Here is a 56,310-nt window from a genome sequence, read left to right as displayed (position 1 = left end):
CCCAGCCCGACTCGACTATGAACATGCGATCACAATCCTCGCCCTGATTGACGATGACCGTCTCCGCCAGATAGCGCTTCGGCGTAAATCCCAGCCTTTTGATTAGCGCCGCATCGTCGTCATTAAGCCCGACATACGATGGTCGATCTTCGTCCCCGCGTAAAAATGGATGTGAAGTGTACGTCATTCAGAAGCAACCTCGCCCAACCACTGCCCGAACTACCTCCCTCCCTGAGATCCTACATTAAAATTGATGTGAAGAATATCCTCAATGGCAACAATCGATGGCATGGCGACGGCACTTTTTCGTTGAGAATTACAGGTCCCACCGCCTGGCCGACGGCGACAGGCGGCACGGCTAAGTGTTGTTCCTCTTGAAATCTTCTCGCATTGAATCAACTATTTCGCTGGCGATGAGGCAGCTGCGATTGTCCACTTGCTCGGCGGCATTTCGTAGCGTCGTCGACGCGTCCTTGAGCAGCCCTCTGATCTGTGATGCTGACAACAGCTCGGATGCTTCGAGCTCCAACAGCACCGATTCACTCACGTGCAGCGCAGCAAGCGCCACCGCTCTGGGCCTTGTAGCAAGCAGCTTTAGAAGGTCACCGCTGGGCTTGGCACGAACTTTTTTTTTGGCCATCATTGCGTCTCAACCGTTCGGACAAGAAGGTTCACGTCTCAAAGTTACAGCGCCTCGACGAATTAGCCGCATTCTTATGTTTGGGAGAGGTCGTTCAGTGCCTCTTCAGGCATTTTCCAGGAGCATACTATCCCGCTTTGCGGCCGCGACACAGAGGCAAGGGATACCGACTTCGCCTTAGCTACTAATTCCCTATCACCTCGGGTACCCTGCTCATAAGCGGCGCAGGAGAACGCAATCCTACGGCCTGAACAAAGTAGCATGATGGCAGGAATACGCATCTGCGGGGGCTAGCGCGGGCAATTTGCTTTTGGTGGTGAGCCGGCCTGGCTACTCCCTAAGGGTGTCTGGAGATAGACACACCCTCAGGTGATACTGCGGCTATGAACCGGACGTTCTACGCCAAGCTCTATCACATTGACGGCCTCGCGCGAGCCATCGGCTGGAAGAAACTGGTCTCAGTACTGCTTCGCCGCGCACTTGGGATCGAATCGCCGATGAAGGTTCGCTGTGGCAATCATGATCTGCTGATCAGGCCTACCGACAGCGACTTGTTTGTCATGTCACAGGTTTTTGGGCACGGCGAATATGAAATTGGAAAGCGTGGACAGAGCGCGCTCAACCGGCTCGCGGCAGGATGGAGACAGAGGGGGATCATACCCGTTATCGTGGATGCCGGAGCCAACGTTGGCTACTCGTCGATTTTCCTCAGAGACCAGTATCCCGATGCCATGGTGATGGCTATCGAACCGGATCGCCAAGCGCACGAAGTGTTGCTATCGAACTGTGCCGGTCTGGAGCGGATCATGCCTGTTTACGGCGCCCTCTGGTGCCATGAGGGCGAGGTTGCACTTGTCAACAGCGAGTGCCCATCGTGGGCACGCGGCGTCTCAGACGGAGAAGGCGTGCCGTCGCTCACCTTACCAGGCCTTCTTTCCAAACTGCCCAGGACGAAATTGTTGATGCTTAAGATGGATATTGAAGGCGCGGAGCTGGAGGCAACGCGTGACTGCGGCAAGGTCCTCAAGGATGTGCCGTGCATCATGGTGGAACCACACGACTTTATGTTTCCCGGCCGAGGCTGCCTCACTTCCGTCTACTCGCTTTTGAGCGGCAGGAACATCGACAGCCTCGTCAATGGCGAGAACCTGATATTCATTGCCTCGGAACTCCTGGCAGCACCAGCAGCCTCCCGGCGTCCGGCAGGGCGAAAGCGAGCGTTGCCGGCGCGCACGGCCAAGGCTGTGCCTTAGCGGCCCATATCCCGCCAGGAGCCGGGATCTGCGGAACCCTCGTCAACTTCAGTGCAGACGATCTACCATCTTCGCCAACCGTGGATGCGCCACGAACACCGTATCTTAGGATCGGCGGGTTAGGAGCGACTCCGTATCTGCCTCAAACCCGTCTTGCTCACGTCCACAGTTGGAAACGGGAAGGGTTCGACTTGGCCTGCGGTCTTGTCCAGATACTGCATCAACGCCGTCACCAAGTGGTAGAAGATGCTCGCGGGGACCTCCGTTGCCAGTGACCGTCCGCGCTCATCAATCTTGTCGACCCACAAGCCAAGCGGCGCGGGGTCGATATGCCATCTGAACAGGCGCGCGACACGGGCTTCGATCTCGGCTTTCAGGTCAGGCCCGCCAATACCATCCAAAGCTACGGCTGCCTTGACGGCTTCGCATTGCGGCCAGCTGCGGGAGAGCCGGTCGAGAGGGATTCCCTGCCGCGATACAGCAGCATATGCCAGACCTGTTGCCCGGTTCAATCCACTGGCGACCGCCGATGAATAGAGCTTCCTTGCGTAGGCGACCAAGTCTTTTTGGCCGCTCGCTCGTGCGAAATCGACAAGGAGCGAGGCCCACTCGAAGTGATGGCCCGGTTCGGTCCACTGTCCTTTGTCTCCCGGCAACGGCAACCAATCGGCGTCGAAATGTTCGCCAAGCGTCCAGCTTTCCTGGTCGAAGAAATGGCTCCGGAAGAGATCGATGATGCGCGCCGCCCGACGCAGATATTCACGGTCGCCCGTGGCGCCATACCAGGCAAGAAATGATTCCAGCATGTGCATGTGCGGGTTCGAAGATCGCGCACCGTTCCAGCCGGGGCTCTCGAGGAAGCCGGTCAGACTGTCGTGCTCGAGATGGGTGTCGACGAACTGAAACGTCTGTTGTGCTAGTTCCAGGGCATCCCGATGTCCGCATCGGTGAGCATGAGCCAGCGCCAGGAGCACGCAGGCATGGTCGTAGGCGTCCTCGGTCGGGTCGGCCACGCTGCCGTTGGCATTGAGAGTGCGCACCCAGCCGCCACGGTCCGTGCGGCCGTATTTTGCAATGAAGTCGATGCCATGGTCGATGAGTTTGTCCGCCGGTCCAGCCCAGCCGCGTTCCTTGGCCACCGCGAAAGCATAGATCTGGCGGGCCATCGTGCGCATGCGCTTGGGTCTGCCCAATGGCCTTGCATCGAAGCCGAGGGCCTCGTGGAAACCGCCGTATACATCATCGACACCCGCAGTGGACCACAGAGGCAGGGTTTCTTCGAAGAGCCAGTGTTCGACGCGCTTGCGCCATGAGCCGCTGACGATGACCCGGTCTTCGGAGGCGGTAAGTTTCGTTTCGAGGCGTCCGCCCTTCTCCAGCTGTTCGACGATTTTTTTTACGTCCTGGCTATGGCTGACCGGGGCGACGAATACTGCGTCCGGCGTCGCCACGATCGCCACATCCTTCATCCCGACGACAGTCAGCAATCGGCCCTGGCTTCTGAAGTAAGAGTCATGGCATTCGATGGCGACGACATCGCCCATTGTGACGTTGCCGTTGCTGTCCGTCGGGGTGACCTCCATCAGTGATTGCCACGATCCAAGGTCGGTCCAGCGGAAGGAGGCCGTAACCATTGCGATGTCTCGCGCATGCTCCATGACCGCGTAGTCGATCGAGGTCGAGGGGACAGCCAAGTAGAAGCCCTGTGGCAAGTACAGACCGGAGACGTCGGTCCGCGCGCTCTTGTGGGCCCGTTCCGCAGTGTCCCATATGTCCGGCTGGAATTCGAGAAAAGCCTTCCGCATGGTGTCGGCACGAAAAAGGAAAATCCCGGCGTTCCAGTAGAATTGCCCCGAAGACATGTATTTGCGGGCCGTCCTGACGTTTGGCTTTTCGACGAAGCGCGAAACCGAGGCTACTCCCTCAGCATTTGCCGTGGCCTCGATGTACCCATATCCGGTTTCGGGATGCGTCGGCTTGATGCCGAACACGATGATCCTTCCGGAAACCGCGGCAGGCACGCCCGTCTCGACGGTTTCCCAGAATTGCGTTGCGGTCGATATCTGATGGTCGGAGGGGACCACGAGCACAAGCGCGTCCGCCCCATGTTCGGCGATCGTCTGCAGGGTGGCTATAGCGACGGCGGCGGCGGTATTGCGGCCGACCGGCTCGAAGATTGGTCTGCCGCCGTTGAGGCCGAGCGGAGCTATGTCCGAGATGACGCGGTCGGCATGACGTTCGGAGGCTATCAGGTAGATCGGCGTGTCACCGTCCGGCCGCGCCTTGAGGCGGCGAACAGTCTTGGCAAGCATGGACCCGTCACCGGAAAGATCGTGGAATTGCTTGGGATTGTCTTCGCGCGAGAGCGGCCACAGCCGTGAGCCGACGCCGCCGCTCATGACAAAACTTACGATCCGGTCCGACATGATCCAATTCCCCTCAGAATGTCTGGTTGTAGGCTCCGACCTCTGGATTGCGGCGCAGCACGGCATCGAGAGCCTCGAACATCTCGCGACGCCGCTCTGGCGACACGGGGCTTTCCACAACGACCACGAGCTCCGGCTTGTTCGACGACGCCCTGACCAGACCCCATGTGCCGTCCTGGGCAACGACACGCACCCCATTGACGGTGACGAGATTTGCCAGCGGCTGGCCGGCGAACTCGGTCCCGTCCCCCTTCATTCTCGTGAATTCCCCGACAACTTTCGCGACCACGCCGTATTTCATCTCGTCCGGGCAGTGGGGCGACATGGTCGGGGTCCCGAAGGTCAGCGGCAGATCGCCGTAAAGGTCTGCGAGTGTCTTGCCCTGGTGACGGTCGAGCATCTGGCAGACGGCGATTGCGGTCAGGAGCCCGTCGTCGTAGCCGCGTCCGATCGGCGGGTTGAAGAAGAAATGTCCCGACTTTTCGAATCCAGCGATGGCACCGAGTTCGGCAACGCGCCTCTTGATGTAGGAGTGCCCGGTTTTCCAGTAATCCGTCCTGGCACTGTTTTGCAGGAGAACGGGATCGGTCATGAAAAGGCCTGTCGACTTGACGTCGACGACGAAGACGGAGTTCGGATGCAGCGTGGAGATGTCGCGTGCCAGCATGACACCGACCTTGTCTGCGAAAATCTCGTTGCCCTCGTTGTCGACCACGCCACAGCGGTCGCCGTCGCCGTCAAAACCGAGCCCGATATCGGCACCTGTCTCCAGAACCTTGTCCCGGATCGCGTGCAGCATCTGCATGTCTTCGGGATTGGGGTTGTGACGCGGAAACGTGTGGTCGAGCTCTGTGTCAAGCGGGATGACCTCGCAGCCGATGCCTTCCAGCACCTGCGGTGCAAACGCGCCTGCTGTTCCGTTGCCGCAGGCGGCCACCACCTTCAGCCTTCGGCCGAGCTTCTTTCCGGCAGTCAGGTCTTCGATGTATCTTTCGCGAAATCGGGGCATGAATTCGTAGCTTCCCCCGCCAATGAGATCGAAATCGCCGTCCAGCACAAGCGTTTTCAAAGCTGTCATCTCCTTAGGCCCGAAGGTCAGAGGCCGTTGCGCCCCCATCTTCACCCCTGTCCAGCCGTTCTCGTTGTGGGAGGCTGTCACCATGGCCACTGAAGGAGCGTCGAGCGCGAACTGGGCAAAATAGGCCGTGGGAGAAAGCGCAAGGCCGATGTCCTTGACGCGCGCGCCGGCCGCCATCAAGCCACAGGTCAGCGCCATCTTGATCGCCATGGAATAGCTGCGGAAATCATGGCCAGTAACGATGTCGGGGCCAACACCCATTCGGCGGATCAAGGTGCCGAGCCCCATGCCGATCGCCTGCACGCCCATCAGGTTGAGTTCTGGTTCTTTCTCCGAGCCTGGCTGTCCGAACCACCAGCGCGCGTCATATTCCCGAAAGCCTGTGGCTTTGATCAGGGCACTGGTTTCGAAGGCGAATGTATTTGGCCTGGCTTGTCCGACTATGTTCACGGTCACGGCTTCCGCTCCGCAGTTAGCGCCAGCAGTCGTAGCACGCGCCGGACGCGGCCGCGTTCATGAATTCGAGGAGCCCTAACGCCTTAGCCGCCACCCCCTCATCCAATAGGAGCATGCCCGCCGGTGACCGAAAGAATGTCTCGTCCAATCATGAGGGTCTTGTATTCTGCAAGGTGCCTCCGGCTCGGGCGCAGAGAAAGGTGGGCTGCAACATGCCGCTGGCCGCATTCCGATTCCCGTTCGGCCAGGATCTCGTCGAAAGGCGGTTCGGTCGCCTGCCCCGCCTTCTCGAGGGCATTCAGGTGGACATCGAGAAAGAAGTAGCGGCACTGCGTCCGTCCCTGGAAAGGATGACGGACTGCGCGGCGTTCATCCTGGAGGCGATGGAAAATGACGAGAGCCCCGAACGAATGTCCGCGCAGATCAATACTCTCGAACAGAACCTGGCACTCAGCCGCAGACGGCAGGCCTTGCTGGCATAGCAGACATCATGAGCAGCGGTGCCGCGCATTCTACCGCCCCACAGGACATAAGGTCCGCATACGCCAATTGGCGGCGTTTACCTTCCGGAGCGCGGGCGTAATCTTCCCCAGCAGTCTGGGATCGCGGGGCCTTGGCTTTCAACGAGAAGATCGGCCGAATGCAATCGCCTGCCTGCAAGGGGCGGGCTGCGCCATGCCTGCGGGAGAGACTGAATGAATCGCATGTTCTCCCGTCAATGGCCTTCGACAACGGACCGGCAGGCTTCCGCCGGCCAGGAGTTCATTGGGCTCTCCGATATCATCGAATTTCTGCGCCGTTATGCGGGAACCATCGTAGCCTGCCTTGCTGCCGCTCTCTTGTTGGCCGGGTTCTACAATTCGAGCACCGACCCAACTTTCATCGCCAGCGCACAGATTCTGATCGAGCCGAAATTGCCGCAACACCTGCAGGAGGGCGGCGAAGTGAATCTGTCGTTGGATACCGCCCAGGTGGAAAGCCAGATCGCGGTGATGCAGTCGGAAAAAATCGCGACAATGGTGCTTGACCAGTTGAAACTCGTCGACGATCCGGAGTTCAATCGTTCGCAGTCTCCGACTTTGCGGGACAGACTCAGGAAGACCGGAGCAGTCCTGCTTGACACCTTAGGGCTTCGGAAAAGCGCCTGGCTGGAGCATTTCGCCTTTAGCGTGCCTGCCGCACCTGCGATGCTGACCGATTTTCAAAAGTTCCGCCGTAGCATGTTGGTTTTCCGCAACGGCCTCGACGTCCGCAGAGTCGGCGTTTCCTACGCGATTGACATATCCTTCACCTCTCCTGATCCCGAGGGCGCAGCCAGGATTGCGAACGCCACGGCCGATGCCTTCGTGCGCGAGCAGATCGAAACCAAGACCGACGCCGCAAAGGAAGGAGGCGCATGGCTGGAAATGCGGCTTCAGCAGCTGCGCACCCAAATGAATGAGGCTATGGCGAAAGCGCAGCAGTTCCGGTCACGGCACGACTACAGCGTCGGCAATGAAGCCAAAGGAGACGGGACGAGTGCTGAGCCGACGCTCGAAGAACTTGAGGTGACGGCTGAAACCTACCAGAAGATGTACGAGAGTTTCTTGCAGGCCTACACCAACTCGGTTAGCCAGCAGTCGTATCCGGTTGCCGATGCAAGGGTCATCACGGCTGCGACGGCGCCGCTCAATGCGAGCGCTCCAAGGCCGAAGTTGATGCTGGCCTTCGCCGTGGTTGCCGGTCTCATTTCCGGCATCGGACTTGCGTTTGTAAGGCACGCGTTTGACTGGTCCATAAGGTCGCCGCGACAGATCCGCGACACTCTTGGTGTCGAATGCGTTGGGGAACTGCCGCCGATCGGCAGAAGATCGGGCCTTGTCGACGAGGTGGCAAGATCTCCGCAATCCCGATACAGCCATAGCCTGAGAAAAGTGCGAACCGAAATAAGTCTCGCGGAAACCAGCCGCCCGATCAAGTTCCTTGGATTGACCGCCGTATCCAACGACAGTTCGAAGAGTTCCGTCGCCAGCAATCTTGCCACGCTCTACTCGATGTCCGGCTTGAAGACGCTGGTGATTGACGCCGACATCCGGCGCCCGATCATGACCACGCGGCTTCTGGGCCAGTTTGGAGCCCTCGAGCAACCGTGCCAGGACCCTGTCCGTCTCAACATCGTTCGTGCTCCGGGGCGGCCGTTCGACATACTTTCCAGTTCGATCGTGGACGCCAGACACCTCCTGGCACCGAGCAAGATAGAGGCATTCCTCTCGGAGCTTACCGCTAGCGACCTTGCCGCCAACAACCTTGCTGCCTACGACATTGTCATATTCGACTTGCCGACGCTTGCCTCGGGTGCCGACGAACTGATTGTCGGATCCGTCCTGGACGGCGTGGTGATTGTTGCCGAGTGGGGCAAGACACAGGTCCAGACGCTGCAGGAACTTGTCAGGACATTGCAGGCCAGCAGGACGCCGATACTCGGCGTACTCTTGGCGAGCGCCCGCGGGACGACGGCCAAGCGGCACAAAGCATGAAACCGTAGCGGGACCTTCTCCTTCGGAAGTTGCAAGAAGTTTAGGGGATCATTCCTTGGGATTAGGGGGATAGCCCCAGCGCGTCATGCTACTTCCTTTGCCCTTCTTGCCGACAACCTCTGCCCTTGGAAGAGTGCAGCGAACAAGTCGAAACAGCGATTGTTCCATGACAACGAATGCCTTCGAGTCACATCAGGGAACCCCGAGCTGGGCTCAGCCATCTTTGCCTATCCCGGCCGACAGCCGAGCGGCAGTCCTGCACGTTCTTCCCGCGTCCGACAACAACAGTGCCGCGGCAGTGTTGACGGATCTGTCGCCCGTCGTCAGGTCGGGACCGACGAACCCTCCTGTGGGCGGTCTCCTGAAGCGGATCATGGATCTGGTCGTAGCAATCACCGCGCTTATGGCAGCCGCGCCGGTGATGATTGTCGTTGCCCTGCTGATCAGGATGACGGCAGGAGGCCCGACAGTGTTCTCGCACAGCCGCATCGGCTTCGGCGGAAAGCCATTCGATTGCTACAAGTTCCGCTCAATGGTCGCCAATTCGGACGAAGTTCTGAAGGCATATCTCGACAGCAACCCTCAAGTCAGGGTCGAGTGGGCCGAGACCCGCAAGATCAGGAACGACCCCCGCGTCACGCCACTTGGGTGGATGCTGCGTAAGTCGAGCCTCGACGAACTCCCGCAACTGTTCAACATCATCCGCGGCGACATGAGCTGTGTAGGCCCAAGGCCCATCGTCAAGGACGAACTCAAATGCTACGGCGACCAGTTAGGGGAATACCTTCGGGCAAGGCCGGGGCTCACCGGTCTGTGGCAGGTGAGCGGAAGAAGCAGCATGGATTACGCCAACCGCGTGGCGCTGGACAGCCATTATGTGCGGAACTGGTCGATCTGGCTCGATATCGTGATCCTGTTCAGGACGGGTATCGCAGTGATGCGCTTCGACCGAGCTTCCTGAAGTCCCGCCTTGTCACCTTTCCGTCCGCTTCCGTCGGGCAGACAGGAACAGACCGATGATGTACGCGCCAGCCAATACGAATGCCATGATCAGGAATTGAGTGACGGTCACGTGGCCCGGCAACCCGAGCCCGTTCCAGGCAAAGCTTCCGATCACAAGCAGCGCCGTTGCCGCGATCAGCGCCGGAGCCTTGAAGCGCAGTCCCATCAGAACGCCTGCCGCCGATATTGCGATTACACTCATGAGCACCGACATCTCCACTGATACCCGCAGGACTGATCGCCTCACTGCGGCAGGGAAGTTATCGTCAGCGTGTGCTCACTGGATATGCGGCCTCAAAGTGCAAGGCAAGTGGCGCCCGGCATGCTTGGAAGGTCCGCCTGACGAACTTGAAGCAATTCCGGGAAAAGCGCCCGGCGGTTTTCCGCCTGGAATTGCAAAAGAACCAAGCACTTGCAGCGCGTCGGCAGCTCCATCGGAGGCTGAACCGCTCAGGCCTTACCGCCGGCTTTAAACCGGCCACCAACGGTCTCGCTATCGGAGGCCCAAAGGCGTTGCGAGCTGGCGCCCTCGCCGAATCATGAGGCTTGTCAGTTGGTACCCTGAACAGGAAACGTCCCTGCCTGGAGGTCGCCCTCTACAGGTAGGCCAGCCAAACCTGACTGCGGCGGGGGGATCTCGATCTTCACGGTATCGCCTGGTTCGATCGGCGTCGTTTCGGCGGCCGTGAGTTCTTTCGTGCCGGTGTCCGTCGTCCTTACGATCTTGAAGATCGGTTTGGCGCTTTCGGAGCGTTGCTTAAGGGCGAGCAGGGCGGGCGCCGTGACAGCGGTCTCGTGCAGCAACTGCGCCGCGGTGTCGGCTTTGCTGGTGACTTCATTTAGCTGGGACTGGGTCTCGCGCAAGGTTCCGGCAACCTCGTTGGCGTGCTGGTTGTTGAGATTGAGGATCTCGATGTCGGTCTTGCTTATCTCCTGCCTGACCCGCAAGAGCGAGGTCTCGGCAGCCAGCTTGTCGCCCTGCATCTGCGCGACCGTGCCCTCCAGACTGAGCTCCCGTGGTGCGACCGCCAGCCCCTTCTGGACAAGGGCTGATACACCCGCCAATTCCTTCTGAATGAGTTCTATCTGTTTGTCGCGGAAGATCAGCTGCTGCTCAAGCGAGTCCAGTTCCTTTTCAAGGAATTCCCTGAGTTCGCGCAGCGAGCGCAGTTGCGTCGTCATCGCGTCTTTGCGGACAGCGAAGATCCTGCGCTCCTGCACCATTGCCACCGCGACCGTTGCATTCGAAGCCCTATCCTGCAGGTCCGCAGGGAAAGTGACGTCCTCGGCGCCAGCGAGTTCGGACTCCAGTCGAGCTTTGCGCGCGAGCAGAGTGACAGTAGTCAGCGCCAGCAAACCCACGTCGCCTTGGCCGGCGATGACCTCGCGCTCTAGCCTCGGGATGTCGTCTTCGTGCGTTCGCAGGCCGCCGGCGATCCCCAGGGCCTGCAGCACCGTCAGTCCCGGCCTGTAGGGAAACTCGCCGGGTTGTGTGACGTAGCCGACTATGTAGAAAGGCCTGTATTGGGTAATCTCGACGGCGACATCCGGCTGGCGGCCGAGGCCCATGTGCTGCATCAGCCGGTCGCCGATCGCGCGGGCGAGATCGCCAGGTGCGGCGCCCTCGGCACGAATCTGGCCGACAAAGGGAAGAAAGAGCGTCCCGTCGGCGCCGACGACGAAATCGTCGTTGAGAGCCGTCCACTCAAAGATGACGTCGCGTGACGCGCGCCATTCATAAACCTTGAGCCTGATTTTGTCCTGAGGACCGAGCAGATACTCGGCAGCCGCCGACGGCAAGGTGAAGGCGGCTGCGACCGCGAATGAAGCCACTACCGTTACACGCCATTTCCGCATTGTCTTGCCCGCCGTCAGATCTTCAGGATGTATTCGGGTTCGATCCGTCCCGTGGCAACATGCAGGATCGCCAGCATGTTTCCCCTAAGCCTACCCCTGCGATCGACGTACGGCTCTGGCCGCAGGCTCTTTGCAAGATTGGCTGCAATATTCCTGAGCATCAGCGGGATCGCGAAAGAGGCCGGAACGGAGCCCTTCCTGACCAGATAGATCGCATTTGCGACCTGGGAGTAGCCGAATCGCTCTCCGCTGACCCGCCCGGACTTGATGCCGAGATGGACGCCAGTGATTGAAGTCACGCAGACCACCCGGCCTTTTGATCTCATCTGGCTGGTGAAGTCGATGTCTTCCTGCCAGCCGTAGAGGACGAGGCGCTCGTCGAAGCGCAAATCGCCTACAAGAGAGGAACGCAAGGACATGTTGCAACCGTATGCACCGACATGGTCGACCACTGAGGGCCCATGATTTTTCTTGCCCTTGACTTCCAGCAGGGCGGCTTCGGCCTCTTCCCAGCTCAGGCCCGCAGTCTTGGCCCCATCCTTGATGACCGTGCCCATCGCGACAGCCCATTCGTCATTTTGCGCGAAAGCTTTCTCGATCTGCTCTAGGTATTGGACGGACGGAACAAAATCGTCGTCGAAGAAAGTGACGATATCGAACCGCCCCAACGAAGGTGCGAGAGCCCTGTTCCGCTGGGCGGCAAGTCCCTTGGATCCGAAAACGAATGACACCTGGAAAGGACAGCTTTCCGGCAGGTCGACATGCGCGGCGTCGGGCGCCGACACCATGACCTCATCAGGAAGCCTCGTCTGGCCCCCCAAATATCCGAGCAAACGCGCGACCTGTCCGCTGCGGCCAAGGGTCGGGATGATCACTATTAGTCTCATGCTCGATCCAGCTTCGGTTTCGTCGAACCTAGATTGCAGAGTGGACCGAAACAGCCTGCATAAAAGGAGATGGGAGGAGCCTGGCCTACCGCCAGACACAGACATTCGGAGTATCCCCGGTGACGGACCACATCCACAAGGTGCGTAACCGATCGGACAGCTTGCTGAAGCTACGACATGGAATGGAGACTGCCAGCCCTAGAGGTTAGGGGGAACCATGCTCCACGAACGCTCTTCCGATTTGGCCGTCGCTGCCAAGATCGATGTATCCATCCCGGAATTGCCGGCCGCGCCTGGCGTCGACAGTCATGCCAGGATAGCGATCGTTCATGACTGGTGCCCGAATTTCCGGGGAGGAGAAAGGGTCCTTGCGCAAATCTGCAAGCAGTTCCCCAACGCCGAGGTCTTCACGATTTTCGATTTCCTACCGCAAGAGGTGAAGGAGCAATATTTCCACGACGTGGAATTCCATACGTCTGCGGCCAACCGGATTCCGATGGTCCGTAAATTCTATCAATCCCTCTTCTTTTTCTGTCCGTTCCTGATCGAGCAGTTCGACGTAACCGGCTACGACGCGGTGATCTCGTCTTCGGCCGCATTTTCGCGCGGCGTCATCACCAGGCCGGACCAGCCGCATCTCTGCTACGTGCACAGCCCCGTCCGCTACGCCTGGGATGAGCAATTTTCCTATCTTCAGCAAGGACGGCTTGGCTTCGGCCCCAAGGGAATGCTCTATCGCTACATGCTCCATCGCCTGAGGACGTGGGATACGAGAACCGCGCACGGTCCAGACCTGATGCTGGCGAACTCGAATTATGTCCGCTCCCGTATCCAGCACATTTACGGGCGCCAGGCGCGCGTCGTTTTCCCGCCGGTCTCACTGGCGGAACTGCCCTGTGTTGAGGACAAGGAAGACTACTACGTTTCGGCTTCCTTTCTCACCCCCTACAAGCGTACCGATTTGGTGATTAAAGCTTTTAACGAGATGCCATCCCGGCGGCTGGTCGTCGTTGGCGAAGGGCAGCAATCAGCCAGCTTGCGGGCGCTTGCTGGCCCCAACGTCACCTTCTCGGGTTACCTGCCCCGCAAAGACTATGTGGACACCGTGGCGCGAGCGCGGGCGATGGTCTTTGCTGGCTGCGAGGATTTCGGGATAGCGCTGGCCGAAGCGCAAGCTTGCGGAACCCCGCTGGTCGCCTTCGGCCGCGGCGGAGCCGTGGACATCGTCCAGCGCCTGGGATCATCCCCCGAACCGACAGGCGTACTGTTCAAGGCGCAGACCGTCGATCACCTCAAGGAAGCAGTCGCACAGTTCGAACAGAACAGCCATGCCATCGCGCCCCGCGCCTGCGCCAGGAATGCAGCTCGCTTTTCCGAAGACAAATTCGACCGCGCTGTCCTGGAATCGCTCGGGGCCGTCCAGGCACTTCACGAGATCATGTGAATTCGCGAGCCCTCACGACCTTCGTGTCCGTCTCGACACCGTCTGCGGCGGCCATTGCCTCGAGATAACGCAAGGCCGTCGCTCTCCAACTGTAGGCCGAGGATCTCGCCCGTCCCTTGCCTATCATCTGCAGCCGCAGGTGCTGAGAATTGCGAAGCTGCACGAAACAGTCGAGCCATGCCTCCGGATCGTCGGGAGGAGCAAACAGTGCTGCGTTCCCGCAGACTTCAGGCAGGCTGGCTCGGTCGGAAACCACCACCGGGCAGCCGACCGCCATTGCCTCGAGCGCGGGAAGACCGAAGCCCTCTGTCAGCGAAGGGAAAGCCAGGCATAGCGAGTCCTTGAGGAGGGCCGCCAATTCGCCATCGGAAATGCGGCCGAGCCAGTGGATGTTTCGAGCTTCGGTCCTGGCTGGTCCTGACCTGAAGACGCGCGAACCCGACATGCCGACGATCGCGATTCTGAATCCGGCTTCGGCAAGGCGATCAGCCATGTTCAGGAGCAGTCCCATATTCTTATGGGGTGCGGCACTGCCGATCATAACAATGGTTTCCGGCGATACCGCCAGTCGTGTCCTGACCGAGTGTTCTGGCGTCCATCGCAAGGCATGCTCACGGCCGTTGGGGGCTACGAAGGCCCGTTGCGCGGTGATGACGCCGCGGCGGACCAGCTCGCCCAGCGAGTAATCGGAAACGGTCGAAACACGCCATGCCGTCTTGCCGAGGCATGGCAACAGCGTTTTGTAGAAATTCCTGAAGGCACGGGAATAGCTCTGTGGCGCATTCCAGACGTTTGCGTCGTGGATGCAGACGATATGCTTCCGGGAAAGCAGTGGTCCCGTGTTGCAGAGGCTGAGCAATCCGCCGCTGTCGAGTGATAGCGGGAGCCGGGTCTGCTCCCAGATATGTCCGCTCGTGCGGCCGATCTCGTGGCGTTCGATGAAAGCGAGGGGGATCTGATCGGACCCGGGCGGGCAGTGCAGTCTCACTTCAAGCCCGCGGGCGAGGGGCCCCTGTTCCGCGATCAAGGTGTCGAGCGAACCAACGAGCTCGCGCGCATAGCGCTGGACGCCTGTTGTCGGCTGGGAAAGAAAGCGCCCATTGATTGTCCAACGCCGTGTCATGCCGACCCCCTTTGACACCTTCAGTGTGGGGCAGCAAAGACGCCTGGTCACGATGGCCATCGGTTCATCCGGCTAATCGCGAATCATCCGGATAGCCGAGGCTGGACAGTGTGCCTACCTCAAACGTTTGAGGGCCTGAGTGCCCCCGGCAATGCTAGTCTCGCACGGGGTGCAAAAGGGCTGGGGAAGTGGACATGGGTAAGCTCGAGTTCGGCACGACGGAGTCGCCACCGCTAAGGCCGCCCGGACGGCTGAATAGCCGCCGCGCCGAGACAGCGCTGGCGAGATCGCTTGCCGACGGTGCCGAATCCCCGATCGGGCATCCCGCTCGGGCATGGGCGAACCAGGAAACGCCGAGGCGACGCTGGACGATAAACGGGGATTTCACGACGCTTCGGCCGAGCGGCGTAGCCCGTTACGCCCGCGAGGTAACCCTGGCCCTCGACGCTCTCATTTTCGAAGGGCATCCCCTCGGTCGCGACCTGGAGATCGATCTCGTGGTGCCGCGCCCGCTTTCGGAACCTCTCCGCCTCAATGCCATCTCCGTGCGCGTCGTGCCCGAATTCAACAAGCCGCGACTTCCCCAATTCTGGGTGCAGGCGCAGTTACCTTGGCATGTGCCCGGAGGATTGCTGAGCTTCTGCAATCTCGCTCCGGTCGTGCTGAGGCGCCACATCGCTTGCATCCACGACATGCACACCAGGCTCATGCCGTCGAGCTACGCACGGGGGTTTCGGTGGGCGCACCGGCTGATCCTGCCGGCACTTGGCTGGCGGGCCGCGCGCATCACCACGGTCTCCCAACTGTCGCGCAGCCATCTTGTCGAGTTCGGGATCGCGCCAGAAGAAAGCATCGTCGTAACCTACAATGGAAGCGATCATGCGAAGAGATGGGATGCAGCGAGATCGTCGTTGGCCGTCGATCGCGGCAGGCCGTATGTCCTCTGTCTTGGCAGGCGGGGCCAGGAATACAAAAACATGGGACTTCTCGCCAGATTGGCATCACTCCTCGATGATATGGGCCTCGACCTCTGGATGCCAGGAGATGTCGACGAGGCTACGGTTCTACGGTACGTTCCGCAAATGCCCGGAAACATCGTCCTCATCGGCCGCATTGAGGATGACGACTTCAAGAAGGCGCTCGAAGGCGCCCTGTGCTTCCTGTTCCCGTCACGGATCGAGGGCTTCGGGCTGCCTGCCGTCGAGGCGATGGCTTCCGGCTGCCCGGTCGTGGCCTCGACCTCGCCATGTCTCCCTGAAATCTGCGGGGATTCGGCTCTCTATGCCGATCCCGACGACGTGCAGTCGTGGGCCGAGGCCGTCCGCCTGCTGATGCTTGCCCCGGACCTGCGGCAGCGCTTGGTTGCCAAGGGGCACGCCAGGGCGAACAGTTATTCCTGGCGATGGATTGCCTGGAAATACCTCGAACTCATGATCCAGGTCGACGCCGATTTCGCCGAGTTCGGCAGTTGACCCGCGACCAGACTGCGGATTGATCCCAAGGAGAGGGCGATGAACGGACGGACCGACCCCCTGGGCCTACACGCCGCGGGCGGACGGGCCTGCGGCAACATGCTTGTTTTCGACAACTCGCTGTCGATCCTTAACCGGACCGGAGCATACCACATTGCCAAGGACCTGACCCGAGAATTCGTCCCGGGCTGGGCAGGAGTCCGGTACTGGCGGCTGGGTTCCTTCGCTCCTGAGGGCCTTGTCCGGAAGATCGTCGCCCGGCTGATGATGCTGGAGATCAACTGGCTCCGGGATAGCGAAGCGTTCCTGATCCGAGACAAGGTCGACGGGCCCGCCTTCCGATTGTTTCTGGATCCGCTCTACGTCCTTAGGTCACGTCTGACGAAGAACGATATCGTCCTGTGCCACGATGTCGGCCCGCTGACGCATAGCGACCTCTATGACGAACGGACCTGTTCGAACTACCGTCTGGCCTACGAGAAAATCCGGCGCGTGAGGCCTGGCGTGGTTTTCGTCAGCAATTTTTCGGCGAGCCACTTTGAGTTGCTTTTCGGGTCCGATTTTCGGTTCCTGAAGACAATCCCCCTCTACCTGCGCACCGAACTGTTCGATGGCCCGGCGGAGGCAGTCCCAAGCGTAAGCGGTGCGTTCTTTCTTACCGTCGGCGCGTTCGAAACCCGAAAGAACCAAATCGCCGCCTTGAAGGCGTATCGGGACGGCGAATTCCATCGCCAGGGGGTCGGATATATCCTATGTGGATCGCGCGGTGCCGGCCATGCAGAGATCGCGGAACTTGCAGGGACCGTGCCCGGCGTGAGGCTCATGGGGTACGTTCCCGACGCGCAGCTGCGCTGGCTCTATGCAAATGCCGAGGCATTTGTCCTGCCAAGCCTTCTCGAAGGTTTCGGGATGCCGGCACTCGAGGCGGCTTACATGGGGCTGCTGCCCATAGTATCTGCCGACAGTGCTCTCGTGGAGGCCGTCGGAGCCAATTGCTTGCAGGTGCGACCGGACTACCCCCCTGCGATCGCGGACGCAATGTGGAAAGCGCTTTCCCGGAGCCCTGCGGAGAAAGCGCCAACAAGCCGCTTGCTGCGCGACACTGCGTCAGCCGCAACCAAGGAGCGGTTCCTGCAGCAATGGAGGGAGCTGCTGATTACGGGCAGCTAGAACTGAATGTGCGAACGTTCTGCGGGCATGAAGCCGAGTTGCAACGCAATCTGAGTATTCGGTCAGCACCGACAATCATGCCGCCACAACTGCATCCCGGAAGGTTCGGCCGGCATTCACGATTTCGTCGAACAGCGGGTGGCGGGTCATGAACACTCCAGCCAGCCAGCCGGCCGCTGCAAGGCCCCCGGCGAATATCGCCTGTCCCGGGGATAGGTCGAAGCGGAAGCCGCCAGCAATGACCGTGGCCAACGAGCCGAGCGTCGTCAAAGCGGCAACGATGCTGCTCTTTCGGACGGCAACAGCTATTTCGTCCCACCCCACCGAGAGCCTGCGACGTACGAAACCCAAGGACACAAAGGCTTGGAACGGCACAATGACCATCAGGCTCAAAGCAGCTCCCATGAGTCCGGCAAGCAAGACCGCGGCTGTCATGATGACTGCGGAGACAGGAATGACGATCAGCGATCGCACGAACATGTCCCTGATGGAACCCATCGCCGTCATCACGGGATTGTTCAGTTCGAAGCTAAAGGTGAAAAGCGACGCGAGGGCCATGACTTGCACCAACGGTGCAACTTGTCGCCATTGATGGCCAAGCAGGATGTCCACGGTAGGATAGGACAGTGCGGCGAGGGCCAGCAGTGCTGGCCAGTGCAGTCCAGTGATGATCTCGAGGGCATGCAGATAGGATCGTTTCAGGTCGCCGCCCTGCCTGGCCGAGGCAGCAAAGGCGGGAAGGACGACTGACATGGCTCCGCCAAGGATCAGTTTGTCAGGTGTCTGGCACACGGTCAGCCCGCGGCTGAAGAGCGCCGCCGCATGTGGCGACAGGACGCGGCCCAGCAACAGTAGCGGCAAGGCTTCGTACGCCCTGTACAGGAAAACCATCGCGCCATTGTAGCCGCCGAAAGCTGCTATTCTGCGCCATTGTTTATACGTCGGCCTGAACATCCAGAAATCTGGACGGAGCGAGAGCGCCAACAGGGCAGTGACCGCACTGCTCGCCAGCCAGGCCCAGGCAAAGCTCATATAGCTGAACCCCGCCAGCGCGAGTGCGATGGTCGACAATCCGCCCGTCGCCGCCCCGGCAAAGTTGATCACGGCAACCTTTCCGAAAGCCATTTCACGACGCATCAGGGTGATGATTTGGATAGGAACCAGCTCCATGAAGAGACACACGGATACCAGCCGAAGATAGGGAACAAGTTTTTCTTCATGGAAAGAGGACGCCAGTGCCGGAGCGGCGGTGACCAGAAAGGCGGCAATTGCCGCCGTGAGGGCGAGCATCATGCTGAAAGTCCCGCGGATGTCCTCCCTGCTTAGGACCGGACGCTGGATCATGAAGCTTGAGCTGGCGAATTCCCGCGCCGACAGGGCGATGCCGAGGATTGCCAAACAAATCACGGAAATCCCGATTTCCTCGGGGGTCAGGATGCGGGAAACAGCTGCGATGGTGGCAAAGTTGAAACCGATCACGATGTAGCGATCGCCCGTGCTAAGCAGAAGTGCGCGTTTGACGCTCATGATGATCCTGAATGCCGGCTCGGGGTGAACAAATGCCGACGATGATGTCTGGGTTGGCCTGGCGTTCTCAGGGCAAGAGAACATAAGCAGGAGGTTCGAAGTAGAAGCCAAAAGGAGGTAGGTCCGTCCCGCGTTTGGTTGAGACGCAGGGTCGCCAAGCCTCTCTGTTAGATGGCCTCGAAAGCAGTCGCCCTGTACTGAGAGCACCGTCCTGCGCGGCGGCCGAAAGGCTATGAACCGCGTTCAAAGGAGGTAGCCGGGTAAGGGGCGGTCTCCCAATAGCCAAATTGTTCCGGTTTCCGACGAGGGTAGTGTGGCAGCCTGATGAAAATCGGGACTCTGACATGTTGAAATGCGCATTGATAGGGGCGGCCTGGCTGCTTGCCACGGCCTCGTCGTCCGCTGGCGATATTGTGTGGGGCGCTAACGGCCACCCCATAACAGCCTATCCAGGCATCGCGATCGAGCGCCAGTTCGACTACCTCGAAGATCTGGGGATGAAGTCCTACCGCGTGAACGTCGCCGACGTTTCTTCAGCGGACCGCCTGGCCGAACTCGTGGCGCAGGGCAAGAAGCACGGGATCGAGGTGCTGCCCGTGATCACGCCCGGCAACATCGACCTGGACAAAGACGGAATCGAAGAACTCTACGGCAAGGGGCGCGCGCTTGCGGTCGCATTCGGGTCCCGGTTCAAGGACGATATCCCTGTCTGGGAACTGGGCAACGAGATGGAGAATTACGCCATCATCAAACCTTGTGAAAAGCGCGACGACGGCTCCACCTACCCCTGCGAATGGGGTGCGGCGGGCGGGACCGGAGTACTGGACTACTTCGGGCAGCGCTGGGCCAAGGTCAGCGCCGTGCTGAAGGGACTGTCCGACGGCATGAGCGAAGTCAGCCCCGGCAGCCGCAAGGCCATCGGTACTGCAGGTTGGGGCCACACCGGGGCATTCGAACGAATGAAGCAGGACGGCATCAAGTGGGACATCTCGGTCTGGCACATGTACGGCCAGGATCCGGAGGCTGCCTTCAAGGTGCTCGCCAGCTACGGCAAGCCTATTTGGGTCACTGAATTCAACAACCCTTACGGCAGCCAGCGGAGCGAACGACAGCAGGCCGAAGGATTGATGCAGGCTATGGTGCGGCTGCGCGAGCTGCAGGCCAAGTACAAGGTGGAAGCCGCCCAGATCTATGAGCTATTGGATGAAACCTATTGGGCGCCCGACTTTGAAGCATCGATGGGGTTGGTTCGTCTTGTCGGCTCCGCGGAACGCGGCTGGAGTCCGGCAGGACCCAAAGCCGCCTACGTTGCGGTCAGGGACCTGATCCGCGGCCCGCGGCCGCAGCCAAGGCCGCAGCGGGATTGCGATCTGGCGGACGGTCAGAAAATCGTGACCGTGACGATGCGCCAAGCGAGTTTTGCCCATTGCCTGATATTGGGGCGCAAGGCGAGCGATGAAGACATCGAAGCATGGTCTGCAGCCCTGGACGACAACTTAGCCGATGTCCCCAAGATGATGATCGAACTCATGCATTCGCGGGAATTCATGAGGAAGTACTCCACCATCGGCTTGAGCGATCGTGCCTATGTCGGCTTCCTATACCGCCTGCTCATGGACAGGGACGGCGACGGGTACGGGCTGGACATTTACTCCAAACAGCTAAGGGAGGGGTCGATGTCGCGGGATACCATTGCCCGCGGCATGATCACCTCCAGCGAATTCACCGACAAGTATTCTGTCCACCTTGGCGCGAACGCGAAGACGGATCCCGGCACCAGTGCGGCAAACTAGCCTACGACGCAGATGGAGGTCTGGACCGCTATGGATATACGCTTCTGTGGTTTCGCCTTTTGCCTGCTGGCCGTGACGACATTCGGCGGCCAGGCTTGCGAAACAGCGGTAGCGACCCAAACCGAGAGGCCGTTCCCTCTGCGCGTACAAGCCGGCAAACGATATCTGCAAGACGCTTCTGGTTGTGCCTTTCTGATGAACGGCGACACCGCCTGGTCGCTGCTCGGCGATTTGACCCGCGAGGAGGCAGATCTCTATCTTCGTGACCGACGCGCTCGCGGATTCAACACGGTGCTGATCGAGAATCGTTTTGCCCGCAACGCCCCGGCCAACGCCTACGGGGACCGACCTTTCGTTCGCGATGGCGACTTCAGCACGCCCAACGAAGTCTATTTCAGGCACGTCGACTGGGTCTTACGCAGGGCACGCGATCTCGGTTTGGTCGTGCTGCTTGCCCCTGCCTACCTCGGCTACGGAGATGGGGACCAGGGCTGGCACAGGGAGATGGCCGCCAGCGGGGAAAAAACGCTCCGGGCTTACGGTCGATTCGTCGGACAGCGCTACGGCAGCCTCGGAAACATCGTTTGGGTGGAGGGTGGCGACTTCAATTTGCCGGACAAGGGCTTGGTCAGGGCTGTCGCCGAGGGAATCCGGGAAACTGACCCGGATGCCCTGCAAACTGCCCACAACGCGCCTGAAACGGCGGCTCTGGACTACTGGCGGAAGGAACCCTGGCTCTCGATAGACAATGTCTACACCTATCAGCCGGTCCACGCGGCGGCCCTGGTCCAGCCCGCTTTAGGCGAAATGCCTTATTTCCTAATGGAGAGTGCCTACGAAAACGAGTTCGGCGCAGACGCGCACCGCGTACGGATGCAGGGCTACCAGGCAATACTTTCCGGGACTACTGGACACCTGTTCGGCAACCACCCTATATGGCACTTTGGCGGACCCGGGCTGTCGCCAGCGGAAACAGCCTGGCAGACAGCGCTCGACAGCCCAGGGGCGAGGAGCATGCAGGTCCTCCACGATTTCTTTTCGTCGATCACCTGGTGGCAGCTCGAACCTGATACGGGAAACGATTTCCTTACCGCAGGACAAGGCAACTACAATGCCCGGACAATGTCCGCGCGGACGACAGACGGGGCGCTCGCAGTCGTCTATCTCCCCAATGGGAGGGGCATTACCCTTGACCCTGCAAAGCTCGCAGGGCAGCAGGTATCGGCTCGCTGGGTAGATCCCTCCACGGGAAGGAGTGAGGCAGCTCCCGGGTCGCCTTTTTCGGCGGATGTCCGCTATTTCGCGCCGCCAACGGGCGATCACGCCGATTGGATATTGGAACTCCATTCGCACCCGGTACAAAGCCAATGACCGCCAGGATTGACGCCGCAGACAAGTTTGACAGCCTCGCAAGCGCCAAGGCAATCAAGGCGGCATCTCATGATCCAAGCGAGCATCGGACTGGCCTGCGTAGGGGGCCTCAAAAGATAGCGTTGTTCGGGCTCTTCGGCAGCGGCAATCTCGGCAATGATGGTTCGCTCGAGGCCATGGTCGGGTTCTTGAGAAGAGAGAGGCCCGATGCGGAACTTTTGTGCATCTGCGGCGAGCCCGGCGTCGTCAAACAGACATTCGGGATCGAGACTTTGCCAATTCGCCGGAATGGCCCGAGGCGCGGCCTGTCGGGAACGATCAACAGGCTATTCTTGAAGATCCCCGGAAAACTCGCCGATTTCGCGCATACGGTCTGGCACGTCCGCAAGGCTGACGTGATGATCTTCCCTGGCACCGGCATCCTGGACGATTTCGGCGAAAGGCCAGCGGGAATGCCTTACGACATCCTCAAATGGTGCCTTGCGGCCCGGTTGGCTGGGACGCGTATTGCCTTTGTCAGCATCGGTTCAGGACCGATCAGGAACCGAGTGAGCCGCCTTCTGATGATTTCGGCTGCCCGGTTAGGCCATTACCGGTCCTACCGAGACCTCCAATCCAAAGAATTTATGGAGAGTGTCGGCTTCGACACCCGTGCAGACGCGATCTATCCGGACCTCGCCTTCGGCCTGCCGGCGCCGACATCGCCTCTTCGCGGTCGCCCCGAGGCGCTGAGGGTGGGTGTCGGCGTCATGGCCTATCGCGGCTGGTACGGCTTTGCCGAAGGCGGCCAGTCAATTTTTTGCCAGTACGTTGGCAAGCTGGCAAATTTCGTCGTCCGTCTCTTGGACTGCGGGCACGAGGTCCGGCTTCTTACAGGCGACGCCGAAGACCGCATCGCCATCGACGCGCTCCAGGCGGCAGTGAGAAACTTCCGGCCTGAAGCAAAGCTCGCATATGAGCGGGTCAATTCGCTGAGCGACGTCATGGGGCAGATGGCGCTTACCGACATCGTCGTCGCAACGCGCTTTCATAACATCGTTTGTGCATTAAAGATGTGCAGGCCGACCATTTCGCTGAGTTATGCTAGGAAGAACGACGTGCTGATGGAAGAAATGGGCCTGGGCGAGTTCTGCCAGCATGTCGAAAAATTCAATGTCGAAACGTTAGTCGCGCAGTTTTCGCAGCTAACGGCAGCTAGGGAAAAACACGAACAGGCGATCAGTGAGCGGCTAGCCGCATTGCGGGAACAGGTCGGTAGGCAGGAGGCGCGCCTGCTCTTCAGCGCGATCAGTTGAAGCGCAACGCGCGGTGCTTGGGAGACACGGCTTGACAGCAACAGCACCCAAAGAGGTTCCGTTGCGCGCACGATCACCACGTTCGGATGCGCGCTCTCGACGACCAAATCCGGATAAGGGCGACAGCCTCAATTTGCCCGCCATGCGCTGGTTACCTCATGGTGACCCTGGCAAACCGGCATTCATCCGAAAGTTGAGGACCAGGGCAGAGGCTACACCCATCGTCTGAAGGTCAAAAACGACGCCAAGATGCTAGCCTGCTGCCGATCCGGCTCGTACGAGCGGCAAACCATTTCGATGGAGACGATGCTGAAGAAGCCCAGGAGGACGTAAGCGATCTTGGCAAATCCTCCCCCTCATTGGAGATTCTGATTGATGGCTAGCGTCGACATCGTCATCCCTTGCTTCAATTACGCGCATTTCCTGCCGCAATGCGTTCAAAGCGTTCTCATCCAGGGGATCGAGGATGTTAGGATCGTCATCATCGACAACGCCTCCACCGACAACAGCGTCGAGGTGGCACATCGGCTGGCAGCGAGCGACGACAGGATCGAGGTCATTTGCCATCAGGCAAATCTAGGCTCCCATGCCTCATTCAACGAGGGCGTGGATTTGGCGCGCGCCGATTATTTCATGATCCTCTGTGCCGATGATTTGCTCGTACCAGGTGCCCTTTGCCTTGGGGTGGCGCTGCTCGACCGTTTCCAAGAGGTGTCGTTTGTGCTGGGCAAGCACAGTGCACCGTTGGCGGGCAACGACATTCCTGCCTTAGTTGCGAATGCCGACGGCTGGACCCTGACGGATGGGGACCGGTTGATCGAGATGTGCTGCCGGAAGATGAAATTCAACTTGACTGCCCATGCAATGCTTGTGCGTACATCCATGCAAAAAGCAGTGGGCCACTATCGGCCGACCGTCCCACTGCTCGATGATCTGGAAATGGCGCTGCGCTTGGCCCGCCGCGGATCCGTTGCGGAGCTATCCGTGCCGCTGGCGATAATACGGGAACACACGACCAATATCTCCCAAGTCATGTGGCAGGACGCACTCCGCAGACTGCAGGAGTATGAAACTGTGTTGGACAGCTTCTTTGCTCACGAAGGTAGCACCATGCCCAACTCACCAAGGCTTTATCGCACGGTCCGTCGCCATTTGGCCGCAGCCGCCTACTGGTCGGCGATATCGCATCTGATGCGGGGCAAGCGCACAGCAGGCATGGACCTTTTCAAGTTCGGCCGAAGGCTCGATCCGGCTTCCATGCTTTTGCCGCCGATCGGTCATCTGTTCAGGACAGACGGTTCCCTCAAACGTGCGAAACGGTTCATTTTAGAGGCCCTCGGGGGTGCACGCCAGTAGCCGTATTTTCGAAGAATTAAACATTGACTGGGGGGCTGGGAATGCCGGATCTAATCGACTCTTCACCAATCGCACCACAACATACATGCCCGAAAACTACCGGAAAGGCCGCAGTAATTCTTGTCACCGACAAGAATTACTTTCTGCCGACGTTTGCAGCAGCATTATCCGCCGATGCACACACCTGGGGGGATACCTCTATCTATCTGTTCGTCGTCGATGCGGAGGAAGCGTGGTTACAGCAATTTGGCGTGGCTGTTTCCGGAACGAAAATTTCAATCAGAGCGGCTAGCTTCCCGCAGTTGGCCGAACTCTCCCGACTTCATCGCGACGTCGTTCCCCCCATCGCGCTGGCACGGCTATGGATCGGTTCACTGTTGGGGGAGGATATCGAACGTTTTCTGTACATCGACGGCGACACCATGGTGGATGACGAGCTCGAGACCTTATTGGCCATCTCGCCACCCGAGTCCGGTCTGATGGCGGTGTCGGACTTCATGAGAATATACGTAGACGAACTAAGTTTTTCTAAGCGCAGGGATATGGTGTATCTCAGAGATTTGGGATGCAATGCTATCTCTTATTTCAATTCCGGTGTAATATATGCGTCAAAAAACGCATGGAATTCTATCGCGGCGTCGGCAATTGGTTTTCTACGCGAGCACCCCGACTGCTGCATCGCATCCGACCAAAGCGCGCTCAATCACGCGGCGCGGGGAAACGTCAACTTACTACCTCTGCGCTACAACTATCAGAGCGAATATATGATGGCGCTGGACCCGCGCGAGCGAGGAATCAAGCCGACGATCTGGCACTTCGTTGGCGCACCTAAGCCCTGGGACGCACCGGGCTGGCCCTGGGATAACTATTTCAACAGGTTCTACCGCCAAGCAGAAGCATTGCTCGAAAACTGCAATATTACACTTCCGATCCCCCCAAAGGCGCAGATGGTCGCGGGTCTTTCTCATCGGGAGCGCAACAGATTTCGCATGAAGTGGGTGTATCCCTGGCGAAGACTTACACGCAGGCAAAAGATCCTGTCCTTGCTGTTACAGTGACACGTGCGGGCCATGCGGAGGTCGGTACGGACGGCGCTACTGTCAGGGAAGCTCTTGCCGACATCGATCTTATCATTGCCGTCGATCCTCTCGAAGGGTTCTCTCAGTCCGCAGGGGTCATCCCACGCACAGCCATGGCCGCCTACCGGAGCATGGCGGCGCATGGCACGTGTTGAAGCGTTGCAGACACTCTCGGGGACCGACGTTCCTCTCGCTGCCTTCCCTGCGCGCCGCATGACCAAGAGACCTCCGGATTGCGGGCCGTCGGATACCATCCGCCGTGGAGCCGGCGTCGCATGGAGCAGCCCCGTTTTGCTGATCGGAAACAGTCGAGCAGCCTAACGGATGTATGGCGATACTCCAAAGGATGGTGCGCTCAACCTTGTCGCCGTCCTGTTACTCCCATTGTTCCGCTTGTCGGTCAGGCATTATTTCCTGAAAAGGTAGGCGTCGTGCAACCGCCCGGAACCAGGACGAGTGGTCGCCGGCAGGAAGTGACATGCATATGGATGCGCGGGGGAACCAGCCGTATGAAGGAAATACCGGGCTGCCGCCTGCCCGAGCAGGTCTGAAAACAGATGCAGGTCTCTCCGGTTGGTCTCATCGTCTGCGCAGGAGTTCTGCTGACGGCAATTTACTGCCGGGCGCCGTTAATCATAGGACTGCTCGCATCGCTGGCTTTCGGCTCTACAGCCCTGATGACGCTCAGTTCTCTGGGAGGGTCGTCGCCGCTTATCTACACTTTCTTCGGGTTCCTTTTGCTGGCGGGGGTCGCCGCCAGGAGGCGGATCTGGCAGGACCTCGGCGACGCATTCGGCAAGATCCGGCCCATATGGGTACTCGTTGGCCTCATGTTTTATGCAGTGGCAGGCGCGTGGCTGTTCCCGCGCCTGTTTGCGGGACAGACTAGTGCCTTCGTCCAATCCAAGACGCGCCACGGCGTCGTCATTGAGGCGTCGCTCGAGCCGGTCTCGTCCAACATCTCGCAAACCGGATATTTCATTCTTGGCGGCCTCACCGTCATTGCCCTATGCATCCTGCTCCTGAACAAGGACAGGATTGACGAAGTTCGGCGAGGGTTTTTCATCTGGTGCATCCTCCATGTCGCCATGGGATTGCTCGACTTTGTGGGCAAGCTCGCGGGAGCTGGGGACCTTCTGCTGGTAATCCGAACTGCCAACTACGCGATGCTCACAGAGCAGGTCCAGGCAGGCTTTTTCCGCATTGCCGGAGCCTATTCCGAAGCATCGGCCTTCGGCGGCGTCTCCCTGGCGTGCCTTTCGTTCTGCTACGTCTACTGGCGCAAGACAGGCTCTCGGCTGGCCCGCTGGCTGTCCGCGGTGCTGCTAGTCTTGCTGCTTCTTTGTACGTCGTCGACAGCATATGTCGGCTTGGCCGTGTTCAGCGTTCCCGTGGCTTTTTCCCTCGCTCGTTCGTTTCTGGCCGGTCGAATTACCACTGACGAGATCCTGATCGTCGGGCTCCTATCGGCCGGGGTCTGTGCTGTAATGGCAATCATCCTCTACAACGAACGCCTCCTTGACCCGGTCATTGAGCTCATTGACTCGACCATTATAAACAAGGGCAGCACAGACTCCGGCCATGAGCGGGCTTACTGGAATATCAAGAGCCTCCAGTCCTTTGCCGACACCAGCGGCCTGGGCATCGGATTCGGCAGCTCGCGCGCTTCCAGCTGGCCGATTGCTGTGGTCTCGCAACTCGGCTTGGCAGGCAGCCTGATGATGGCGGCGCTTCTGGTCGTCTTAATCCGCGGACTTGGCGAGCTCAGGTCGTATGTCGACCGCGAAACGGATGCCGTGGTGTCGTCCGTACGTGCATGCGCCTTGGCCGCAATCGTTGCCGCTTCCATTTCGAGTGGGACCGCGGACCCAGGCATCGTGTTCTTCATCGCTCTTGCCGTCATCGCCGCAACCAGGGTCCGCGCCCGCAGGAACAGGCATGCCCTGGCCAGGCAATTGCCTGGACAGCAGGAATCATCGATCGACGATCCGGCTGTCTTGCGACCAGCGACCAATCCAATCGACCAGGAATTCATCAGCCTGTCCGACATTACAGGTTTCCTGAAGTTGTATGCTCGTTCAATCATGGGTTGCCTAGCGGTGGGCATCCTCGCCGCAGGAATCTACGTTATTACCACTGAGCGCATGTACAGGGCGAGCACCCAAATTCTCATCGAGCCGAACCTCTCCAAACTCCTCCAGCAGCAGTCCGGCAAAGTGAACCTGTCCCTGGATACGGCGCAGATCGAAAGCCGGATCGCCCTGATGAGGTCCGAAAAGACCGCCATGATGGTTATAGACGAACTCAACCTGCGGCACGACGCGACCTTCAATCGGCCGCAAAATCCTACCTTGGCTGAACGCTTCGACAGGTTCAGCGCGTTCACGCTGAAAGCGCTCGGCTTCCAAACAACCGAGAATGCCTACGCTTCCGAATCGACTGGCGAGGGGGTGCCGCCCCTGGACGGTGCTGACAGCACAACACCCGAGAGCGCAGAATTCAAGCGCAGCCGCCGTACCATGCTGACTTTTCAGAACGGACTCGACATTCGTCGGCTCGGTGGCTCGTACGCGATCGAAATCTCGTTCAGCTCCCATGATCCCGAATTGTCGGCAAAGATAGCCAACGCCACCGCGAACGCCCTCGTGCTCGAACAGCTGGTGACCAAGGGAGCGGAGGCTCACGAGGATGGCGCATGGCTCGACAAACGTCTGGGCGCGCTGCGGAGCCAAATGAACAATGCCACGCAGATCGCACAGGCATTCCGCGCCCGGCACGACTACAACGTCGCCAGACCAGGCGGCAAAGGTAAGACGAAATGGGACGCAGGCGAGGACACCCAAGAGCCTACGCTCGAGGAACTCGACCTCACTGCCGACATCTACCGCAAGATGTACCGCAATTTTTTGCAGGCGCACGCCAGTTCTCTGAACCAGCAGTCTTATCCGATTGCAGACGTCCGGGTCATCACACCTGCTGCGCTGCCGCTGTCAGCCGGCCATCCGCGGCCCGAGCTGGTGTTGGCTTTTGGCGCTCTGTTCGGCATCATGGTTGGAGTGGGCCTGGCCTTCGTCCGCAACCTGTTGGACAGGAGCATTCGTTCCTCGCAACAAATCCGCGAGGGGCTCGGTCTGGAATGCCTGGGCGAGTTGCCGCCATTGGGCCGCAAAGGAGGCCGAACGGATGAAGTGACAAGCTCTCCGTATTCGCCCTTCAGCCATAGCCTCAGGCGCGTCAAGACCGCGATCAGCCTTGCAGGAGCCGGCCATTCCATGAAATGGCTCGGCATTACGTCAACAGTGGAAGGGGAGGAAATTTGCTCGACGGCAACCAACCTCGCTTCGCTCTATTCGATCTCCGGCCAGCGCGTGCTGATCCTCGACGCGGACGCCCCCAACCCGGAGCTGACGAAGCTGCTGGTGGTGGGATCGCCTGCCGCTGGCGAGCACGCAGCTGGCCCCGCCGCGCCAAGAATAGTGCCCGTGCCGAACCGGAAGTTCGACATGCTTCTATGCTCGTCGTCTGACGCCTATGAACTGCTCGTCCAGGAGAAGGTGCGCAGCGCCTTCAAAGGATTGGAAGCGTACGATACTGTCATCGTAGTGCTTCCGTCGTTCACTTCTGGACCTGCCAAGTTGACAGTCAGCCCGGTTCTGGATGGCGTCATCTTGGTCGTCAAATGGGGCAGAACCTCCATGGACGCGCTCAAACAACTTGTGCGGTCGATGCAAGCGAGTAAGGCGCCGATAGCCGGCGTATTGATCACCGGGGCCCCTGTTCAGTCACGAAAGTATCTCGCTGCCTACGGACTGCCCTCGGCCAGCCGGCTTTTCCTCCGCAAGTTGCGACCCTTGGCTACGCGGATCGGCAATGCTGCTAGCCGTCCGTTCTTGGGGCTTAGGATTTAACCTCACGAGCGGTGGGTTACTCCTTTTGTCCCTCTTGCGGGCAAGCCCCGCTTGCTGGGAAAATTCCTTTGACAAGCGTCAGGCGTCCGACTACCCGGATCGGGGCGACTACACACGAATGTTCCCGGTGGTCCCTCTCGCGGGTTGGCTGGAAAAACGTGCCGATATTGCCTCGCTCGTGTGAAATGCGCTCCAAGCAGGCCAAGTGCCCAAATAGCCAAATGCCACATTCAATTCATCGAAAAAGACGTAGGTTACGAACTATTTATGTAGCCATAATTTCTGTTGTCGCCGCTGTGATGTCGGGAGCTCTGTTTTATAATAATATGCCTCAGCCGTTGGACGAGGCGAAGAGTACAAAAATCTGGCACTCTTTCACGTGGCGAATACAACTCTATACGCGCAAGGCGCTTGGGGGAGTTCCCGACTTATCCTGGCCGGAACTGCTCCAGATGACGAACCCGTCGAGCGGGTTCGTCTTGACTCCGACGGTGACGGAGGGGCGATCCCTAGATGCCGCAGTCATTAATCCTCATGTCGGCGCGGAGGACCGCGCCAGCGGCGCCGAAATATTTCGCAGGCGCTGCGCGGCCTGCCACGACGGATCCGGCGCGCGCGCTCCTCTGCTTGACCGGTCACTCATACATGGCGACAGCGACCTGGCCATTTACAAGGTCTTGCGCGATGGCATCGCGGGCACGCCCATGGCTTCCAACGCCGACCTGTCGTTCGGCGATCGTTGGAGGGTTGTAGGCTATATCAGGTCGCTGCAGACGGAGGATTCCGCCAGGAACGTAGACCGCGCGGCTCACCTCGATCTCCGCGTGAGCGACGGCGACCTGCTGGCGGCGAATGCAGACCAATGGTTGACCTATTCTGGTTCCTTGGACGGTCGGCGCTATTCGCCGCTTGCTGAAATCACAAAGGAGAACGTGTCCCGACTGCAGGTCCGCTGGATTCATCAGTTCGACACTTCCGACCGAATTCTTGAGGCAACGCCTCTCGTCGTCGGCGGAACGTTGTTCACCACCGAGCCCCCAGCCAACATCATTGCCTTCGACACTCGGTCGGGTAACGTGATCTGGAAGTACCAAAGACCTGTCCCCGACAACCTACCGATGTGCTGCGGGCGGGTGAACAGGGGGCTTGCTGTTCTGGGCAATACTCTCTTTTTGGGCACCTTGGACGGGATTTTGGTCGCCGTCGACGCCAACACAGGAAAGGTTGTTTGGGAAACCGAGGTTGCCAAACCTTCCGAGGGCTTCACGATGACCGGAGCGCCACTGGTCGTTAACAAGGCTGTCGTGGTTGGAGTTGCCGGCGGCGAATTTGGCGCTCGTGGATTCCTGGCCGCCTACGATGTGACAAGCGGCCAACAGCTGTGGAAGTTCTATACGATACCTGGCCCTGGCGAACTGGGGCACGACACATGGGAGGGCGAAGGCTGGCAATCCGGCGGCGGCCCAACATGGATCACCGGCAGCTACGACCCCTCGCTCGATCTTCTTTACTGGGGAGTGGGCAATCCAGCTCCTGACTATGCCGGCGAGACACGCCTCGGCGACAATCTCTTCACCAACAGCGTGATCGCGTTGCACGCGAAATCAGGCAAGCTGGCATGGCATTTTCAGTTTACGCCGCATGACGAACATGACTGGGATTCCAACCAAACGCCGATCCTTGCCGAACTCAAGGTCCATGGCGTCGATCGCCAGGTGATTTGCTGGGCAAACAGGAACGGCTTCTACTATGTGCTCGACAGGCTCACAGGGGAATTCCTGATTGGAGTGGCCTTCGTGGAGCAAAATTGGGCCGACGGTCTCGATTCCGCAGGACGGCCGATCATGTCTCGCGGCGTTTCGGCTTCGGGACGCCTGACTAAGCCAGGTGGCGGGGGAACGAATTGGCAAAATCCGGCCTTCGATGCGAGCCAGGGGCTGGTCTTCGTGCCGACGACCGAGGGGGCATCCATTTTCTCAAAGACCAGTGGCAAGGAAGTCGCGCAGGGGCAGGGAGGGCTGTACGTTGGGAGCGGGGCCGCGTGGGTCACCCCACCCGTCGCGGCGGTGCGAGCGCTCGATGCAGCGACTGGTAAAAGGATGTGGGAATTCCGCTCGCCCTCGGCAAAGGACACAGGCTACAGCGGCTTGCTCGCGACTGCCGGCGGCTTGGTGTTCGGCGCCTCCGGAGAAGTCCTGTTCGCGCTCGACTCCGCCACCGGACGGGAGCTCTGGCGCGCACGGCTTGGCGGGGAAACGAAAGCGGCTCCGATCTCGTTTATGGTGGACGGTCGGCAGGTCATTGCGATCGCAGCCGGGCGGGCACTGTTTGTCTTGGGACTGTGAGACCGCCGGAGGCCATATCTGGCGTGACGAGAACCAGCCGACAGATTTGCCGGGACTCCAAATCCGATCTGCCAACATCGTGGAGTTCCAGGTCCGCCGCCTGGTCGCCGATCGAGGAAAACCAAAGTTCAGGCGACGCGTGACAGTGAGGCAAAGCCCTCGAAAGGACTAAGAGCGTACCACTCGAAAGAGGTAGTGGGCGCCAAGGCTTCGTCCAACGGGGCATCCTGGCCGCCTAATGGCGTTCTCCCGCACTGCTTTCTGCACAAGTAGCCTCTACGATCATATCTGCGGAGAGGTGCGCGATGAAAGTCATGGTAACCGGCCATCAAGGCTATATCGGCTCCGTAATGGTGCCTATGCTGCTCCGCGCCGGACATTCGGTGACGGGTTACGACAGCGATCTCTACCGCCGCTGCACCTTTGCCTCGGGCGGAGCGCAGGCTTCCGTTCCATCGATCCAAAAGGACGTCAGGGATGTGCATGCGCGCGACCTGGAAGGCTTCGACGCCGTCATCCACCTGGCGGCTCTTTCCAACGACCCGTTGTCCGATCTCGATCCGCAAATCACCTATGAAATCAACCACAAGGGCAGTGTTCGCTTCGCGAACGCCGCGAAGAAGGCCGGCGTGTCACGGTTCCTTCTCGCGTCATCGTGCAGCAACTACGGGCAGGCGGGAGAGGAAATGGTTGACGAAACGGGCGAGCTGAACCCGGTCACGCCCTACGGCTGGTCCAAGGTGCTCTCGGAACGGGATATTTCCGAATTGGCCGACAGCAGCTTCTCTCCCACCTATCTCAGGCCCGCCACAGCCTACGGCGTGTCGCCCCAGCTCCGCTTCGACATTGTGCTCAACAATCTGGTCGCCTGGGCCGTCACCAAAGGCGTGATCCTGCTGAAATCCGACGGAACACCGTGGCGGCCGATCGTCCATATCGAAGACATTTCCAGGGCGTTCATCGCCGGACTGGAAGCGCCGCGCGAGATCATCCACAACGAGGCCTTCAACGTGGGACGTACGGACCACAACTACAAGATCCGCGAGATTGCCGAGATTGTCGCCGAAGTCGTACCGGGCTGCCGGCTTGAATTCGCGTCGGATGCTGGACCCGACAAACGGTCCTATCGCGTCAACTTCGACAAGATCGCGCGCGCCCTTCCGGCCTTCAAGCCGCAATGGGATGCGCGCAAGGGCGCCGAGCAGCTTTACCGGGCCTACAGCGCGTCGAATGTCACACTCGAGGAATTCGAGGGGTCACGCTTCCAGCGCATCGGCCATATCAGGTATCTTCTGGCCAACCGGCTTTTGGACGAGCGGATGCGCGTTACTGAAGGTTCGCGAAAGCTGGAGGGAGTGGCAGGTTAACGGGAATGGAACACATAAGTCCCTGGGGACTCGGCCCGCTTGCGTCTTCCACCACTCTCGGCCAGGAAATCCATGCCCTGGCCGAACGTCTCTTTCCGATTTGCAGGAGCATCACCGGGGACGGTGTGCGACAAACGCTTGATATCCTGTCGGGGCACATTGACCTAGAGCGGCATGAGGTACCCACCGGGACGCAGGTGTTCGACTGGACCGTTCCAAAGGAATGGGACATTCGCTCGGCGAGCATCACAGGCCCGGACGGACAAACGGTCCTGGATTTTGCCGACTCCAACCTGCACATCGTCAACTACAGCTTGCCATTCAAGGGGACACTGCCGCTCAGCGAGCTGAGATCGCACATCCATACGTTGCCAGAACAGCCGCAAGTGATCCCCTACCGCACCTGCTACTACGCCCCGACATGGGGTTTCTGCGCAGACTACGACCGTGTGGCCAAAATGCCTGACGGTCTCTACCGGGTGGAGATCGATGCCGAACTCAAAGACGGCAGCCTCACTTATGGCGAATACCTGCACCGCGGGCAGACAGAGCGGGAATTCCTCCTTTCGGCACATATATGCCACCCGTCATTGGCCAACGACAATTGTTCAGGCCTGGCTCTGCTGGCGACCCTTGCTAGAAGCCTGGAGGCAAGGAAAACACGATACAGCTACCGCTTCCTGTTCGCTCCGGGCACGATCGGCGCGCTCGCGTGGCTGTCCCGCAACGAGGACCGGACACATCTCATCGACCACGGTCTGGTGCTTTCATGCGTGGGTGATGCAGGACGGCCAGCATACAAGCGCAGCCGCCGCGGCGACGCCTTCATCGACCGCGCCATGGCCCACGTGCTCGGGCGCGAAACCGGGGCAAAATTGATGGATTTCTCCCCTTACGGCTATGACGAGAGGCAGTATTGTTCGCCGGGCTTCGATCTGCCGGTCGGCATGTTCCAGCGCAGCGTCCATGGGACCTTCCCCGAATACCACACGTCTGCCGACAATCTCGACTTCATTGGACCCGAGCACCTGGCGGATTCCTTCCGGATCCTGATGGACGTGATCGAGATCGTCGAAGCAGACTGGACGCCGCTGAACCTTTTTCCCAAGGGCGAACCACAACTCGGCACGCGCGGCCTATACGCCGCGCTGGGAGGGCAGAGGTCTTCGGGGGCAACGTCGATGGCCCTGCTTTGGGTGCTCAACCTTGCCGACGGCCGGCATTCGCTTTTGGCGATGGCCGAGCGCTCGGGCCTCCCGTTCAGGGAACTGGCCGCAGCGGCGGGGCTACTCTTGGATCACGGCTTGTTGGCCGACGCGGCGCCATGAACGCTATCCTGCACTAGTGTCGAAATCCGAATATCACGTCTGCTATTTCGATATTCCTAAGGAAATCAGGGGGAAGCTAGTGGAAATTGAAGTGTTCGTACCAAAACTCTTTAGAAATCCATACCGGCGTCTACGATCCGTTTTGAACAATGGAAGATTGTCTGGGTCCAATACTGAGATTTTCAATTTGATTTACAAAACTTCGATCTGGGGCAAATCGGAGAATGGAGTTGCTTACTCGGGATCCGGCTCCTACGATCCATCAGTTGCGACTTATGTTGCGTTCGTGCGGAATTTTATCACCGAGAAACAGGTTGAAAGTATCGTTGAGATTGGGTGCGGCGATTTCGAAGTCGCGCAGAAGTATGCCGACCATGCAAAACGCTATTTAGGAGTTGATGTTTCGTCGTTCGTGATCGAGCAAAACCGAGAAAAATTCGCACGCGAAGGAATTTGTTTCGAGCACTTCGATGCGAGCAAACAGGATCTTCCTAAATCCGATCTGTGCATCATCAGACAAGTTTTGCAGCACCTTGACAATGACACCATCGGTGAAATTTTGGCACGCACGGCTATACACAAATTCGTCCTGATTACGGAGCATTTGCCTGCACCGTCCAGACTCAAAAAACCAAACCTCAACAAGTGGACGGGTCCGGACACCCGCGTTGTATTCAATTCCGGTGTGTACGTTGACCTTCCACCATTTGGGCGGAAAGGAACAACGATGCTGAGTCTACCCGTAGCAAATCCGCAAGCTGGTCCCGGAGAAGAGATGAGGACGATACTTCTTGTAAACTTTTAAGGGATGGAGCCTCCGAGGCTAGAATACCAGCTTCTTCAGCAGCGGCCAGTTGATGTCCCTCTCCGACATCGCCGTCGGCATCAAGGGCCAGCCTATCGAAAAGGCAGGGTCGTTGTAGCGGACACCCCTCGACGCGTGAGGCGTATAGAACTGCGATATGAGATACGAGACCTCGGCATCATCCGTAAGGGTCTGGAGCCCGTGCGCGAACCCGGCAGGTATATAGACCTGCCTCATGTTCTGGGGCGTCAGCTCGAAGCCCAGCCAGCTGTAGCGTGTCGACGAGTTCGGGCGCAGATCCACCACCACGTCGAAAATCGCCCCGCGGACGCAGGAGACGAGTTTAACTTCGGCATAAGGGTCGTTCTGGAAATGCAATCCCCGCAGTGTTCCCTTTTTGACCGAATGCGCGCGGCTGTGTTGGACAAAGCGCGTCGCCAGCCCGCAATCGGCCATCTCCTTTTCACAGAACACGCGCGTAAAGGAACCGCGATCGTCAACCACGGGCGTCGGCTCGATCAACCAGACGCCATTCAGCTCCGTTTCGGTAAATCGCATGCCTCTAAATCCCTGCAGCCGGGCAAGGACCGGCAATCTGATTGTCGCCACCGCCTGCCAGGCTGGAAGAGAGACCTAAGCCTTAGCTGGCTTCTCCGATCGCCGTATGCCGGGCCCACGCTTCCCTATAAGGATTAAGGCACCCAACGGATTGGCAAATCGAACTCGGGGGGCACCCCCCCTAACCTGGGTCCAAATGCGTCCTGCGGAGCGCGGCGGACAGGTCAGCCACCCGCGTCTCCTTTTTCAAACGGGCAGAGGGGTACGGGATGAATATTCAGGCTATCGAAATCGCTCGCGATCAGCATATGGCACGCTTGAATGTCAGTTGCAGGCTGTGCGGATCGCGCCTGCGACACAGTCTGGTCGACCTGGGCATGTCGCCTCCTTGCGAGAGCTTCCTGCAGGCCGACCAGCTTGACCAGATGGAACTCTACTATCCGCTCAATGTCCTGGTCTGTGAATGCTGCTACCTGGTGCAGCTCAAGGAGTATATGAGCCCCGAGACCATCTTCAGCGAATACGCCTACTTCTCTTCCTTCTCGACAAGCTGGGTGGCCCACTCCAAGGCATATTGCGAGGCGATCGCGAAGCGACTGGGGCTTGGCGCCCACAGTTTCGCGGTCGAACTCGCAAGCAATGACGGTTACCTGCTGCAGCACTTGCTGGCACTTGGCGTTCCCGTGCTTGGCATCGAGCCTGCGGCCAACGTCGCGCGCGCTGCAGTCGAAAAGGGCGTGCCCACGCGGGTCGACTTCTTCGGGGTGCGGCTGGCACTTCAGATGGTGGCCGAAGGGCTCCACGCCGACCTTATTATCGGCAATAATGTCTTGGCGCAGGTGCCCGACCTCAACGACTTCGTCGCGGGAATTAAGATCCTGCTCAAACCCGAGGGCGTGGTCACCCTCGAGTTTCCGCACGTCGAGCGGCTGATGGCAGAGAACCAGTTCGACACAATCTACCACGAACATTTTTCATATTTCTCGCTGCTGACGATCGATTTCATGGCGGCCCGACACGGGCTGCGGCTGATCGACGTCGAGGAACTGCCCACCCATGGCGGCTCGCTACGGGTCTATCTCGCCCACCAGGGCAGCGACCGGGCCACGCGTGACAGTGTCGCCGAACTGCTCGACCGCGAAAAGAGGCATGGGCTGACGGAAATGACGACCTACGCCTCTTTCGGTTACAAGGCGCAGCGCGCGAAGCGCGATCTCCTCGCGTTCCTGATTTCGGCCAAGGAAGAGGGTAAGACGATTTGCGGTTATGGCGCGCCTGGCAAGGGCAACACGCTGCTCAACTACTGCGCCATCGGCACCGACTTCCTCGATTTCACGGTTGACCGCAATCCTTACAAGCACGGCCGCTACACACCGGGCATGCACATCCCGGTCAAGCCGATCGAGGCGATCGAGCAGGCCAAGCCAGACTACATCCTGATCCTTCCGTGGAACCTGAAGGACGAGATCATTCAGCAGATGCACCATGTCGCCGCTTGGAACGCGAAATTCGTGGTGCCAATTCCTTTCGTAACCGTGATCGATCCATCGGAGTTGAGAAAATGAAAGTCGTCCTTTTCTGCGGCGGCCGTGGGACCCGCATTCGCGACTATTCCGACAGCATACCGAAACCGATGATACCGCTCGGCCACCAGCCGATCCTGCGCCATGTGATGCAGTGGTACAGCTACTACGGGCACGACGAATTCGTCTTGTGTCTGGGCTACAAGGCCAATGTCATCAAGGATTTCTTCCTGAATACCCGGCCGCAGACCTTTTCCGATTGCGTCGTCACGCATGGAGGTCAGGACGTAAAACTGCTCGGTGACACGATCAAGGACTGGAGCATTACCCTTCTCGATACGGGCATCTGGCGTAACATCGGAGAACGCCTCTGGGCAGCGAGGGACCACGTCAGGAATGAAAAGATGTTTCTGGCCAACTACTCTGATGGCCTGACCGACGTCGACCTTGACGATGTGATCGCGAAGTTCGAGGCCAGCGACAAGATCGGCTGCTTCCTGGCTGTGCGCGCGCCGCTGACGTATCATTTGGCCGACATCGCTGAAGACGGTCGCGTGCGCGAGTTTCGCACGACGGAGACGTCCGAGATCTGGATCAACGGGGGGTATTTCGTGTTCCGCCCCGAAATCTTCGACTACATGCGTGACGGCGAGGAACTCGTTCTCGAACCTTTCAAGCGATTGATCGACGACAACATGCTGATGGCATACAAGCACGAGGGGTTCTGGCGCTCGATGGATACGCTTCGCGACTGGCAGTCGCTTGAAGATATGGTCGAAAAGGGTGACATGCCCTGGAATATGAGTGTCACCGCCGGGAAGAATAGGCGCAGCGTGGTGTTGGCTGCATCATGAGGGGGCTTGGCCTCGCACGTGGCGGGGAGGAACTTTCGATCCTCTGCCTTGGGGCCCATTCCGACGACATTGAGATCGGCGCGGGCGGCACGATACTCGGTCTGATCGCGTCGGGGGTCAAACTGCACGTCTCCTGGTGCGTCCTGAGCGCCGGCGGCCAGCGCTCGGCCGAAGCCAGGGCTTCGGCCGAAGCTTTTCTCGAAGGATCACGCTCGTCCACAGTCGAGATTGCGGATTTTGAGGACAGCTACTTCCCCGCCCATAGCCGATCGATAAAGCAGTGGCTGATGGACGTAAGATCAAGGATACGTCCGGACGTGGTGTTGACCCACGCCAAGTTCGATGCTCATCAGGATCACCGGGAGGTCAACCAACTGACCTGGAACGTCTTCCGCGATCATCTCGTGCTCGAATACGAGATTGCGAATTGGGACGGCGATCTCTGCCAACCCAACGCCTACGTGCCGCTTACGGCAGACCTGCTGGAACGCAAGCTCGGACTGCTTCATGAGCACTTCGGGTCGCAGCGCTCCAAGGACTGGTTCGATCGCGAGACATTTGCCGGACTTGCACGGTTGCGCGGGATGGAATGCCGGGCGCCCGAGCATTATGCCGAGGCCTTCACGCTAAGGAAGGTCAAGATTCTGTAGCGGCTCGCGCGCATTTTTCGCGAAGAAATGAGCAGTGGATGACCGGATGAAACAGATTGAACTGACCGCGCGATCTGTTAATTAATTCGCTGCCGCTGGCCGAAAATACCCACAGAAAATCCTACGGCGTTCTTTTCTACCATTTTATTTTGAGGTTGAAGGGATTTTTGTCAAAATGGGCAATGCCAACGTTGCGCCTGGATTTACTTGCAGCGAAGCTCGAATTGGAACCGTCGATGGGGGAGAAGACGGGGTTCTGGTGTGGAAATCCGACCAGCTGGTCGCCGTCCTTACCCAGATTGACGAGGAAGCCTACTGCATGAAAGGCAAATGGTTCCTCGAGACAGGCTTTGGACTGCTGAGCGGGTTGCACAAGAACTTCGATACCATCGAGGAAGCCGTTATTTGGGTGAGAAATCACACGTTTCCCGAGCTTGTTGCCACTGCAGATTGATTAGGCGGTTTCCGCACGAGCCATCGATGGCTTCGACTTTGTCCTGCACCTCTGCTCGCCCTCATGGGGTGATAGCTTGTGCCTTGTTGTTTCCCGCAACCGACGAAGTGAGATCCTGTCCCATGGCCCAAGGACCACCGCGGGATTGCCGCGATGGTCCTTGGTGGTTCGAGAGGATGAGGAAGGCCTCAGACGCGTCAGGATGTTGCCGCGGGCCGGCTTTCGGATTGTCCCATGGCCATAGCATTCGGGACTTGAAAGGTCTCTGGCGTTCTCGTTGGTTCATCTCGGCCATCACCAGTGTTGAAACGGCGGAAGACAACCTGTGACGGGCGGCCTACCAAGAAGCGGCTCGTTCCTGATTCCAGGGCCTGAGCATACACGGCCAGTGCACCATCGATGGCCTCAATCGTCTTCATGACGGCCGCGTCGTCATGCGTATAGCTGACGACGAGAGACGGCATAAGCACTCCACGCCTGATCGTCTCCTGCAGGAACAGCGAGCGATATGCCTGCGACGGCTTTCCGTCAGGGTCGAACGTGGCAAATGCTAGGCAGCAGGGACGGCCGACTACCTTGAAGTGCCTATCCACCCCATGCCGACTGGCGGCCTCTGTGATCCCCTTCTTCAGTTTCGTCCCCTGACAGTGCAGGTGTTCGATCACCGGCTCGTTTTGGTAAGTCCGCATGTTTGCGATCGCCGCCGCAAGGGCGTGGGTCTCCGCGCCATGCGTGGTCGACAGGAGAAACACCCTTGGGCGGTCCGTATGCTCGAGACCGCCGAGCCGCATATATTCGCGTTTGCCGGCGAGGGCCGAGACCGAAAACCCATTGCCAAGCGCTTTGCCGAACGTCGACAAGTCCGGCTCTATGCCATAGAGCTTCTGCGCACCGGCCGCATGCCATCTGAACCCGGTGATCATCTCATCGAATATGAGCAAAGCGCCCTTTTCCCTGCAGAGACGCTGGACTTCATGAAGGAACCCGTCCACCGGATCGTCGCCGCGGGAGGGCTCGAGGATGAGGGCTGCCAACTTGCCGGGGTGCCTGTCGAACAATTCCTTCACGCTTCCGATGTCATTGTACCGGAAAGAAACTGTGAGCTTTCGCACTGCTTCCGGAATGCCGGCATTCATAGGTGTGGTTCCGATAAACCAATCGTCCGTCGAAAAGAACGGATGATCGGAGCAGCAGGCAACGAGATCGCGACCTGTATAGGCGCGGGCAAGGCGAACTGCTCCGGAGGTCGCATCGGATCCGTCCTTGCAGAACTTCACCATCTGCGCCCCGATAAGCTCCAGGAACGTCTCGGCGCAGTCGATTTCGATCCTGGCAGGCCGCGTAAAATTCGACCCCCCTTGGAGGACCCTTTCCACCGCTCGAACCACGGACGGGTAGGCATGCCCCAGCCCGACCGAACGATTGCCCATGCCGTATTCGATGTACTCGTTGCCGTCGACGTCCCAGACGTGGCACCCTGAGCCACGTTCGATGAAGCCAGGCGCCAGGATCGGATACTGGTCCTCGCCTTTCGCGTAGGTGTGGCTACCGCCGGGGATCAGTTCGCGACCGCGTTCCTGTAGGCGGGCGGATTTGCGAAAACGAAGGCTTTGCTCGGACATGCCAACCACTCCATTCCGGCGACAAGTCTACATGCTCGGCTCAGGTTTGCGCGTTCGCCATAAGGTTAGGAGCTAGCACTTATGGTGGATAGCCAGACAGGCACCGACTTTGCTGCCGCGCAATGGAACAGCCTTTGAGGGGGCCGCAGAACCAGATTATCGCGACCAATCGAGCGAATCGGAGCACTCCGTGAATATCTTCCTGCAGCACGCGGTCAGGAGTTCGGGGCAATGAAACGATCAGAAGGAGCCATTTGTCTCGAGTGGCTCCCGGTAGCGCGACAACGCGAAATCTGTGAATCGGCCCTTTAATTGCGGGTGATTGTCAATCCGAGTTTCGCTCTGTCATCGCCGGGGTCATGGTCCTTTCCGAGGTCGAATGCCTCATGATGATGTTCGGGTTGGGCGCCTCAACGTGTGCAACGAAGTTCGAAGTCGACGTCAGCCGATTCAACGAGGTCACCACAACCACCGTCCCGGCGGGGACATCACGGGTTTCGGAAGCGGACCCGCGATTGGGATCGAGCGCGGATCTGTCACGCCATCTTTTCGCCGCCCACTCAAAGCTGGTGCCGTCAACCCAGAGGCAGTGGAGCAGAACCGCGATCTTGCGAGCAACCGCCACTTTCGCCTTTTTCATGCCGATCCGCTTCGACAGGCGAACGCCCCACGCCTTCAGCGTCGACCATTTCTTTGTCCGGTGCATGAGGACGCTGGCCGCTTCGTATAGATAGGTCCGCAACAGCCGATCTCCCCAGCGTGAGACACGGCCGTTGACATCTGTTTCCCCAGATTGTTTTCGCCGCGGTGTCAGACCAAGGTAGGCGCCGACGTCACTGGCCGAGGAAAAGCGCGAAGGATCATCGATCGTGTGGCGGTAGGTCAACGCCGTCACGACGCCGACGCCAGAACCGTCATAAGCCGGCGCGTGGTGTCATCCTCACGAGCAAGGCGTCGTACCTGCCGCTCCAGCTTTTCCTGTTCCCTGCAGGCCTGTTCATGGACGGTCAGAAGCGGCTCGATCACGGATCGAAGCTGATGCCCGTCGACAACCAACGCCTCGACCTTTCGCCGAAACTGCGCACCGATTGAGCGACTGAACTGCAGCCCGTACTCTTTCAGCATTGACCGAACTTGGTTCTCGAGATCGCGGCGGATGGCGATAAGTCGCGATCGCGCCACCAGGAGGGATCGGGTTGCCTGGGTCTCCGTGCTTTTGACCTTGACCTCCCGATACCAGCCGACGCGAACCAGCTCGGCGAGGCCGCGGGCATCGTTCTCATCACTTTTGTTCATTCGAACTGAAAGTGCCGCCTTCGCATGTCGAGCATCAATGCAGACAACCGGCATTCCGACCCGTTTAAGCTCATGCCAGAGCCAGCTGGACATGGCGCCCGTCTCGAATCCGATGCGCTCGGCGTGAGGTGCGCGTTTGCGGAGCAACTCGGTCAGTGCTCCTGGATCGGACTTCACTTTTCCTTGGAAGACAGATCTTCCAGCATCATCGACGACGCAAACACTGGTCTCTCGCTGCGACACATCTAATCCGATATATTGCTTCACTGCGGCCTCCTCGATCTCAATGGTCGGCGGCTTTTGCCGTCAGCCGAATCTTCGTTCAAAGGAGCGACGGCAGCAATTACGTCATCGTGTGCAAAATTTGGACGCCTATCTGGAGTGCGCCCCCCAGACCGGACAGGTCAAGTCGCAGCTTTGACCATCTGCCGGGCGTGTTGGTCCTCGAACTGTTGCGGGCTGAAACAGCCGAGGGCTGAGTGCAATCGGCGGGTGTTATAGACCTCATCAATGAAGCGGGGAAAAGCGACGTCGGCGGAGCTTTCGTAAGCTATCGGATAGACGGCTTCGACCTTCATCGTCTTTATGAAGCTTTCCGCTTTCGCATTATCGTATGGATTGCCGCGCCGGCCCATCGACCCAAGAAGATCGTGCTCGGCGAGAACATTGCGGTAGATGAGTGCGGCATATTGGGCGACCCTCGGTCCGAGTGATGGACGCAGCCCGGCGGGGGTTTTCGTCGGACGTGGCGCGCTTTTCAGGGCCCCCGCGAAATCGACCGTTCACTGAAATGTGTCCGTCGATGGAAAAAATACGACCCGCCAGGACTGAACCGGGTCGGGCCGTCTTGTTGATGCGATTTACTCTTAGCCCAGAGGTCTTTCCACGAAGAGATCGTTCACCTTGTAGGCCACCTCCGTGCGGTTGGTCGCCTTCAATTTCTTCATGATGTTTCTAATGTGAACCTTCACGGTGCTTTCGCAAAGATTCAGTTCGTGGGCGATAATCTTGTTCGCCTTACCGCGTCGCAGCGCCTGGGCGACCTCTGTCTGCCTGAGCGTGAACATGCCCGTCAAAGGTCGGGGGTCGCAGTCGCCTGATTTTATCAAGTGCCGCATGGAAAGGACGCTGCTGGCCGGAACGAAGATGCCTCCCGCCGCCGCCAAGTTGATCGCCTCGACACACACATCGATACCGACCGAAGTCGGAATGTAGCCGCGTGCGCCGCATTCGAGAGCCGTCAGCACCTGTGCAAGGTCTTCGGTGTCGGCCAGGATGACCAAGGGGACGGCCTTGAACTCGGACGAAATATGCCTGATTTCGTCTGCGATGCCATGATCGGTCATCTTCCGGCCGCCAAGGTTGAAGAGTATGGTTGCAAGGGAAGAGGCCGCCGCCTTCCTCACGCGCCATTCTTCGATCGAAGCCATGGCGACGACCGCCATGCCCAGTTCATGGTCCTCAAGGGCCGATGCGAGACACTCTCGGTCCAAGGCCCTTCCGTCCAGCATGAGCAGGTATTGCTTGCCTGCTTCTTGGTGGAGATTTTCTGTGCCGCTGGACGGAACTCTTGTTTGATTTGTCGAACCGTAATTGTGCAGTCCTGCAGTGGAAACCATACCTACACTCACCCTTCCCCAACGAAAGCTGCCTAAGGAGCCCGATAGGCACCCTCATTTCTATAGAATTGGAAGTTTGTTACCCCGCCCCATTTTCTACGCTCAAGGCTGATTACTAGCCTCAAGAAAGCGGCTGCTGAGCTAAAAGCAGCTTCGGCAGTGTATGGGCTATTTATAAGAGGTCTCTAACATAAGTTAATTTTAGGTAAATTTTTGCGTTCGAGTACGACGAGGTCCCAAAACGCTTCGACAGGCTGGAGCGGGCCGAGCCTAAGACGCAGACCCCGTCCTGCACTAAGCTCTAGAATATCCTGAGCTACCGCACCGTGTTGGAGGCACCTCCTACAGACTAGCTTCATCAGCCGGCAAATCACCGAGCTTGCGATTGATTCCGGCCGGTCTCATCCCATAGAAGGTAGTGGGGTTCGCACGCACCTCCTGATAACGTGGCATCATGCCTCCAAAAGCTTGGTTGACGACGTATGGGCCACGCTGAACACTGGAAAGCCGGCGTCTGCGCGAGCTTACGCGGCCTGTCTGCGAACAAAATGCGGAGACAGGATAGGGGAGCCACCGCCGCCCAACCCCATGGCTCCCCTATCGCTCTGCATGGCGACCCACTTCCCGCACTTGATTCTGGAACGGCAAGATCCGCCGGCAGGGCACGGCTGACGTCGGCAGATGAAGCCGTTCATCGTTAGGATTCGCCAGACAAGGGCATGATCTCAGGCGGTCCCTAGGGGGGTGGCCTCGCTTAGCCGCTGAATATCCAGAACCGTCCCGTCAGCCTGGATCTCGGCTTCGAAAGCCTCGATCAGTCTTTTGGCGGCTTTGCTGGCAATGTGCGACTCGGGGTAATTTGCCTGCACTACCCGCGCACGCTCGTAGATTTCCCTGAATTGCCTGATCTGGTTGGGACTGAATGCGCGATGTACAACCTGTGTGGTCATACCGCCTCTCCTCCTGGTGCCGGAACCTAAACAACCCCCCATTGCCCAGCGCTCCCATGATTTCATCATCGACACAGGATTTGCAACTGAAATCGCAACAAGCCTGGGCCGGTATTGTAAGATACTATTTTCTATGGTCGAGGCGTTCCTTAGTAGGCGTTCGCCCGATTGCGAGTTAGCCGTTTGCAGGAGGGCAGGGAAGCATAGTGAAGAACGCCATCACGAAATGGCTCAGGAAACCACTGACCAGCGCCGGTGACGCTTCGCTCGGAACAAAGGGCAGGGAGCCTTTCGCCTCACCCGAGAGAAGTGCGCGAAGCCGACCCCGTCATGAGCCGGTCGGTGCTGATCGCGGTTGACATCGACTGGGGAGGAGGGGTCTCAAGTCTCGATGGCATCGATCGCGACATTGAGGTCATATAGGCCCTTGAGGGCATCGTGGGTTCCCCTTCCAGGCGGTGGCATCGTCGAAGCCCCTCAGATTGAGATGGGGCACTCGGTGCGTTCATCCGCAATAGTCAGCTGACCCAAGAAGTGTGCCGAGGGAGTTTGCCCTCCTGCCGCAGCAATCCTTATAGGATAGGTGCCGTTGGCCGGCTATGGTGACAACCCGTATGCTCAAAAAGACAGGGCGACCGACGATTGGTTAGGGGTTGGGGTTGGGGGCACCGGTCACCCACAGGGCAAGGGGCCATGGTTGCTACAGTATGCTCAGGCCCTGCCACACTGTGCCCATCTCTGATCGTTGAAGCGAACCGATTTTCGGTTAGCAGACCGACATCGAGTCAGCTGACGGCTCAACGAACGTCCAACGAGAGCGATTAGCAGGAGGTCAAGGATCCGTTTGGTGACGTGTGGAGGCAATCAGAGGCAAAAGGAGGCCGTTAGTCATATCGATTGACACTACATCGCACGGGCAAGCCCATATGTGAAAGGCGTCGGCCCGCCCGCATCGGCGTCGAAAAACGGAGGCTCGGTTGAAATGGGAATCGCTCACCCGGGCCCGGTTCCGCGCGTCCCGTTTGACGTGCATCCGTCAAGAGCACACCGTGATCGGGGCTAACTTCACCATTCAGGGAGCGGTCACAGGGCTTAATCATAGTGGAGGAGCCGACACAATCGACGTGAATGTGGTAATTTATCTACTGGGGTTGCGCAACGGAGCGGGTGAGTGGACCATGTTACGACGTGGCGGACTAGTTAGCCAACGGAAGGACGCCAAAGGACTCGCTCCAATCCAACAACAGCGGTCAACGAGGCTGTACTTGAGTCCGAGCGCGCCGAGAGACATCCCAAGGCTTGTGGATTGAGACGGCTTCGGTCCTACGCCCAGTGGCTCGTGCCAGATGATCTGGCCGTGTTCAATGAAGAGATCGATTGTTCCGCAATTTTCGGCGTGGCGGCAAGTCGCTGCGGAAGAGGTATCCATGGTCTCGGACAGACTAAGGGCTAACGCCCGACGAGCGGCCGAATTTCTGGAGGTGCTGGGAAATGCGCGGCGGCTGCACATTTTGAGCTTGCTGCACGACAATGAATTGCCGTTCCGGAAAATTCGCGAACGGCTCGGTATTAGCCGGGCCGCCTTGTGCCAGCACATGGCCAAGCTCCGGGCAGTTGGGCTCGTGAAGGTCCGATACGAGGGCCGGAAGATCTATTATTCCTCCGAAAATCGAGCGGCGCGCGATCTGCTTTGCAAATTGAATGTCGTGGATGCTGGCCAGCAGTCTGCACAACCGGCTGCGTCCAGTGGCGTTGATGTGTCAGGACCTTGTGCACCCGGCCCAGTCGGAAAAAGCTGAGCTTGTGTCAAAGCTTCAGCAATTCCCAGAAGACGAATGATCATCCCCAGGGATGCCAGTTTGACTCCGTTGGATCTAGAATCTAGAAGCTCACCCGCGCGATTGTTGAAGGTTTGCAGGCGTGGCCATCGATGAATTGCTTGCCATGCGCTTTTCGCTGAAGCCCAGCGCGACGCTCCAGAGACCCGCCATCGCCTCGATGTATCTCGGTGTCGATGACGTGGATGCCTTCGCCGTCATCGATGATAAGGGAGCCCACCTCGAGATGCCGCTTCGCGTTGGCAATAGGCGTGAAGATAATAGGTGATGTCGCGCCCCCCTGCTGAGTTCGGAGACTGCTCCAGGATAGCGTCCTTTCCTTGCGTCTGGGTCGCTGCGCAGGCCGTTAGGCCAGGCTGGAGGCTGACTTTACGACGGTGTAGAAATCACGGGCATACGCTCCTTGCCCGAGCTGTCCATAGGATGAACCTTTCCCAAACGGAACGTGGTAGTCGACGCCCGGAGCCGCGTCTATGGAGCGCTCAGCCGCGCTCCTATCCGCTTTGGTGTACAAACCGACGAGTTCACATTCGGGTCGACTCGCCGCCCTCAGCCAAGGCGCCGGCGATGCACTTTCTATGGCTGGTCACGATCGTCTCCTCTAGAGAGGATAGAATGCGATGGGGAGCCGCCTTCGAGCAGACGGTCGACGATCATCGCGCCGATGGGAATGGCAGACGTGGCAGCAGGTGACGGCGCATTGCAGACATGCAGCATCCGCTCGCTTTCGACAAACAGGAAATCATGGACAAGGGTCCCGTCGCGCAGCACCGCTTGTGCACGAATCCCGGCGGCCGGCGTTCGCAGATCCGCCACTGTAAGCTCCGGGCAATACTTTCGGCACTCTTCCAGATACTTCGCCCTGGAGAAGCTGTTCGAGAACTCCCGAAGACCGGAACGCCAATTGCGGCCGATCACACGCCAGAAGCCCGGAAAGGCTGCCATGCTGGTCAAATCGCCGAGGCTGAAGCTCGCCTTCTCGTATCCCTCACGGGCAAAGCCGAGCACCGCGTTGGGACCTACGGTCACGCGGCCGTCGATCATTCTGGTAAGATGGATGCCAAGAAACGGCAGGTCTGGATCTGGAATCGGATAGATGAGGTGTTTGACAATGGCCGAACGTGATTCTGGTAATACGAAATACTCACCTCGAAACGGTACAATGCGATGCTGGATGTCGAGCCCCGCAACCCGGGCGATTCGGTCCGATTGCAAGCCAGCGCAGGCGACAAGACGCCGCGCCCTCAGTTTGTCCCGGCCGGCAAGTACCGTGACGTGTCGGTTTTCTTCCTTAACTAATGTAACAGCTTTGTTGAGTCTGATCTCAATTCCGCGCTCCTGTAAATCTGCTGCCATGGCTGCGCAGATGAGGCGATAGTCGACAATGCCGGTAGCGGGCACGCGCAGGGCCTCAAGCCCGACAATATTTGGCTCGGCCGCTTTCAAGGCATGGCCGCCAAGCCGTTCAAAAGCGATATCGTTAAGCCGGGCCCGCTCCTCCAGTGCTTCCATGCGCTGAAGTTCGCGATTGTTCGTTGCGACTAGCAATTTGCCGCAAGTCTCGAACGCTATACCCTTTACCTTGCAGAAGGCTTTGGTAGCCTCGGCACCCTCGCGGCAGAGTTTGGCCTTCAGGGATCCAGGCTGATAATAGACGCCGGCATGGATGACGCCACTGTTGTGGCCGGTTTGATGGGCAGCCAACTCCTTCTCCTTTTCGAGAAGGACAATGCGCGCGCTGGGCTCTCTCTGCGCTAGAGCGGTGGCCGTTGCCAGCCCGACAATTCCACCGCCGACAACACAGTAATCGTACTCGCCGAGATTTGCGAGGCGCGGTGCGCTCATGCGTGCTGGCCACCATTGATGTGAAGCTCCGCGCCCGGCCAGGCGCACTCTTCAGAAAACGACTGTCGAGACACGGCGATGATACGCCAACCGTGTTCCTGAAACAACTTGACGGTTGCATGACCGATACCTCGACTGGCTCGTGTCGAAAGCATGCCCCAGTACCACACCCGCTCTCGGACCGGATGTATGATGCATCGAGCAACGTGTCGCCGGCTTCCGGGGCTCGTCGCGGAGAAATTTCCATGACCCAGTTGCAAGTTCTCGCTCCTACGTGGATGTCAGCCGGGGCCAACCTGTTGCTCGCGTTTCATCCGAGTGGTTCATACGAGAGGTTGTTGTCCCTGACCCATCTATGGAGCTCGGTCAAAACCCGATCAGAGCACAGCCGCACGCGGATCGTGGAAAGTGCGGCATCCGGGTGGAAGCAAGCCGCGACAATGCCGAACGGCTTTGGCTGATGGTTCCGGATTCGGACAGACTGATTGCTTCCACGCATTGGAGCTTCGGCCGATTCTACGCTCGGTCATTCCGAAGGGTTCGCCAACCACACTATTCAGCGTCACTCCTCACGCTTTGCCGGAGCGCCGCGCCGGAGCTGAGTGGTGGGCGGCGTCGAAAATATGGGCTTCCATCCGGTGCAGGGCCAGCATCCACGAGAGGTTTCGGCAAAATACCTGCCGCAACAGATCGAAGTGTTTCCCGGAACCATCGCCGAAAACATCGCGCGCCTGCGCGACGTCGACAGCGAAGCCGTCATCGCCGCGGCCCAACTTGCGGGCATCCACGAGATGATCCTGCGCTGCCGAACGGTATCGGACCGAGGTCGGACCCTACGGCGTCCGCATCTCGCGCGGCCAGCGCCAGCGCATCGCGCTCGCACGTGCGCTGTTTGGCGATCCACCGCTGATCGTTCTCGACGAGCCGAACACCGGCCTCGACGGCGAAGGCGAGGTGGCGTTGTTCAACGTGCTCCAGCAGCTGAAGGAGCGCGGCCGCACGGTCATTCTCGTCAGCCATCAGACCAATTTTTTGCGCACGGCCGATCATGTCGTGCTCCTGCGCGAGGGATCCGTCGCGATGTTCGGCCCGCGCGACGAGGTGCTCTCGGCGCTGGCAGGCGAGCCTTAGGCGCATCCCGGTGCCGGCGGCAATTCGGGACAAGATCGCCGCAAACGCGGCCACAAACCTGAAGGCGGTGGAGTGAGCCATGGACGAGCGATTTTGTGACTTCTCGACGATGCTGAACCGGCTTGCGGACGGCCTGCGCGATCTGGCCGGCAGGCTGATCATCTCCGCCGGGCAATTCATTGCCACAGTGTCAGTCTGGTTCGACGGGCTCGACCAGCCGAAGCGCATCGCTCTAGCGGCGGCGGCAGGCGCGCTCTTCCTGCTCGTGACTCCGCGGCTCGTCCGGCGACGGTCGCATGCATTCCAGGCCAGCAAGCGCGACCTCAATCAACGGACGCGGCCCGCGCGCATGCTGGGCTACGTCTCGGCGATGGTCTTCGTCGGCGGCGTCGCCGTCTGGTCGAGCGTCGCACTTCTGGCAAGCGCCGTCGTCGCCAATGGTGTCGTCAGTCCGGAAGGCTATCGCAGAACCGTCCAACATCTAGAAGGCGGCATCACCGGGGCGATCCATGTGAAGGAAGGCGACAAGGTCAGCGCCGGCCAGGTCTTGGTCAGCTTGAAGACAACCGAAGCGCAAGGGCGCTATGACGAGGTGCAGGGGCACTACATTCGCCTGCTGGCAACCGAGGCGCGCCTGGTCGCGGAGCTTGCCGGTGAGGATGGGATAGCTTTCCCCAAGGAGCTGACATCGATCGACAATGAGGTTGCGCGAAATGTTGTCGTCGAGGAGCAGGCGCTGCTCGACAGCCGCCTGGCAACCCGTGAGGGGCGCACCCAAATCCTCAATAGGCGCATCGCGTAGATAGAAGAGCAAAGCACTGGATCGAGGACGTGATGGCCGCCGAGGCGGAGCAACTCGGCCTGATTGACCAGGAGATCGCCTCCGCGCAGGAAATGTACAAGAAGGGCCTGGAACGCTTGCCGCGGATATTGGCGCTGCAGCGTGCCCAGGCGGACATCCGCGCCAACCAGGCATCGAGCCGGGCGCAGGTGGCGAAGAACGACCAGCAGATCGGCGAGACCAAGTTGCAACTGCTCAATCTGCGCCAGCAGGACAGCGAGAGTGCCAACGAGGATCCTTGCCAAAGGTGCGCGCAGACCTCGCCGAACTGCGGAGCCAATTGCCCTCGCGCCAGGATGTGCTGGCGAGGACCGAGATCGTCGCGCCAATCGCCGGAACGGTGATGAACGTGCGCGTAACGACCGAATCGGGGTGTGATCTCCAGTGGTCAGCCGCTTCTCGATATCGTTCCAAACAAGCCCAATCTGGTCATCGATTCACGCATCAAGCCGGCGGATATCGACGTGGTGCATCCGGACATGCCCGCCCGCGTGGTCCTGTCGGGCCTATCCGAGCCGGCACCCGCCGCAGATCCATGGCCTGCTCACCCCAGTGTCGGCCGACCGGCTGACAGACGAGAAACCGGCGAATTCTTATTTCCTCGCCAAGGTCAAGATCGACGCGGCCGATCTTAAAGATCTGCACGAGATCCGTCTGTCGCCCGGCATGCCGGCGGAAGTCATGATCCTGACCGGGGAACACACCCTGCTCGACGATATGCTGGCCCCGGTCCAGGCCTCACTTACGCGCACTTTCAGGGAGAATTGAACAAGAGAGTGACTCGCCAACGGAAATAGGGTGAGCGCCTGATTGGCGGCGCTTCCGTCGGACTAGGTTGCCGTCACTGTCAGATTGATCGACGGCTGGGTCTCGAAGTCGAGCGTGCCAGCGTGCCGTTGGCCGAGCGCGTGATGACGCCGCTGCTGGCATTGAGGGCGAAGCGAGAGTCATTGATGCTGTAGGTGACGGTCGAGCCGGCATCGGGATCCGTGGCCGAGGCGGTGATCCCAAGGCCGAATGGATTGCCGATCGCCACAACAGTGTCACACACGCGGAGTGCATCGGAGTTGCCGAAAGGAAGCGCCGTGAGCCTACTCGCCTTGATTCTGAGCAAGGCGACGTCCGTCGCCTGATCGTTTCCTACAAGCTCCGTTTTGAAACGGCGGCGATCTCTTAGCGTCACCGAGATCTCACTGGCATCGGCGACGATGTGACGGTTGGTCAGGATAAGGCCCTTGTCGGCATCGACAATGACGCCGGAACCGGCGCTCACCCGGGGTTGCGCCTCAGGCATGTCGAAGTAGCGGCGGAAGTAGGGTCTTGTAGAGCGGGTTAATCTGCCCAGGCGAATGCGAAGTGACGGTAATTTTGACCACCGCGGGTGTCGCCTGCTCAAGCACGTCGGGCAGTGGCCGCTGGCTGCCGGCGCTGACGACAGGCGCGGTTGCGGCCGGGAATGCTGGCATTGGAGTAAGCGCGAAATAGAGGGCGGCGAATGCGCCGATGTATCTTGACTATCCCACAGTCATTGTTTTCGGCCCCGAATACGATCTCGCACCGGAATTCCCGACCCTGAAAGGCTGCAAGTGACTAGTGGCGGAGCAGGCTGTCCTCGTCAGCAGGTACATCGAAAAGCCTCCGGCGATGCTGAACCCTGAGAAGTATCCGTTTACCCATCGCCCGATTCCGTCCACGATCAATCTGCTGGGACCATTGTCGCCGGGCGGACTAGCGTACGATTTCGCACTGCTCTTGTTCCGAGCCAACTCCTATCCGACGATAGATGAACGCTTTGTCCGCCGCAGCATTTGCCGCGATGAGCTGTGTTTCGTCGATGAGCGTGGCCATGCGAGCGTGGATCGGCGACTTGATGCAGACCGGATCCGTTGCGGCGGCATCGCCGGCAATCGCCATCGCCTGACATCTGCAGCCGCCCCAATCGATCTCGCGCCGCTCGCAGCTTCGGCACGGCTCCTGCATCCATTCGGTCCCGCGGAAGGCATTGAATGCCGGCGAATCGATCCAGATCTCGGCGAGCGGGCGCGTTCCGAACCGTTCGAAGCGGAGCGAAGGAACCGTCTGTGCAGCGTGGCAAGGCAGCACGGTCCCGTCGGGCGTCACCATGAAGGCGTCTCGCGCCCAGCCGCCCATGCACGGCTTTGGATAGATGGCAAAATAATCCGGGGGGACAAAGTCGATGTTGATGATGCTGGCAAGCCGTTGCTGCGCCGCCGCCACGATCTCCGCCTGCCTGTCGACCGCAGCACGTTCGGGCATCAGCCAATCGCGATTGGCCAGCGCCCAGCCGGCATACTGCACGTTGGCGATCTCCAGCCGCTCCGCGCCCAGCGAGAGGGCTAGATCGATGAACTCCGGTACTTGCTCGATGTTGTGACGATGGATCGGCGCATTAATGGTGAGCGGCAGCCCGGCCGCGCGGGCCCGTCGGGCCGTCTCCAGCTTCTTTTCATGACTTCCCCGGTGGTTGCCGATACGGTCGGTGGTCGCCGGACGGGCACCCTGAAAGCTTAGCTGCAGATGGTCCAGACCGGCTTCCGCAAGGGCCTCGAGGCGGCCTTCGGCAATGTTGATGCCGGCGGTGATCAGGTTGGTATACACTCCGCGCGCCGAAAGCCCGGCGATCAATTGTTCGAGGTCGCGGCGCAACATCGGCTCGCCGCCGGATAGATGCACCTGCAGAACGCCGAGATCGGCGGCCTGCGAGAAGAGACCGAGCCAGGTCTGCGTGTCGAGCTCGCGATTGGCCTTCAGCAATTCGAGCGGATTGGAACAATAAGGACACTGCAGCGGGCAGCGATGCGTCAGTTCCGCCAGCATCCCAATCGGAGGGAGAACGGGCTCGCTCATAGCTTCACCAGCAGCTTGTCCGACCATTCCTGCAGGAAGGCGATGACGTCGGCTGCCACGACCTCCTGTTCTGCTTCATAATCGGCGGCGAGACCGGCGATGATGTGGCCGACAGTGGATCGCCCGTCGCATCGGCGCAATATGTCGAGACTGATCTCGTTTGGCCAGAATACCTTCTCCGGCGAAAGTACGGTGAAGGCCTGTCGCACGGGGTCGTACTGTATGCGCACGTGCTTCGGCAGTGATGGCACCGATCGCAACGACACAATCGCTCTTTCGCGCAGCGCCATCATCAGGTTGCCTCCGGGTGGAAGGCGCCGGGCGGAATGTTTCCCGACGCGCCATAGGCATGCTGAAGCGCGTCGAGCATGGCCCACAGTATATCGCATTTGAACACCAGCGCATCGACCGCCTGTTGCTGGCGTTCGGCCGTATCGGCATGGCCGAGCACGTAGGCGAGGGCGAAGTCGGCATCGCGCGATGCCTGTTCGGGCCGCCGGCTGAAATAGGCGAGCGAATCCTCGGTGACGTAATCGTATCTGGCCAGCATCGCCGGCACTCGCTCGCTGATGATGAGCGGCGAGAACATTTCGGTTAGCGACGATGCGACCGCCTCCAGCAGCGTCCGGTTCGTGCAGAATGAAAGGTAGGCGCCGACGGCGAAACGGGTCGCCGGCAGCGCCAGCCGTTCGCTCTTGACGGCTTCGGCATCGAGCCCGAGCGAGGTGGCCAGATGCAGCCAGCGCGCTACGCCGCCGCTCCAGCCGTCCTCGCCGTCATGGTCCTCGATGCGTTTGCGCCAGGCGGCGCGAAACGCCGGATCCTCGGCACGTGCCAGGATCATGGCGTCCTTGCGCGGAATGACGGCCTGGTAGCAATAGCGGTTCAACGCCCAGGCCTGCATCTCGGCCTTCGACAGGGCGCCAATGGTCATTCTGTGGTGGAAAGGATGGTGGTTGTGATAGCGCTCTGCACCGACCTGCCGCAGCAAGGCCTCGAGCTCGCTCCTGGACAGGCCACCTCTGGCCGCGTCTTGGAAATCGCTCAAAAGTCCATCTCCATTCCATCGCTGGCGACTTCCCAGCCAGCCGCTTTGACCGCCGCCTGTTCGGCGGAATTCTCGTCGAGAACAGGATTGGTGTTGTTGATATGGACGAAGATTCGGCGGCCCATCTTCACATCGGCCAGACCGGCAATCGAACCTGCTTCTCCAGAAATTGCGATGTGCCCCATGCGCGCACCGGTTTTCTGACCGACGCTGGCAGCGATCATCTCGTCGTCTGTGTAGACGGTGCCGTCGAACAGAAGGCAGGCGGCATCGGCCAGACGCGTACGCAGGGCGGCATCGATGCACGCGCAGCCCGGGATGTAGAAGACCGCGCCATGACTGCCGGCACCGGTGATGCGCACTCCAATCGTGTCGCCCGTATCGGAGCTGAAATCGGCCCTGGGATCGCCGCTTTGCTCGAGATAGAGCGCGATCTTCCCGGGCACGGGAAAGACATCGACGACCACACCGGTTTCATGGCTGCCCGCATCGCAGATCGCCAGTTCTCCCATTGGTGCCAGGAGGCGTCGCGGCACGATCGCCGGATCGAGAACGCTGAAAATCGAATTCGCCTCCAGCGTCGCCAGCACCTGTGCGCTCGCATAGACGGCGAAAGGCTGTCGTTCACGCAGGCTGAGCAGGCCGGCTATATGGTCAATGTCGGCATTGGTCAGCACCACCGCGCGGATAGGCGTCGAGCGCAGCGGCGCCTCGGCTGCGGGCTGCAGCTCTGGCGTCTGCGCAATCTGCTGGCGAATGTCGGGTGAAGCATTGAAGAGAACCCAGCCTGTCCCGTCCGCCGACGCGGCAATGCTGGATTGGGTTCGTGGATGCACGCCGGGCGTCCCGGTGCGAGCTGCGCGGCTCAGGCGATAGTTGCAGTTCCATTGCGGAAAGCCGCCTCCCGCCGCCGATCCGATGATCTTCACACGCATTGTGATCTACCCGCTCCGCAGCCCATCCGAGCGGCAGGATATTCTCGCGCAAGAGGCCTCGCGCCCGGATTTTCCGCGGCAAAGCCGTCGCGAGATCGGCAAGGGGGGTGTATGTCCCTGTTGCCAAGGACGCGCACCTTTGCTGCCTATTTCCTGGGAGGACTTTCAGCAGGCAGATATCGCGAAATTTCGAAGCCCGCAGCCACCTGGCACATGGTGGGTTTTTTCCAGCTCTTCTTCTTCATGGCATTCTCCTCTTCTGCCAGCCCGAAGGGGCCGGTCATGTCGTTGGCGCCATTGCGAGCGCTGCGATGGCGCGTCCATTATCTCACAAATGGACAAATGAAGCATTGGGTTCTCAAACAGCCAGAAAACAAAGGAATAAAGCATAACCGCCTACTTTAATGATCTGTTCCTTCTCTCCTCTCTCCCGCTGATGCCGATCAAGTCACCCCGGCGCCGCCGTGTATAGGATCGCGGCATCGATCTGGCCGGCGAGCATGCCTTGAGCACAACCTCTCCCATCGACGGATCGTCTCGACGCCCTCGATATCGGATGCACAAGCACGTAGGAGGAGCGATAGTAGGCATTGGTCGCGCGCTAGGACCTGAAAGTAGCGGGATATTGGTGATCACGCAATTAAGCCGGAAGGAGTACGCCCAGCCGTAGGCCCGCCGGGCGGTTGTCTGTCGGGAGGAGACCGGCGATGGACGCAAGCTTTCTCGATCATATTGACGACATTGAAGACCCTCGCGTGCCCGGAATGGTGGTCTATCGGC

The 56,310-nt window shown here is 59.4% G+C and carries 48 protein-coding genes and 3 pseudogenes; 26 read left to right on the top strand and 25 right to left on the bottom strand.

Annotation, left to right across the window (positions count from 1 at the left end; genetic code table 11):
• Positions 1-187 (bottom strand): annotated as a pseudogene (locus tag NKJ89_RS30515) (Crp/Fnr family transcriptional regulator); the annotation flags it as partial.
• Between the two features lie 171 nt (positions 188-358).
• On the bottom strand, positions 359-643 hold the full coding sequence (locus NKJ89_RS30510) for a hypothetical protein (protein ID WP_352608039.1): 285 nt from the start codon (positions 641-643) through the stop codon (positions 359-361).
• 380 nt (positions 644-1,023) lie between these two features.
• Here NKJ89_RS30510 and NKJ89_RS30505 point away from each other — a divergent pair, with 380 nt between their 5' ends.
• A complete protein-coding gene (locus NKJ89_RS30505) occupies positions 1,024-1,893 on the top strand; it encodes an FkbM family methyltransferase (RefSeq protein ID WP_352608037.1) in 870 nt (289 codons plus the stop codon).
• 119 nt (positions 1,894-2,012) lie between these two features.
• On the opposite strand, the gene NKJ89_RS30500 is transcribed toward NKJ89_RS30505, so the two are convergent.
• Positions 2,013-4,319, bottom strand: coding sequence for a mannose-1-phosphate guanylyltransferase/mannose-6-phosphate isomerase (locus NKJ89_RS30500; protein ID WP_352608035.1), 2,307 nt, complete (start codon positions 4,317-4,319; stop codon positions 2,013-2,015).
• A gap of 13 nt (positions 4,320-4,332) precedes the next feature.
• Positions 4,333-5,853: a phosphomannomutase/phosphoglucomutase gene (locus NKJ89_RS30495; protein ID WP_352608033.1), complete on the bottom strand. Its 1,521-nt coding sequence runs from the start codon at positions 5,851-5,853 to the stop codon at positions 4,333-4,335.
• Between the two features lie 212 nt (positions 5,854-6,065).
• Here NKJ89_RS30495 and NKJ89_RS30490 point away from each other — a divergent pair, with 212 nt between their 5' ends.
• The 3 genes from NKJ89_RS30490 (at position 6,066) to NKJ89_RS30480 (ending at position 9,330) form a co-directional block, all read left to right on the top strand.
• Positions 6,066-6,335, top strand: a complete 270-nt coding sequence (locus NKJ89_RS30490) for a hypothetical protein (RefSeq protein ID WP_352608031.1) — start codon at positions 6,066-6,068, stop codon at positions 6,333-6,335.
• Between the two features lie 213 nt (positions 6,336-6,548).
• Positions 6,549-8,369 (top strand): GumC family protein, encoded by a 1,821-nt coding sequence (locus NKJ89_RS30485; RefSeq protein WP_352608029.1) that lies wholly within the window; start codon positions 6,549-6,551, stop codon positions 8,367-8,369.
• A 166-nt stretch (positions 8,370-8,535) separates the two neighbouring features.
• Entirely contained in the window at positions 8,536-9,330 is a 795-nt protein-coding gene (locus tag NKJ89_RS30480; protein ID WP_352608027.1) for a sugar transferase, read from the top strand.
• Between the two features lie 12 nt (positions 9,331-9,342).
• On the opposite strand, the gene NKJ89_RS30475 is transcribed toward NKJ89_RS30480, so the two are convergent.
• From NKJ89_RS30475 to NKJ89_RS30465, 3 genes are all read right to left on the bottom strand, one after another.
• Positions 9,343-9,573 carry a hypothetical protein gene (locus NKJ89_RS30475; RefSeq protein WP_352608024.1) on the bottom strand — a complete coding sequence of 77 codons (231 nt, stop codon included), beginning with the start codon at positions 9,571-9,573 and terminating at the stop codon, positions 9,343-9,345.
• Positions 9,574-9,920: 347 nt separating this feature from the next.
• Positions 9,921-11,228, bottom strand: coding sequence for a polysaccharide biosynthesis/export family protein (locus NKJ89_RS30470; protein ID WP_352608021.1), 1,308 nt, complete (start codon positions 11,226-11,228; stop codon positions 9,921-9,923).
• A 14-nt stretch (positions 11,229-11,242) separates the two neighbouring features.
• Positions 11,243-12,115 carry a glycosyltransferase family 2 protein gene (locus NKJ89_RS30465; protein WP_352608045.1) on the bottom strand — a complete coding sequence of 291 codons (873 nt, stop codon included), beginning with the start codon at positions 12,113-12,115 and terminating at the stop codon, positions 11,243-11,245.
• Positions 12,116-12,332: 217 nt separating this feature from the next.
• Between NKJ89_RS30465 and NKJ89_RS30460 the strand changes: the two genes are divergently transcribed.
• The gene (locus tag NKJ89_RS30460; RefSeq protein ID WP_352608019.1) at positions 12,333-13,559 is read left to right on the top strand and encodes a glycosyltransferase; all 1,227 of its coding nucleotides are present in this window, start codon (positions 12,333-12,335) and stop codon (positions 13,557-13,559) included.
• Here the strand turns inward: NKJ89_RS30460 and NKJ89_RS30455 are convergent.
• Positions 13,552-14,682, bottom strand: coding sequence for a glycosyltransferase family 4 protein (locus tag NKJ89_RS30455; RefSeq protein ID WP_352608016.1), 1,131 nt, complete (start codon positions 14,680-14,682; stop codon positions 13,552-13,554). The two genes, NKJ89_RS30460 and NKJ89_RS30455, sit on opposite strands and share 8 nt — an antisense overlap.
• A gap of 194 nt (positions 14,683-14,876) precedes the next feature.
• On the opposite strand from NKJ89_RS30455, the gene NKJ89_RS30450 reads away from it, so the two are divergent.
• Positions 14,877-16,154 carry a glycosyltransferase family 4 protein gene (locus NKJ89_RS30450; protein ID WP_352608014.1) on the top strand — a complete coding sequence of 426 codons (1,278 nt, stop codon included), beginning with the start codon at positions 14,877-14,879 and terminating at the stop codon, positions 16,152-16,154.
• A gap of 39 nt (positions 16,155-16,193) precedes the next feature.
• Positions 16,194-17,324, top strand: coding sequence for a glycosyltransferase (locus tag NKJ89_RS30445; protein ID WP_352608012.1), 1,131 nt, complete (start codon positions 16,194-16,196; stop codon positions 17,322-17,324).
• A 75-nt stretch (positions 17,325-17,399) separates the two neighbouring features.
• Here the strand turns inward: NKJ89_RS30445 and NKJ89_RS30440 are convergent, their stop codons facing one another.
• Positions 17,400-18,851, bottom strand: coding sequence for an oligosaccharide flippase family protein (locus tag NKJ89_RS30440; RefSeq protein ID WP_352608010.1), 1,452 nt, complete (start codon positions 18,849-18,851; stop codon positions 17,400-17,402).
• Positions 18,852-19,195: 344 nt separating this feature from the next.
• Here NKJ89_RS30440 and NKJ89_RS30435 point away from each other — a divergent pair, with 344 nt between their 5' ends.
• From NKJ89_RS30435 to NKJ89_RS30390, 10 genes are all read left to right on the top strand, one after another.
• Positions 19,196-20,644, top strand: coding sequence for a DUF4214 domain-containing protein (locus NKJ89_RS30435; protein ID WP_352608008.1), 1,449 nt, complete (start codon positions 19,196-19,198; stop codon positions 20,642-20,644).
• Between the two features lie 30 nt (positions 20,645-20,674).
• A complete protein-coding gene (locus tag NKJ89_RS30430) occupies positions 20,675-22,015 on the top strand; it encodes a glycoside hydrolase family 140 protein (protein WP_352608005.1) in 1,341 nt (446 codons plus the stop codon).
• Positions 22,012-23,310 carry a polysaccharide pyruvyl transferase family protein gene (locus tag NKJ89_RS30425; RefSeq protein ID WP_352608003.1) on the top strand — a complete coding sequence of 433 codons (1,299 nt, stop codon included), beginning with the start codon at positions 22,012-22,014 and terminating at the stop codon, positions 23,308-23,310. Before NKJ89_RS30430 ends, NKJ89_RS30425 begins: the two co-directional genes overlap by 4 nt.
• A 375-nt stretch (positions 23,311-23,685) precedes the next feature.
• Entirely contained in the window at positions 23,686-24,666 is a 981-nt protein-coding gene (locus NKJ89_RS30420) for a glycosyltransferase family 2 protein (protein ID WP_352608001.1), read from the top strand.
• 41 nt (positions 24,667-24,707) lie between these two features.
• Positions 24,708-25,724 carry a glycosyltransferase family 8 protein gene (locus NKJ89_RS30415; RefSeq protein ID WP_352607999.1) on the top strand — a complete coding sequence of 339 codons (1,017 nt, stop codon included), beginning with the start codon at positions 24,708-24,710 and terminating at the stop codon, positions 25,722-25,724.
• A gap of 578 nt (positions 25,725-26,302) precedes the next feature.
• A complete protein-coding gene (locus NKJ89_RS30410; RefSeq protein WP_352607998.1) occupies positions 26,303-29,653 on the top strand; it encodes a GNVR domain-containing protein in 3,351 nt (1,116 codons plus the stop codon).
• A gap of 452 nt (positions 29,654-30,105) precedes the next feature.
• A complete protein-coding gene (locus NKJ89_RS30405) occupies positions 30,106-31,998 on the top strand; it encodes an outer membrane protein assembly factor BamB family protein (RefSeq protein ID WP_352607997.1) in 1,893 nt (630 codons plus the stop codon).
• 305 nt (positions 31,999-32,303) lie between these two features.
• Positions 32,304-33,365, top strand: coding sequence for an NAD-dependent epimerase/dehydratase family protein (locus NKJ89_RS30400; RefSeq protein ID WP_352607995.1), 1,062 nt, complete (start codon positions 32,304-32,306; stop codon positions 33,363-33,365).
• 5 nt (positions 33,366-33,370) lie between these two features.
• Positions 33,371-34,693 carry a DUF4910 domain-containing protein gene (locus tag NKJ89_RS30395; protein ID WP_352607993.1) on the top strand — a complete coding sequence of 441 codons (1,323 nt, stop codon included), beginning with the start codon at positions 33,371-33,373 and terminating at the stop codon, positions 34,691-34,693.
• A gap of 187 nt (positions 34,694-34,880) precedes the next feature.
• Entirely contained in the window at positions 34,881-35,498 is a 618-nt protein-coding gene (locus NKJ89_RS30390) for a class I SAM-dependent methyltransferase (protein WP_352607992.1), read from the top strand.
• A gap of 18 nt (positions 35,499-35,516) precedes the next feature.
• Here NKJ89_RS30390 and rfbC read toward each other — a convergent pair whose 3' ends face one another.
• Positions 35,517-36,056, bottom strand: a complete 540-nt coding sequence (rfbC, locus tag NKJ89_RS30385) for a dTDP-4-dehydrorhamnose 3,5-epimerase (protein WP_352607991.1) — start codon at positions 36,054-36,056, stop codon at positions 35,517-35,519.
• A 269-nt stretch (positions 36,057-36,325) separates the two neighbouring features.
• On the opposite strand from rfbC, the gene NKJ89_RS30380 reads away from it, so the two are divergent.
• The 4 genes from NKJ89_RS30380 (at position 36,326) to NKJ89_RS30365 (ending at position 39,537) form a co-directional block, all read left to right on the top strand.
• The gene (locus NKJ89_RS30380) at positions 36,326-37,621 is read left to right on the top strand and encodes a methyltransferase domain-containing protein (RefSeq protein ID WP_352607989.1); all 1,296 of its coding nucleotides are present in this window, start codon (positions 36,326-36,328) and stop codon (positions 37,619-37,621) included.
• The gene (locus NKJ89_RS30375) at positions 37,618-38,433 is read left to right on the top strand and encodes a sugar phosphate nucleotidyltransferase (RefSeq protein ID WP_352607987.1); all 816 of its coding nucleotides are present in this window, start codon (positions 37,618-37,620) and stop codon (positions 38,431-38,433) included. Before NKJ89_RS30380 ends, NKJ89_RS30375 begins: the two co-directional genes overlap by 4 nt.
• Positions 38,430-39,083 (top strand): PIG-L deacetylase family protein, encoded by a 654-nt coding sequence (locus NKJ89_RS30370; protein ID WP_352607985.1) that lies wholly within the window; start codon positions 38,430-38,432, stop codon positions 39,081-39,083. The genes NKJ89_RS30375 and NKJ89_RS30370 overlap by 4 nt, the downstream gene beginning before the upstream one ends.
• Before the next feature lie 175 nt (positions 39,084-39,258).
• Positions 39,259-39,537, top strand: a complete 279-nt coding sequence (locus tag NKJ89_RS30365) for a hypothetical protein (RefSeq protein WP_352607983.1) — start codon at positions 39,259-39,261, stop codon at positions 39,535-39,537.
• 197 nt (positions 39,538-39,734) lie between these two features.
• Here NKJ89_RS30365 and NKJ89_RS30360 read toward each other — a convergent pair whose 3' ends face one another.
• The 5 genes and pseudogenes from NKJ89_RS30360 to NKJ89_RS30340 all read right to left on the bottom strand — a co-directional run bounded on the left by NKJ89_RS30360 (position 39,735) and on the right by NKJ89_RS30340 (position 45,024).
• Positions 39,735-41,159 carry a glutamate-1-semialdehyde 2,1-aminomutase gene (locus NKJ89_RS30360; protein ID WP_352607981.1) on the bottom strand — a complete coding sequence of 475 codons (1,425 nt, stop codon included), beginning with the start codon at positions 41,157-41,159 and terminating at the stop codon, positions 39,735-39,737.
• 536 nt (positions 41,160-41,695) lie between these two features.
• Positions 41,696-42,722 (bottom strand): annotated as a pseudogene (locus NKJ89_RS30355) (IS110 family RNA-guided transposase).
• 137 nt (positions 42,723-42,859) lie between these two features.
• Complete coding sequence (locus tag NKJ89_RS30350; protein WP_352607979.1) at positions 42,860-43,090, bottom strand: integrase core domain-containing protein; 231 nt, start codon at positions 43,088-43,090, stop codon at positions 42,860-42,862.
• Between the two features lie 231 nt (positions 43,091-43,321).
• A complete protein-coding gene (locus NKJ89_RS30345) occupies positions 43,322-44,074 on the bottom strand; it encodes a LuxR C-terminal-related transcriptional regulator (protein ID WP_502904183.1) in 753 nt (250 codons plus the stop codon).
• A 725-nt stretch (positions 44,075-44,799) separates the two neighbouring features.
• Positions 44,800-45,024 carry a hypothetical protein gene (locus NKJ89_RS30340; protein WP_352607977.1) on the bottom strand — a complete coding sequence of 75 codons (225 nt, stop codon included), beginning with the start codon at positions 45,022-45,024 and terminating at the stop codon, positions 44,800-44,802.
• A 1,346-nt stretch (positions 45,025-46,370) separates the two neighbouring features.
• On the opposite strand from NKJ89_RS30340, the gene NKJ89_RS30335 reads away from it, so the two are divergent.
• Together NKJ89_RS30335 and NKJ89_RS30330 are read left to right on the top strand one after the other, a co-directional pair.
• A complete protein-coding gene (locus NKJ89_RS30335) occupies positions 46,371-46,823 on the top strand; it encodes an ArsR/SmtB family transcription factor (RefSeq protein ID WP_352607975.1) in 453 nt (150 codons plus the stop codon).
• A gap of 121 nt (positions 46,824-46,944) precedes the next feature.
• Positions 46,945-47,130 (top strand): hypothetical protein, encoded by a 186-nt coding sequence (locus tag NKJ89_RS30330; RefSeq protein ID WP_352607973.1) that lies wholly within the window; start codon positions 46,945-46,947, stop codon positions 47,128-47,130.
• 308 nt (positions 47,131-47,438) lie between these two features.
• Here the strand turns inward: NKJ89_RS30330 and lhgD are convergent, their stop codons facing one another.
• The 4 genes and pseudogenes from lhgD to NKJ89_RS35845 form a co-directional block, all read right to left on the bottom strand.
• Positions 47,439-48,707: an L-2-hydroxyglutarate dehydrogenase gene (lhgD, locus tag NKJ89_RS30325; RefSeq protein ID WP_352607971.1), complete on the bottom strand. Its 1,269-nt coding sequence runs from the start codon at positions 48,705-48,707 to the stop codon at positions 47,439-47,441.
• Between the two features lie 17 nt (positions 48,708-48,724).
• Positions 48,725-48,862, bottom strand: a pseudogene (locus NKJ89_RS30320) (oxidoreductase); the annotation flags it as partial.
• 414 nt (positions 48,863-49,276) lie between these two features.
• Entirely contained in the window at positions 49,277-49,495 is a 219-nt protein-coding gene (locus tag NKJ89_RS30315; protein ID WP_352607969.1) for a hypothetical protein, read from the bottom strand.
• On the bottom strand, positions 49,464-49,919 hold the full coding sequence (locus tag NKJ89_RS35845; RefSeq protein ID WP_502904182.1) for a hypothetical protein: 456 nt from the start codon (positions 49,917-49,919) through the stop codon (positions 49,464-49,466). The genes NKJ89_RS30315 and NKJ89_RS35845 overlap by 32 nt, the downstream gene beginning before the upstream one ends.
• On the opposite strand from NKJ89_RS35845, the gene NKJ89_RS30305 reads away from it, so the two are divergent.
• Genes NKJ89_RS30305 through NKJ89_RS35840 form a run of 3 tightly spaced genes read left to right on the top strand, consistent with a single transcriptional unit; the run spans position 49,918 to position 51,447 of the window.
• Positions 49,918-50,640, top strand: coding sequence for an HlyD family secretion protein (locus NKJ89_RS30305; protein WP_352607967.1), 723 nt, complete (start codon positions 49,918-49,920; stop codon positions 50,638-50,640). The two genes, NKJ89_RS35845 and NKJ89_RS30305, sit on opposite strands and share 2 nt — an antisense overlap.
• Before the next feature lie 32 nt (positions 50,641-50,672).
• Positions 50,673-51,023 (top strand): hypothetical protein, encoded by a 351-nt coding sequence (locus NKJ89_RS30300; RefSeq protein WP_352607966.1) that lies wholly within the window; start codon positions 50,673-50,675, stop codon positions 51,021-51,023.
• A gap of 40 nt (positions 51,024-51,063) precedes the next feature.
• On the top strand, positions 51,064-51,447 hold the full coding sequence (locus tag NKJ89_RS35840; RefSeq protein WP_502904181.1) for a beta-barrel domain-containing protein: 384 nt from the start codon (positions 51,064-51,066) through the stop codon (positions 51,445-51,447).
• Positions 51,448-51,526: 79 nt separating this feature from the next.
• On the opposite strand, the gene NKJ89_RS30290 is transcribed toward NKJ89_RS35840, so the two are convergent.
• The 6 genes from NKJ89_RS30290 to NKJ89_RS35835 all read right to left on the bottom strand — a co-directional run bounded on the left by NKJ89_RS30290 (position 51,527) and on the right by NKJ89_RS35835 (position 55,775).
• Complete coding sequence (locus NKJ89_RS30290) at positions 51,527-51,952, bottom strand: S1C family serine protease (protein WP_352607962.1); 426 nt, start codon at positions 51,950-51,952, stop codon at positions 51,527-51,529.
• Positions 51,953-52,407: 455 nt separating this feature from the next.
• Entirely contained in the window at positions 52,408-53,547 is a 1,140-nt protein-coding gene (pqqE, locus tag NKJ89_RS30285; protein ID WP_352607961.1) for a pyrroloquinoline quinone biosynthesis protein PqqE, read from the bottom strand.
• Entirely contained in the window at positions 53,544-53,840 is a 297-nt protein-coding gene (gene pqqD, locus NKJ89_RS30280; RefSeq protein WP_352607960.1) for a pyrroloquinoline quinone biosynthesis peptide chaperone PqqD, read from the bottom strand. Before pqqD ends, pqqE begins: the two co-directional genes overlap by 4 nt.
• A complete protein-coding gene (gene pqqC, locus NKJ89_RS30275) occupies positions 53,840-54,595 on the bottom strand; it encodes a pyrroloquinoline-quinone synthase PqqC (RefSeq protein WP_352607958.1) in 756 nt (251 codons plus the stop codon). Before pqqC ends, pqqD begins: the two co-directional genes overlap by 1 nt.
• Entirely contained in the window at positions 54,592-55,530 is a 939-nt protein-coding gene (pqqB, locus tag NKJ89_RS30270; protein ID WP_352607956.1) for a pyrroloquinoline quinone biosynthesis protein PqqB, read from the bottom strand. Before pqqB ends, pqqC begins: the two co-directional genes overlap by 4 nt.
• Before the next feature lie 146 nt (positions 55,531-55,676).
• Positions 55,677-55,775, bottom strand: a complete 99-nt coding sequence (locus NKJ89_RS35835) for a pyrroloquinoline quinone precursor peptide PqqA (protein WP_502904184.1) — start codon at positions 55,773-55,775, stop codon at positions 55,677-55,679.
• Positions 55,776-56,310: the final 535 nt, after the last annotated feature.

The sequence above is a fragment of the Mesorhizobium sp. M0047 genome (assembly GCF_040323315.1).
Classification (GTDB): domain Bacteria; phylum Pseudomonadota; class Alphaproteobacteria; order Rhizobiales; family Rhizobiaceae; genus Mesorhizobium.
This window is presented reverse-complemented; position numbering and strand designations above follow the sequence as displayed.

Bases quoted from the DNA above. Each gene is read 5' to 3' on its own strand.
- NKJ89_RS30400 (WP_352607995.1), top strand. From the start codon at position 32,304: ATGAAAGTCATGGTAACCGGCCATCAAGGCTATATCGGCTCCGTAATG.
- NKJ89_RS30500 (WP_352608035.1), bottom strand. From the start codon at position 4,319: ATGTCGGACCGGATCGTAAGTTTTGTCATGAGCGGCGGCGTCGGCTCA.
- NKJ89_RS30440 (WP_352608010.1), bottom strand. From the start codon at position 18,851: ATGAGCGTCAAACGCGCACTTCTGCTTAGCACGGGCGATCGCTACATC.
- NKJ89_RS30360 (WP_352607981.1), bottom strand. From the start codon at position 41,159: ATGTCCGAGCAAAGCCTTCGTTTTCGCAAATCCGCCCGCCTACAGGAA.
- NKJ89_RS35835 (WP_502904184.1), bottom strand. From the start codon at position 55,775: ATGAAGAAGAAGAGCTGGAAAAAACCCACCATGTGCCAGGTGGCTGCG.
- NKJ89_RS30490 (WP_352608031.1), top strand. From the start codon at position 6,066: ATGCCGCTGGCCGCATTCCGATTCCCGTTCGGCCAGGATCTCGTCGAA.
- NKJ89_RS30395 (WP_352607993.1), top strand. From the start codon at position 33,371: ATGGAACACATAAGTCCCTGGGGACTCGGCCCGCTTGCGTCTTCCACC.
- NKJ89_RS30445 (WP_352608012.1), top strand. From the start codon at position 16,194: ATGAACGGACGGACCGACCCCCTGGGCCTACACGCCGCGGGCGGACGG.
- NKJ89_RS30420 (WP_352608001.1), top strand. From the start codon at position 23,686: ATGGCTAGCGTCGACATCGTCATCCCTTGCTTCAATTACGCGCATTTC.
- NKJ89_RS30450 (WP_352608014.1), top strand. From the start codon at position 14,877: ATGGGTAAGCTCGAGTTCGGCACGACGGAGTCGCCACCGCTAAGGCCG.
- NKJ89_RS30405 (WP_352607997.1), top strand. From the start codon at position 30,106: ATGACGAACCCGTCGAGCGGGTTCGTCTTGACTCCGACGGTGACGGAG.
- NKJ89_RS30460 (WP_352608019.1), top strand. From the start codon at position 12,333: ATGCTCCACGAACGCTCTTCCGATTTGGCCGTCGCTGCCAAGATCGAT.
- pqqB (WP_352607956.1), bottom strand. From the start codon at position 55,530: ATGCGTGTGAAGATCATCGGATCGGCGGCGGGAGGCGGCTTTCCGCAA.
- NKJ89_RS30375 (WP_352607987.1), top strand. From the start codon at position 37,618: ATGAAAGTCGTCCTTTTCTGCGGCGGCCGTGGGACCCGCATTCGCGAC.
- NKJ89_RS30415 (WP_352607999.1), top strand. From the start codon at position 24,708: ATGCCGGATCTAATCGACTCTTCACCAATCGCACCACAACATACATGC.
- NKJ89_RS30455 (WP_352608016.1), bottom strand. From the start codon at position 14,682: ATGACACGGCGTTGGACAATCAATGGGCGCTTTCTTTCCCAGCCGACA.
- NKJ89_RS30345 (WP_502904183.1), bottom strand. From the start codon at position 44,074: ATGGTTTCCACTGCAGGACTGCACAATTACGGTTCGACAAATCAAACA.
- NKJ89_RS30480 (WP_352608027.1), top strand. From the start codon at position 8,536: ATGACAACGAATGCCTTCGAGTCACATCAGGGAACCCCGAGCTGGGCT.
- NKJ89_RS30380 (WP_352607989.1), top strand. From the start codon at position 36,326: ATGAATATTCAGGCTATCGAAATCGCTCGCGATCAGCATATGGCACGC.
- NKJ89_RS30475 (WP_352608024.1), bottom strand. From the start codon at position 9,573: ATGAGTGTAATCGCAATATCGGCGGCAGGCGTTCTGATGGGACTGCGC.
- NKJ89_RS30365 (WP_352607983.1), top strand. From the start codon at position 39,259: ATGGGCAATGCCAACGTTGCGCCTGGATTTACTTGCAGCGAAGCTCGA.
- NKJ89_RS30350 (WP_352607979.1), bottom strand. From the start codon at position 43,090: ATGGGCCGGCGCGGCAATCCATACGATAATGCGAAAGCGGAAAGCTTC.
- NKJ89_RS30430 (WP_352608005.1), top strand. From the start codon at position 20,675: ATGGATATACGCTTCTGTGGTTTCGCCTTTTGCCTGCTGGCCGTGACG.
- NKJ89_RS30370 (WP_352607985.1), top strand. From the start codon at position 38,430: ATGAGGGGGCTTGGCCTCGCACGTGGCGGGGAGGAACTTTCGATCCTC.
- NKJ89_RS30340 (WP_352607977.1), bottom strand. From the start codon at position 45,024: ATGACCACACAGGTTGTACATCGCGCATTCAGTCCCAACCAGATCAGG.
- rfbC (WP_352607991.1), bottom strand. From the start codon at position 36,056: ATGCGATTTACCGAAACGGAGCTGAATGGCGTCTGGTTGATCGAGCCG.
- NKJ89_RS30510 (WP_352608039.1), bottom strand. From the start codon at position 643: ATGATGGCCAAAAAAAAAGTTCGTGCCAAGCCCAGCGGTGACCTTCTA.
- NKJ89_RS30305 (WP_352607967.1), top strand. From the start codon at position 49,918: ATGGACGAGCGATTTTGTGACTTCTCGACGATGCTGAACCGGCTTGCG.
- NKJ89_RS35845 (WP_502904182.1), bottom strand. From the start codon at position 49,919: ATGGCTCACTCCACCGCCTTCAGGTTTGTGGCCGCGTTTGCGGCGATC.
- pqqD (WP_352607960.1), bottom strand. From the start codon at position 53,840: ATGATGGCGCTGCGCGAAAGAGCGATTGTGTCGTTGCGATCGGTGCCA.
- NKJ89_RS30465 (WP_352608045.1), bottom strand. From the start codon at position 12,115: ATGAGACTAATAGTGATCATCCCGACCCTTGGCCGCAGCGGACAGGTC.
- NKJ89_RS30485 (WP_352608029.1), top strand. From the start codon at position 6,549: ATGAATCGCATGTTCTCCCGTCAATGGCCTTCGACAACGGACCGGCAG.
- NKJ89_RS30435 (WP_352608008.1), top strand. From the start codon at position 19,196: ATGTTGAAATGCGCATTGATAGGGGCGGCCTGGCTGCTTGCCACGGCC.
- NKJ89_RS30300 (WP_352607966.1), top strand. From the start codon at position 50,673: ATGGCCGCCGAGGCGGAGCAACTCGGCCTGATTGACCAGGAGATCGCC.
- lhgD (WP_352607971.1), bottom strand. From the start codon at position 48,707: ATGAGCGCACCGCGCCTCGCAAATCTCGGCGAGTACGATTACTGTGTT.
- NKJ89_RS30425 (WP_352608003.1), top strand. From the start codon at position 22,012: ATGACCGCCAGGATTGACGCCGCAGACAAGTTTGACAGCCTCGCAAGC.
- pqqE (WP_352607961.1), bottom strand. From the start codon at position 53,547: ATGAGCGAGCCCGTTCTCCCTCCGATTGGGATGCTGGCGGAACTGACG.
- NKJ89_RS30505 (WP_352608037.1), top strand. From the start codon at position 1,024: ATGAACCGGACGTTCTACGCCAAGCTCTATCACATTGACGGCCTCGCG.
- NKJ89_RS30470 (WP_352608021.1), bottom strand. From the start codon at position 11,228: ATGCGGAAATGGCGTGTAACGGTAGTGGCTTCATTCGCGGTCGCAGCC.
- NKJ89_RS30410 (WP_352607998.1), top strand. From the start codon at position 26,303: ATGCAGGTCTCTCCGGTTGGTCTCATCGTCTGCGCAGGAGTTCTGCTG.
- NKJ89_RS30335 (WP_352607975.1), top strand. From the start codon at position 46,371: ATGATCTGGCCGTGTTCAATGAAGAGATCGATTGTTCCGCAATTTTCG.